Source organism: Campylobacter sp. (assembly GCF_052170435.1).
Lineage (GTDB): Bacteria > Campylobacterota > Campylobacteria > Campylobacterales > Campylobacteraceae > Campylobacter_A.
In genome coordinates this window covers 1-57,671 of sequence record NZ_JBQNAN010000008.1, presented here as the reverse complement: position 1 = coordinate 57,671, position 57,671 = coordinate 1, and the positions used below count along the sequence as shown (strand labels likewise).

At 46.6% G+C, this 57,671-nt stretch carries 52 protein-coding genes and 6 tRNA genes (1 of these 58 running past the window's edge); 24 read left to right on the top strand and 34 right to left on the bottom strand.

Annotated features, from left to right (window positions below):
* The 3 genes in view from dsbI to ACTTJF_RS04935 are tightly spaced (at most 39 nt apart) and all read left to right on the top strand, a layout consistent with a single transcriptional unit that may run on beyond the window.
* Window positions 1-40 carry the final stretch of a protein-disulfide oxidoreductase DsbI gene (gene dsbI / locus ACTTJF_RS04945; RefSeq protein WP_442551007.1) on the top strand. It extends 584 nt beyond the left edge of the window, so 40 of the gene's 624 nt are visible here — the last part of the coding sequence; its start codon lies off the left edge, out of view; the stop codon is at window positions 38-40.
* Between the two features lie 39 nt (window positions 41-79).
* A complete protein-coding gene (locus ACTTJF_RS04940; protein ID WP_442551006.1) occupies window positions 80-1,729 on the top strand; it encodes a sensor histidine kinase in 1,650 nt (549 codons plus the stop codon).
* 1 nt (window position 1,730) lies between these two features.
* Entirely contained in the window at window positions 1,731-2,411 is a 681-nt protein-coding gene (locus ACTTJF_RS04935; protein ID WP_442551005.1) for a response regulator transcription factor, read from the top strand.
* A gap of 391 nt (window positions 2,412-2,802) precedes the next feature.
* Here the strand turns inward: ACTTJF_RS04935 and ACTTJF_RS04930 are convergent, their stop codons facing one another.
* The 3 genes from ACTTJF_RS04930 to ACTTJF_RS04920 form a co-directional block, all read right to left on the bottom strand.
* Window positions 2,803-3,324, bottom strand: coding sequence for a hypothetical protein (locus tag ACTTJF_RS04930; protein ID WP_442551004.1), 522 nt, complete (start codon window positions 3,322-3,324; stop codon window positions 2,803-2,805).
* Window positions 3,324-3,977 carry a thiol:disulfide interchange protein DsbA/DsbL gene (locus ACTTJF_RS04925; protein WP_122863395.1) on the bottom strand — a complete coding sequence of 218 codons (654 nt, stop codon included), beginning with the start codon at window positions 3,975-3,977 and terminating at the stop codon, window positions 3,324-3,326. The genes ACTTJF_RS04930 and ACTTJF_RS04925 overlap by 1 nt, the downstream gene beginning before the upstream one ends.
* 253 nt (window positions 3,978-4,230) lie before the next feature.
* On the bottom strand, window positions 4,231-6,003 hold the full coding sequence (locus tag ACTTJF_RS04920; RefSeq protein ID WP_442551003.1) for an aryl-sulfate sulfotransferase: 1,773 nt from the start codon (window positions 6,001-6,003) through the stop codon (window positions 4,231-4,233).
* A gap of 201 nt (window positions 6,004-6,204) precedes the next feature.
* On the opposite strand from ACTTJF_RS04920, the gene ACTTJF_RS04915 reads away from it, so the two are divergent.
* The 3 genes from ACTTJF_RS04915 to ACTTJF_RS04905 all read left to right on the top strand — a co-directional run bounded on the left by ACTTJF_RS04915 (window position 6,205) and on the right by ACTTJF_RS04905 (window position 8,964).
* A complete protein-coding gene (locus ACTTJF_RS04915; RefSeq protein WP_002949321.1) occupies window positions 6,205-6,408 on the top strand; it encodes a tautomerase family protein in 204 nt (67 codons plus the stop codon).
* Window positions 6,405-6,902 (top strand): thioredoxin-dependent thiol peroxidase, encoded by a 498-nt coding sequence (bcp, locus tag ACTTJF_RS04910; protein WP_442551002.1) that lies wholly within the window; start codon window positions 6,405-6,407, stop codon window positions 6,900-6,902. The genes ACTTJF_RS04915 and bcp overlap by 4 nt, the downstream gene beginning before the upstream one ends.
* 601 nt (window positions 6,903-7,503) lie before the next feature.
* Window positions 7,504-8,964, top strand: a complete 1,461-nt coding sequence (locus ACTTJF_RS04905; protein ID WP_002951991.1) for an aldehyde dehydrogenase family protein — start codon at window positions 7,504-7,506, stop codon at window positions 8,962-8,964.
* Between the two features lie 241 nt (window positions 8,965-9,205).
* On the opposite strand, the gene ACTTJF_RS04900 is transcribed toward ACTTJF_RS04905, so the two are convergent.
* From ACTTJF_RS04900 to ACTTJF_RS04855, 10 genes are all read right to left on the bottom strand, one after another.
* Window positions 9,206-10,045: a Rossmann-like domain-containing protein gene (locus ACTTJF_RS04900; RefSeq protein WP_442551001.1), complete on the bottom strand. Its 840-nt coding sequence runs from the start codon at window positions 10,043-10,045 to the stop codon at window positions 9,206-9,208.
* 276 nt (window positions 10,046-10,321) lie between these two features.
* Window positions 10,322-10,406, bottom strand: a tRNA-Leu gene (locus ACTTJF_RS04895).
* Window positions 10,407-10,421: 15 nt separating this feature from the next.
* A tRNA-Arg gene (locus ACTTJF_RS04890) sits at window positions 10,422-10,498 on the bottom strand.
* Window positions 10,499-10,510: 12 nt separating this feature from the next.
* Window positions 10,511-10,587, bottom strand: a tRNA-Arg gene (locus tag ACTTJF_RS04885).
* A 5-nt stretch (window positions 10,588-10,592) separates the two neighbouring features.
* Window positions 10,593-10,669 (bottom strand) — tRNA-His (locus tag ACTTJF_RS04880).
* Between the two features lie 11 nt (window positions 10,670-10,680).
* A tRNA-Pro gene (locus tag ACTTJF_RS04875) sits at window positions 10,681-10,758 on the bottom strand.
* Window positions 10,759-10,866: 108 nt separating this feature from the next.
* Window positions 10,867-12,192, bottom strand: a complete 1,326-nt coding sequence (locus ACTTJF_RS04870) for an MATE family efflux transporter (protein WP_442551000.1) — start codon at window positions 12,190-12,192, stop codon at window positions 10,867-10,869.
* Entirely contained in the window at window positions 12,189-12,857 is a 669-nt protein-coding gene (locus tag ACTTJF_RS04865; RefSeq protein WP_442550999.1) for a DNA alkylation repair protein, read from the bottom strand. The genes ACTTJF_RS04870 and ACTTJF_RS04865 overlap by 4 nt, the downstream gene beginning before the upstream one ends.
* A 128-nt stretch (window positions 12,858-12,985) precedes the next feature.
* Window positions 12,986-13,723 carry a TerC family protein gene (locus ACTTJF_RS04860; RefSeq protein ID WP_009495442.1) on the bottom strand — a complete coding sequence of 246 codons (738 nt, stop codon included), beginning with the start codon at window positions 13,721-13,723 and terminating at the stop codon, window positions 12,986-12,988.
* A 306-nt stretch (window positions 13,724-14,029) separates the two neighbouring features.
* Window positions 14,030-14,104 (bottom strand) — tRNA-Glu (locus ACTTJF_RS04855).
* A gap of 69 nt (window positions 14,105-14,173) precedes the next feature.
* On the opposite strand from ACTTJF_RS04855, the gene ACTTJF_RS04850 reads away from it, so the two are divergent.
* The 6 genes from ACTTJF_RS04850 (at window position 14,174) to ACTTJF_RS04825 (ending at window position 20,866) form a co-directional block, all read left to right on the top strand.
* Window positions 14,174-14,653, top strand: coding sequence for a hypothetical protein (locus ACTTJF_RS04850; protein WP_442550998.1), 480 nt, complete (start codon window positions 14,174-14,176; stop codon window positions 14,651-14,653).
* Window positions 14,650-15,489, top strand: coding sequence for a deoxyribonuclease IV (gene nfo / locus ACTTJF_RS04845; RefSeq protein ID WP_442550997.1), 840 nt, complete (start codon window positions 14,650-14,652; stop codon window positions 15,487-15,489). Before ACTTJF_RS04850 ends, nfo begins: the two co-directional genes overlap by 4 nt.
* Entirely contained in the window at window positions 15,490-16,737 is a 1,248-nt protein-coding gene (locus ACTTJF_RS04840; RefSeq protein WP_442550996.1) for an OmpP1/FadL family transporter, read from the top strand.
* 9 nt (window positions 16,738-16,746) lie between these two features.
* Window positions 16,747-18,291 (top strand): fatty acid--CoA ligase, encoded by a 1,545-nt coding sequence (locus ACTTJF_RS04835; protein ID WP_442550995.1) that lies wholly within the window; start codon window positions 16,747-16,749, stop codon window positions 18,289-18,291.
* Entirely contained in the window at window positions 18,291-20,018 is a 1,728-nt protein-coding gene (locus ACTTJF_RS04830; protein WP_442550994.1) for an ATP-binding protein, read from the top strand. Before ACTTJF_RS04835 ends, ACTTJF_RS04830 begins: the two co-directional genes overlap by 1 nt.
* Window positions 20,019-20,083: 65 nt before the next feature.
* Window positions 20,084-20,866, top strand: coding sequence for a hypothetical protein (locus ACTTJF_RS04825; RefSeq protein WP_442550993.1), 783 nt, complete (start codon window positions 20,084-20,086; stop codon window positions 20,864-20,866).
* Window positions 20,867-20,890: 24 nt separating this feature from the next.
* Here the strand turns inward: ACTTJF_RS04825 and ACTTJF_RS04820 are convergent, their stop codons facing one another.
* The 7 genes from ACTTJF_RS04820 to ACTTJF_RS04790 all read right to left on the bottom strand — a co-directional run bounded on the left by ACTTJF_RS04820 (window position 20,891) and on the right by ACTTJF_RS04790 (window position 30,497).
* The gene (locus ACTTJF_RS04820) at window positions 20,891-22,726 is read right to left on the bottom strand and encodes a dynamin family protein (protein WP_442550992.1); all 1,836 of its coding nucleotides are present in this window, start codon (window positions 22,724-22,726) and stop codon (window positions 20,891-20,893) included.
* The gene (locus tag ACTTJF_RS04815; RefSeq protein ID WP_442551033.1) at window positions 22,719-24,980 is read right to left on the bottom strand and encodes a dynamin family protein; all 2,262 of its coding nucleotides are present in this window, start codon (window positions 24,978-24,980) and stop codon (window positions 22,719-22,721) included. The genes ACTTJF_RS04820 and ACTTJF_RS04815 overlap by 8 nt, the downstream gene beginning before the upstream one ends.
* A 168-nt stretch (window positions 24,981-25,148) precedes the next feature.
* Window positions 25,149-26,513, bottom strand: a complete 1,365-nt coding sequence (locus ACTTJF_RS04810) for a coproporphyrinogen III oxidase family protein (protein WP_442550991.1) — start codon at window positions 26,511-26,513, stop codon at window positions 25,149-25,151.
* Between the two features lie 184 nt (window positions 26,514-26,697).
* Window positions 26,698-28,014: a hypothetical protein gene (locus ACTTJF_RS04805; RefSeq protein WP_442550990.1), complete on the bottom strand. Its 1,317-nt coding sequence runs from the start codon at window positions 28,012-28,014 to the stop codon at window positions 26,698-26,700.
* A gap of 34 nt (window positions 28,015-28,048) precedes the next feature.
* The gene (locus tag ACTTJF_RS04800) at window positions 28,049-28,840 is read right to left on the bottom strand and encodes a DUF2314 domain-containing protein (protein ID WP_442550989.1); all 792 of its coding nucleotides are present in this window, start codon (window positions 28,838-28,840) and stop codon (window positions 28,049-28,051) included.
* A gap of 218 nt (window positions 28,841-29,058) precedes the next feature.
* Complete coding sequence (locus tag ACTTJF_RS04795) at window positions 29,059-29,556, bottom strand: YajQ family cyclic di-GMP-binding protein (RefSeq protein ID WP_442550988.1); 498 nt, start codon at window positions 29,554-29,556, stop codon at window positions 29,059-29,061.
* A gap of 2 nt (window positions 29,557-29,558) precedes the next feature.
* Window positions 29,559-30,497, bottom strand: coding sequence for a D-2-hydroxyacid dehydrogenase (locus tag ACTTJF_RS04790; protein WP_442550987.1), 939 nt, complete (start codon window positions 30,495-30,497; stop codon window positions 29,559-29,561).
* 168 nt (window positions 30,498-30,665) lie between these two features.
* Here ACTTJF_RS04790 and ACTTJF_RS04785 point away from each other — a divergent pair, with 168 nt between their 5' ends.
* On the top strand, window positions 30,666-30,908 hold the full coding sequence (locus ACTTJF_RS04785; RefSeq protein ID WP_442550986.1) for a hypothetical protein: 243 nt from the start codon (window positions 30,666-30,668) through the stop codon (window positions 30,906-30,908).
* Window positions 30,909-31,378: 470 nt separating this feature from the next.
* Here ACTTJF_RS04785 and ACTTJF_RS04780 read toward each other — a convergent pair whose 3' ends face one another.
* The 4 genes from ACTTJF_RS04780 to rpsU all read right to left on the bottom strand — a co-directional run bounded on the left by ACTTJF_RS04780 (window position 31,379) and on the right by rpsU (window position 34,180).
* Window positions 31,379-32,557, bottom strand: a complete 1,179-nt coding sequence (locus ACTTJF_RS04780) for a glutathionylspermidine synthase family protein (protein WP_442550985.1) — start codon at window positions 32,555-32,557, stop codon at window positions 31,379-31,381.
* Between the two features lies 1 nt (window position 32,558).
* A complete protein-coding gene (locus tag ACTTJF_RS04775; RefSeq protein WP_442550984.1) occupies window positions 32,559-33,197 on the bottom strand; it encodes a UPF0323 family lipoprotein in 639 nt (212 codons plus the stop codon).
* On the bottom strand, window positions 33,194-33,859 hold the full coding sequence (locus ACTTJF_RS04770; protein WP_442550983.1) for a DNA-binding protein: 666 nt from the start codon (window positions 33,857-33,859) through the stop codon (window positions 33,194-33,196). Before ACTTJF_RS04770 ends, ACTTJF_RS04775 begins: the two co-directional genes overlap by 4 nt.
* Before the next feature lie 108 nt (window positions 33,860-33,967).
* Window positions 33,968-34,180: a 30S ribosomal protein S21 gene (rpsU, locus tag ACTTJF_RS04765; protein WP_002951513.1), complete on the bottom strand. Its 213-nt coding sequence runs from the start codon at window positions 34,178-34,180 to the stop codon at window positions 33,968-33,970.
* 136 nt (window positions 34,181-34,316) lie between these two features.
* Here rpsU and ccoG point away from each other — a divergent pair, with 136 nt between their 5' ends.
* From ccoG to ACTTJF_RS04740, 5 genes are all read left to right on the top strand, one after another.
* Window positions 34,317-35,669, top strand: coding sequence for a cytochrome c oxidase accessory protein CcoG (gene ccoG / locus ACTTJF_RS04760; protein WP_442550982.1), 1,353 nt, complete (start codon window positions 34,317-34,319; stop codon window positions 35,667-35,669).
* Window positions 35,670-35,732: 63 nt separating this feature from the next.
* A complete protein-coding gene (locus ACTTJF_RS04755) occupies window positions 35,733-36,365 on the top strand; it encodes a TetR/AcrR family transcriptional regulator (RefSeq protein WP_442550981.1) in 633 nt (210 codons plus the stop codon).
* A 119-nt stretch (window positions 36,366-36,484) separates the two neighbouring features.
* A complete protein-coding gene (locus tag ACTTJF_RS04750) occupies window positions 36,485-37,669 on the top strand; it encodes an efflux RND transporter periplasmic adaptor subunit (protein ID WP_442550980.1) in 1,185 nt (394 codons plus the stop codon).
* Window positions 37,669-40,806 (top strand): efflux RND transporter permease subunit, encoded by a 3,138-nt coding sequence (locus tag ACTTJF_RS04745; protein ID WP_442550979.1) that lies wholly within the window; start codon window positions 37,669-37,671, stop codon window positions 40,804-40,806. Before ACTTJF_RS04750 ends, ACTTJF_RS04745 begins: the two co-directional genes overlap by 1 nt.
* Window positions 40,799-42,178, top strand: coding sequence for an efflux transporter outer membrane subunit (locus ACTTJF_RS04740; RefSeq protein WP_442550978.1), 1,380 nt, complete (start codon window positions 40,799-40,801; stop codon window positions 42,176-42,178). Before ACTTJF_RS04745 ends, ACTTJF_RS04740 begins: the two co-directional genes overlap by 8 nt.
* Window positions 42,179-42,216: 38 nt before the next feature.
* Here the strand turns inward: ACTTJF_RS04740 and purN are convergent, their stop codons facing one another.
* From purN to tig, 7 genes are read right to left on the bottom strand one after another with little or no spacing between them, the layout of a single operon-like run.
* Window positions 42,217-42,798, bottom strand: a complete 582-nt coding sequence (gene purN, locus ACTTJF_RS04735) for a phosphoribosylglycinamide formyltransferase (RefSeq protein ID WP_442550977.1) — start codon at window positions 42,796-42,798, stop codon at window positions 42,217-42,219.
* Window positions 42,780-44,201: an NAD(P)H-hydrate dehydratase gene (locus ACTTJF_RS04730; protein ID WP_442550976.1), complete on the bottom strand. Its 1,422-nt coding sequence runs from the start codon at window positions 44,199-44,201 to the stop codon at window positions 42,780-42,782. Before ACTTJF_RS04730 ends, purN begins: the two co-directional genes overlap by 19 nt.
* Window positions 44,198-45,718, bottom strand: a complete 1,521-nt coding sequence (locus ACTTJF_RS04725) for a YifB family Mg chelatase-like AAA ATPase (RefSeq protein ID WP_442550975.1) — start codon at window positions 45,716-45,718, stop codon at window positions 44,198-44,200. The genes ACTTJF_RS04730 and ACTTJF_RS04725 overlap by 4 nt, the downstream gene beginning before the upstream one ends.
* Entirely contained in the window at window positions 45,715-46,227 is a 513-nt protein-coding gene (gene def / locus ACTTJF_RS04720; protein WP_122863349.1) for a peptide deformylase, read from the bottom strand. The genes ACTTJF_RS04725 and def overlap by 4 nt, the downstream gene beginning before the upstream one ends.
* A complete protein-coding gene (locus ACTTJF_RS04715; RefSeq protein WP_442550974.1) occupies window positions 46,224-47,270 on the bottom strand; it encodes a GGDEF domain-containing protein in 1,047 nt (348 codons plus the stop codon). Before ACTTJF_RS04715 ends, def begins: the two co-directional genes overlap by 4 nt.
* Window positions 47,271-47,280: 10 nt before the next feature.
* On the bottom strand, window positions 47,281-47,871 hold the full coding sequence (gene clpP, locus ACTTJF_RS04710; protein WP_002949394.1) for an ATP-dependent Clp endopeptidase proteolytic subunit ClpP: 591 nt from the start codon (window positions 47,869-47,871) through the stop codon (window positions 47,281-47,283).
* A complete protein-coding gene (gene tig / locus ACTTJF_RS04705) occupies window positions 47,871-49,187 on the bottom strand; it encodes a trigger factor (protein WP_442550973.1) in 1,317 nt (438 codons plus the stop codon). Before tig ends, clpP begins: the two co-directional genes overlap by 1 nt.
* A 140-nt stretch (window positions 49,188-49,327) precedes the next feature.
* Here tig and folE point away from each other — a divergent pair, with 140 nt between their 5' ends.
* From folE to ACTTJF_RS04690, 3 genes are all read left to right on the top strand, one after another.
* Window positions 49,328-49,930, top strand: coding sequence for a GTP cyclohydrolase I FolE (gene folE / locus ACTTJF_RS04700; RefSeq protein ID WP_314467755.1), 603 nt, complete (start codon window positions 49,328-49,330; stop codon window positions 49,928-49,930).
* Window positions 49,930-51,234 (top strand): flagellar protein export ATPase FliI, encoded by a 1,305-nt coding sequence (gene fliI, locus ACTTJF_RS04695; protein ID WP_442550972.1) that lies wholly within the window; start codon window positions 49,930-49,932, stop codon window positions 51,232-51,234. Before folE ends, fliI begins: the two co-directional genes overlap by 1 nt.
* Window positions 51,235-51,445: 211 nt before the next feature.
* The gene (locus tag ACTTJF_RS04690) at window positions 51,446-52,030 is read left to right on the top strand and encodes a hypothetical protein (protein ID WP_442550971.1); all 585 of its coding nucleotides are present in this window, start codon (window positions 51,446-51,448) and stop codon (window positions 52,028-52,030) included.
* A 152-nt stretch (window positions 52,031-52,182) separates the two neighbouring features.
* Here ACTTJF_RS04690 and ACTTJF_RS04685 read toward each other — a convergent pair whose 3' ends face one another.
* Window positions 52,183-52,989: a hypothetical protein gene (locus ACTTJF_RS04685; protein ID WP_442550970.1), complete on the bottom strand. Its 807-nt coding sequence runs from the start codon at window positions 52,987-52,989 to the stop codon at window positions 52,183-52,185.
* Window positions 52,917-53,282 carry a hypothetical protein gene (locus tag ACTTJF_RS04680; protein ID WP_442550969.1) on the bottom strand — a complete coding sequence of 122 codons (366 nt, stop codon included), beginning with the start codon at window positions 53,280-53,282 and terminating at the stop codon, window positions 52,917-52,919. Before ACTTJF_RS04680 ends, ACTTJF_RS04685 begins: the two co-directional genes overlap by 73 nt.
* 428 nt (window positions 53,283-53,710) lie before the next feature.
* Here ACTTJF_RS04680 and ACTTJF_RS04675 point away from each other — a divergent pair, with 428 nt between their 5' ends.
* Both ACTTJF_RS04675 and ACTTJF_RS04670 read left to right on the top strand, forming a co-directional pair.
* Window positions 53,711-54,889, top strand: coding sequence for a NifS family cysteine desulfurase (locus ACTTJF_RS04675; RefSeq protein WP_442550968.1), 1,179 nt, complete (start codon window positions 53,711-53,713; stop codon window positions 54,887-54,889).
* Window positions 54,890-55,235: 346 nt separating this feature from the next.
* Entirely contained in the window at window positions 55,236-56,228 is a 993-nt protein-coding gene (locus ACTTJF_RS04670) for an iron-sulfur cluster assembly scaffold protein (protein WP_442550967.1), read from the top strand.
* A gap of 213 nt (window positions 56,229-56,441) precedes the next feature.
* Here ACTTJF_RS04670 and ACTTJF_RS04665 read toward each other — a convergent pair whose 3' ends face one another.
* Window positions 56,442-57,029 (bottom strand): hypothetical protein, encoded by a 588-nt coding sequence (locus ACTTJF_RS04665; protein ID WP_442550966.1) that lies wholly within the window; start codon window positions 57,027-57,029, stop codon window positions 56,442-56,444.
* 103 nt (window positions 57,030-57,132) lie between these two features.
* Between ACTTJF_RS04665 and ACTTJF_RS04660 the strand changes: the two genes are divergently transcribed.
* Complete coding sequence (locus ACTTJF_RS04660; protein WP_442550965.1) at window positions 57,133-57,393, top strand: hypothetical protein; 261 nt, start codon at window positions 57,133-57,135, stop codon at window positions 57,391-57,393.
* The last annotated feature ends 278 nt before the right edge of the window (window positions 57,394-57,671 follow it).

Sequence of the window (57,671 nt, the reverse complement as noted above, 5' to 3'; positions counted from 1 at the left end):
GATGTTTATTTGCAAAATTTTAACCCTCAAAAAAGCTTAAATCGGTCTAAATTTAGACCGATTTTGCTATACTGGTCGTATGAAAGCCTTACGCGAGCATAATTTTAAAATTTACTTCATCATCATTTTCGCAAGCCTTTCCGTGGTGCTTTTGGGCGTGAAAAACTACGAGGACGCCAAGGCGCAGATCACGGCGCTCGCGGATAAAAACAAGATCGCCGCGAGCGAAAACATCGTCGGGAGCTTCTCGTTTTGGCTGGATGAGCGACTGCACTCCCTGGTGCGCGCGGCTAAATTTATGCAAAACGCAGGCGCGATACGAGACGACGAAAAGCTCGGCGGCCTCATACGGCTTTTTAAAGAAAACTCCGCAGAATTCGACGCCTTACAGTTTTTGCGCGAGGACGGAGAAATTTTCGTAGACGGCAAGGAGCTAGGCGACGACGAGGCGATGCCAAAGAGCCTGCGCACGGGGCTTGTGTGGTTTGAAGAGACCAAAAACACGCTCGCGCCCACGGTAAATTTTATGCAGCGTCATAAAACCTTAGGCGAGCCGACGCTAAATTTATGCGTGCCCGTCATGGACGGCGGCTCGTTTGCGGGGGTGTTTTGCGGCGTGGTGAAACTGCAAAACATACTAAAAAATATGGAAAAATTTAAGCTAGCGCCAGATTCGTACGCCTTCATCGTCACGCACGGCGGCGAAATTTTAACGCCAATGAAGGACGCGGCGCTAAAAAAGCAGATCGAGGATAAATTTAAAGAGCTTTTCCTGCGGGGCGAAGATATCACGAGCCTAAATATCGGATCAAATTTCATCTCCGTCGCCGAGATCCCCACGCTAAACTGGTTCATCGGCGCAGGCACGGATAACGAAAAGGAGCTCGCCGCGCTGCTTAACTCCGCGCTAAAAAACGCCCTCATCTTGCTTTTTGCGTTTGCGGCGCTGGTGCTAGTGGCAAATTTCCTCCATAACTTTATGTACTCAAAAATCAAAAACCTACAAGACGACTACGAGGCCCTGCTCAAGCACAAAGCGCGTATGAGCGAGGCGGGCGAGCTAATCAGCGGCATAAATCATCAGTTTATCCAGCCCGTAAATTCGCTAAATTTGATGATATCAAGCCTACTCATGCTACAAAAAGACGGCAAACTAGACGCCGCGACGCTGGAAAATATGCTGCAAAAAGGGCAGGCTGCGACCGTGCTTTTAAGCGATACGATCGAGATTTTTAGAAATTTTTATAAAAGTAGCGACGCTCCGCAAAAATTTAGCGTGCAGCGCTGCATAAAAGACCTGCTAAAGCTCATGCACACCGAGCTTAGCAAGGCAAACGTCGCGGTAAGCTTGCGCGAGTTTAAAGACGAAGAGGCCACGCAGCGCATGGGCATCGTGCAGCAAATTTTGCTCATCTTAATCCACAACGCAAAGGACGCGGTCGTGGAGCGATACAAAGAGCAGATCGCCAAGCGGCAAGTTTTTTTGGACGTCAAATTTGAAAACGGCACGTGCAAGATAGCCGTCACGGACTACGGCAGCGGTGTGAGCAAGGAGCTTCGGGATAAAATTTTAACCCAGCCAAAAACTACCAAAAAGCAAGGAAGCGGCATCGGGCTGTATTTTGGCAAAAAGCTGGCAAACGAAAAGCTTTCAGGCGACATTAGGCTGCTAAGCGCGGGCGATCCGACGACGTTTGAGCTCGGCTTTGAGATAAATTTAAAGGAGTGAGATGCAAGAGCATTTAAAGCTGCTTAAAGACCTGACCGTCCTCATCGTCGAGGACGACGAGATCGCAAGGGAGCTGCTAATAGGCGGGCTAAAGCCCTACTGCCTAAGCGTCTGGGGCGCGGGCGACGGGCTGGAGGGGCTGGAGCGCTTTAAAAAACTAGCTCCCGCCGTCGTCATCACCGACATCCACATGCCTGCGATGAACGGCTTTGAGATGATGAAGGAGATGATACGCATAAAGCCGGCGCAAAAATTTATCGTCTTTACCTCCTACGACACCGACGACAACCTCATCAAAAGCATCGAGCACGGCGCGGCGTCGTTTCTAAAAAAGCCCGTCGATATCGCCGCGCTCTGCCGCTTGCTCGTGGCTCTAACCTACGAAAAGAGCGAAAAGCTCGTGCGCCTGGGCCCGCAAACGAGCATAAATCTCGCCAAAGAAAAGATCTACAAAAACGGCGAGGAGATTTATCTATCCTTTTTGCAAAACAAGCTCTTTTGGCTCTTTGCCTATAATCTAAACAAGCTCGTGAGCTACGAGATGATCGAGGAGTTCGTCTACGAGGGCGAGCAAACGAGCAAAGGCGCGATACAAAACGTCGTGCTGAGGCTGAAGCGGGAGCTGGGGGTTAAATTTAAAAACATTAGCGAGAGTGGATACATAATGCTAAGCGGCGAATAGCCTAAATTTGGCGGCTTGTCTTTTTCCTTTATGCTTCGTTGAAAATATCGCCGAAGCTCGGTTACATACTACTTGTATGTGCCCTCGCTCGGCTCATTTCCGCCTCGTCTATGACAAAAATACTTCGCCTTGACTTTTTACGTTCAAATTTGAAGTCAAATTTGTAAATTTTAGCTCAAATTTTACTCGTCGAGACCCGCCCCTTGAAAATGTCAAATTTGAGTTTTTAAATTTGTAAATTTAGCAGGATATGAGATAAATATTCAAGACGTCGGTAGGCGTAGTTTTATTAATTTTTGGCGGGTGCGATATGAGCGTATATGAAATACGTGATTGAGCACCCTAGCCAAAAATTATTAAAAATCCGTCAAGCGCGGGGAATCTCAGATTTTTAAATTTGATTGATTTCGCTGCTACGCGCGTTGTACACAAACCAGCTCAAAATCATAACCAAACAAAACGCCCCAAACGCCGCAAAAAACGCAAAATTCGTCCACGCGTAAATTTTGATAAATCCCGCCTCGTTTGCCGCGCTAAAATCAGGCGCAAACAGGCTCGGACAAATTTCGTTTAACGGTAGCGCAAAAGGAAAGCTAATCTCGCTAACGCCGCTAAAATCGCTCGTAGAGTAATCAAGCCCAAATATCACGCCCAAAAAAATCAGGAAAAATCCCGCGAGCTTGACGCCAAATACCTTAGGCGCGCACATCGCCACGCACACGCCAAACGCAGCAAACAGCGTCGCAAAGCGTAGCTTTACTACGAGCGCGTCAGCTACCGCGCCGCCTAAAAACAGCTCGCACAGTATAAATTTGACCGCCAAAACCGCGAGCAACCCCGCCCAAAATACCCGCCTTCTCTGCAAGTTATAAACAAAGCAGACAAAGCCCTTGTTTTCGATATTGTAGTCCATTATTTTGCTAGCAGCTCCTTGACTGCCGCTGCCATCGCGTCTACCGAGCCGATCGCTTTCACGTTGATCAGGTACTTACCGCCGACCACGTATGCGGGCACGCCCTGGATCTTCGCCACGTCATAACTATCGTCCCATGTTTTTAGGATCTCCTGCGCGCGCTCGCTGGCTAGAGCCTTGTCGTAGTCCGCATCGCTCACGCCCGCCGCGCTAAGGGCCTCTTTGATAAACCTAGCCTTATCTTTGCCGCCGTTAAAATCGTCGTCCTTGTCGTGAGTAGCCTTGTAGATCGCAAATTTGGCCTTTTTAAATTTAGACTTGTCGCTTAGCAAACTAACGTCGCTAGCCTCGTCCAAAACGATCATCGCAGCAAAAATTTTACTCGCCGTTTCGCCCAGCTTGCCTTTGGTTTTTAGGTGGTACGGGATAAATTTGACTCCGTCCAGCTCGCTAAATAGCTTCGGCGTGACGGTTCGGTCAAATTTGTAGCAGTGGACGCACTCGTAGCTAAAGACCTTTACTACGCTATCTTTAGGCACGCTTAGAGGCTTTTCTAGCGTCTGATAGTCCGTGCCTTCCTCCAGCGCGTTTGCACCGATGCCGAGCAAGCAAACGGCGGCTAGAGCTCGTATAATCTTGGAGATCGTTTTCATCGAATTTCCTTTACGGTAATTTTTAAAGATTGTATAAAATAAAGGGTAAATTTGAGATTAAGCGGGCTAAACTCGGCAAATTTGACGGGTTAAATTTGACGGCGTTGCGGATAAAATTTCGACGAGCGGTTTAAATTTAAACAAAGCGGCGAGCCGAATTTTCTTTAAAATTTTACTCGCCACGAAATTCTAAATCCAGCCGCGCGCCCGTTTTTGGCGGCGGCCGGAAAAACTAAACCAGAAAGGTCAAAATTTAATACTCAAAGATATTCGGATCTATCACCATCGCGCGGTAGGCTACGTCGTCTCTAGACGCAGACTCCACGTCCATTTCAAATTTGACATCGTTTGTTTTCGGATCGATTTCCACGAGCACCATTTTGATCGTCTTATCAGGCTTTAGCAGATAGACGTTCGAGCTTGAGATGAAGTACGTGCTTTTATCCTTTTGCCACTCCACGATGCTGGTAACCGCGCTATAGAAGTCAAATCCGCGCTCCTTGCCAAACTCCCACGTCTGCTCGACGGTACCCTTTTGCTCGTCTATCTTGTACTCGACCGCGCGAGAGTATTTTTGCTCTTTTAGCGCAGGCTGCTCCATGCCGCGGCCGTCGCCGTTGTCAAATACGCTGATGTGCTTTACGGAGCCCTTGTTATCGTAGCGCGGAGTGAGCCACGCGGTGTGCTGCGTCCACGACCAGTCGAAGTCGCCCTCGCATTTTGAGTTTTCGCATTTGATTTTGTTGCCGTTTTTATCCACGGGCACTAGCACTTTTTCTTTAAAGTCCGCGCTCCAGCCCTCAGGCGATGCGAGGATCCATTTTACCTTTTTGTCGCGGCCGATCTTGACGATGCCTTGGTGGCGAAGCGAGAGGATGATGCCGTCGTCGCTAGGATCGTGCGAGATGGAGTTTACGTGCGCCCAGTTGCGTCCCGTGCCGGTCGAGGTCACGTCGCCGAAAGGCAGATCGTCGCTGATTTTGATCTCTTTGGCGTCCATGTCGATATTTAGGCACACGGCACGAGCGTCAAGAGCCTTGATTAGGCTACTGCGGTAGACGTTTTTGCCGAAAATTTCATTCAGATCCCACTCGTCCACGACCTTGCCGCTGCCGTCTAGCTCGATGATGTGATCTCTAATCGTGTGCGAAATTCTGCCGTCTGCGTGGTGGTAGTTGTACTTACCGACGCGAAGCAGCAGATGATCGCCTTTTAGCGGCATCACCTCGTGGCTAAGGTCGATGTAGCCGCGCGGTAGCTCGCGATTATACACCTCCTTGCCCATCATATCGTAGCGCATATATCGCTGCGCCATGCCCCAGCTAAGATCGCCGTTTGGCAGCTGATGAAAGCCCATCATCATGCCGCCGTCCATCACTCTGCGCTCGCTGCGGTCGTAAAATTTCTGATAGTCTAGATACCACCTGACCTCGCCCTGCGTATCGACGACGAAATTTTCGGTGAAGTCGTTCCAGCTAGCGGCACCGCCGTTTTTCCAATCAAGCGGCTTATAAACGCTCGTGATCGTATTGTTGATGAGATAGAGCCTGTTTTTAAACGCAGAATCGACCTTTTTAACCTTCATCTTTTGCATGTGGCTAAATCTATAATCGCGGCTATACGTCACGATCGGCTGAGCGTAAATTTTATACTTTTCGACCTTCTTTTCGCCGTTAAAAACGTAGCTTACTTCGACCTCGTTTAGATAGTCCGGATACAGTCCCCAGATCGGCACGCCGTCGTGGTTTAGCAGCGCATGCTCGGAGACGTTATAGGCGATGTCAATGCCGCCGTTCGGCTTTCCCAGAACCCGCACGTGGATATCCTTGATGTCCTTGCCCGCGCGATCAATAACAGCCGTTAGAGGCGCCACGTCGTAAGGGTTGATAAACACCGAGCCAAGCTCGCCTTGGGTTTTTACCTGATGCGCCAAAACGCCCGCACTCGCAGTCTGCGGCACCGCTATAAACGCGCCGCCCGCCAAGGCCGCAGCCAAAACGATAGAACCGAAAAAATTCTTACGCATATTCGCTCCTTTTGGGTAAATTTATCTAATTTTACCACTACCGAATCATGCAATAATCATACTATCTTTAAATTTTACTTAAATGTCAAATTTAAAGCTAAATTTTAATATGAAGGCTTAAATTTTAGCACGCAAACGAGCTGGGCAACTGATTAAATTTTGATATAATTAGCCTCTATTTATCAAATTTAAGGAGAAAAAATGCCTTTCATAAACGTAAAAATGGCAGGCCCGGAGCCGACAAAAGAGCAAAAGCAAAAGCTAGTCGAGGAGATGACCGACACTATGGTACGCGTGCTGGGCAAAAATCGCGAGCGCGTGCAAATTTATATCGAAACATACGACGCAAGCTCGATAGGCTCGGGCGGCAAGACGCTTGAGGAGATTAGAAAGGAGCAAAAATGAGCGAATTTTCAAAAGAGGATCTAGAGCGCAAGATCACGCTAACAGCGGGCGACACGGCGCCGGAGTTTAGCCTAGAAAACAGCGACGGCGTGAGCGTCAGCCTAAAAGACTTCGTCGGCAAAAACGTCGTGCTGTACTTTTACCCAAAGGACAACACTCCGGGCTGCACGACTGAAGCATGCGAATTTAGCGCGCTTTACGACGATTTTATAGCCAAAGACACCGTGATCGTGGGCATTAGTCCCGATAGCGTCAAATCCCACGCCGGCTTTGCGCAAAAACAGAGCCTAAAGCACATCCTACTAAGCGACCCCGCGCACGAAGTCGCCAAACTCTACGGCGTCTGGCAGGTGAAGAAAAACTACGGCAAAGAGTATCTGGGCATCGCTCGCTCAACCTTTGTGATCGGCAAAGACGGCAAGATCGCGAAGGTGTATAAGAGCGTGAAGGCGAAAGAGCATGCGGCGAAGGTGCTAGCTGATCTCGTGAAGTGATTGCGGCTTGTCTCGCGAGTGCTTTTTGCAGATTTCGTTAAAATTTGACTCAATAGGCTATATGCCTTATTTTCATTAAATTTTAACTTCAAAACACCAAAAATCATCTCGCGATACTTTGCCTTGATTTTTTGTACTCAAATTTGAAGTCAAATTTGCAAATTTCGGTTTCAAATTTTACGCACCGAGACCCACACTGCAAAAAGCTAAATTTAGCTTAGTTAAGTTTTTGAGTTTCTTTGAGCAAAAACAACCGCTCAAGGGTTGTTTTTGCTTTATTGTAAAGGGGGTGGGGGCTTAAATTGCGCTCTGCTTGCAGTTGCGAAGCGTAGCTGAAGCAAAAGAGCTCCCCCACCCCCTTTAATCCCCCTCCCTCTACGACGCTTTTAAGGTGGCGACATAGCTTTGCTAACGCAAAGCGTCGCGAGTTTAAGCGATATGGGTCTCGGTGCGTCAAATTTAAAATATTCCCAGCAAATTTAACCTAAAATCCCGTCAAATTTCCGCTCAAATTTTTGATAACGATTATTTTCTAATTATCAAAATATTTATAATGGAGGAGTAATATTTCAGTTATTAAATAATCTTTCAAGGAGAAAAAATGGTTAAGTTGCAAGAAAAATACGGCCTTTTTATAAACGGCGAATTCGTCCCTGCAAGCAGCGGCAAGACGCTAGATACCTTTGACCCCGCCACCGGCAAAAAGCTAGCCGCGATCGCGGACGCGAGTAAAGAGGACGTGGACGCCGCGGTCAAGGCCGCGCGCGAAGCGTTTAAGACGTTTCGCCATAGCACGGTGAGCGAGCGAAGCAGAATTTTGCTCAAAATCGCCGATATAATCGACGCAAACAAAGACTTTTTAGCCGCGGTCGAGACGATGGACAACGGCAAGCCTATCCGCGAGACGCTAAACGTGGACGTGCCGTACGCGGCGGAGCATTTTAGGTATTTTGCGGGCGTGATCCAGGGCGAAGAGGGCAGCGCAAACGTGCTCGAAGAAAAGCACCTCTCGCTAATCTTACGCGAGCCTATCGGCGTCGTAGCGCAGATCGTGCCGTGGAATTTCCCGTTTTTGATGGCGGCGTGGAAGCTAGCTCCCGTCATCGCAGCCGGCGATACGAGCGTGTTAAAGCCGTCGTCTGAAACCAGCCTGAGCGTGCTCGAGCTAATGCGCCTCATCAAAGACGTGCTACCAAAAGGCGTCGTAAACGTGATAACGGGCAAAGGTAGCGGCGCAGGAGCGTTTTTACAAAAGCACAGCGGCATCGACAAGATCGCATTTACCGGCTCGACCGAGATCGGACGCGAGATCGCTATCTCGGCGGCTGAAAAAATCATCCCGGCAACGCTCGAGCTAGGCGGCAAATCGGCCAACATCATCTACGCCGACGCAGACTTTGACTTGGCTCTAGACGGCGTTCAGATGGGTATTTTGTTTAACCAAGGACAAGTTTGCTGCGCGGGCAGCAGGATATTTGTCGAGGAGAAAATTTACGACAAATTTATCGCCGCGGCTGTGGAGAAATTTAAAAACCTAAAAGTCGGCGATCCGCTTGATCCAAAGACGCAGATGGGCTCTCAGATCAACGCTAAACAAGCCGCCAAGATCGTCGAGTACATCAACATCGGCGTCAAAGAGGGCGCCAAAATCGCCGTCGGAGGTAAACTCGCGGCTGCGGGAGATAGCTTCGTCGAGCCGACGCTGCTAGTGGACGTGAGCAACGATATGCGCGTGGCCAGAGAGGAGATTTTCGGCCCGGTAGGCGTCGTGATCAAATTTAAAAACGAGGACGAGCTCATCAAGATGGTAAACGATAGCGAATACGGCCTAGGCGGCGGCGTCTTCACGCAGGACATCACTCGCGCTATCCGCACCGCTCGCGCGATGGAGACGGGCCGCGTGTGGATAAACTGCTACAACCAGATCCCGGCGGGCAGCCCTTTTGGCGGCTACAAGAGCTCGGGCATCGGCCGCGAAACGCACAAAATCATCCTTGAGCACTACACTCAGATGAAAAATATCATGGTAAATTTGACGGGCAAGGTTAGTTCGTTTTATTAAAATTTCGCTTAATGCAACTTTAGGTCGGGCGCTTTGCTCGGCCTTTTACATATTTTTTGACTTTTTGAATTTGACGAAACTCTCGTAAATTTGCATAAATTTAGAACCGATTTTATCCGTGCAAAGCACAAATTTAATGCCAAGTCGCCTATTTTGCACCGAAATAAAATCGCCCCTCTAGGCCAAAAATAATCGTCAAATTTGGCCAAATTTAGCCTTGTGTATTCATGTCGCTAAATTTCTAAATTTTAGAGTGCTGACTCTCGCGTTTCATCACGAATTTCTCCGCAAATTTGCCGAAAAAATGATACCCCGAGCCGGCCTGCGCGATCACGTCTAAAAGCTCATCCGCGCGCGTAGTATAAATACCGCCAGCGCAGCTCACGCCTCTATCAAAAAGCGCCTTGGGCGACATCGAGACAGTCGGACCGACGACGATGGCGTCGGCACCGCTCTTTTTTAGGCTCAGGATATCCTCCAGTGTGTCGTTTAGCAGCGTGACGCCGGTTATGATGAGATTATCGGCCGCCCTGATCGCATCTGCAGCCTCTTCTTGCGGAATAAAATACTTAAGCTCATCGTCTTTTAGCGCACTCTTATCAAGCTCCAAGATACGAAAATCAAGGCCGTTTTTCATCATAAATTTGATGTAAGGCACCAGCGCGCCCACGATCACGCTAAACGAGTCACGCTTGATAGCTAGCTCTTCAAAAGGATCGGCCCTAAATTTAGTCGCATACGGACTAGCCGAGCGTTCGTAGCACGTCTGCGAAAGTGTGTTTAGGGCGGCTACGGCGATGGTTTTTTTAATAGGACTCTCGCTAGATAGATCTTTTAAAAGAGTTTTTACATTTTTGCCGCAAATATTGCCGGAATTTGGCATTACCATAGCTTGTGACGGGCAACAAACGGCCTGCGGAAAGGACTTTAACGGAGTGTAGCTCACGCCGCAAACTCCGTTACTTAGCTTTACGCCAGTGAAAAATAGCCCGACCACTACGCGCTGCACGCTTAAGTTTTCTATTTCGTCGCCTAAATTTTCATAAATTTGACTTAGGGTATCGCTTAAAATTTGACCCATGATAGGCTCCTTTGCTGATATAGGTGGCAAATTTACGGAAATTTTACAGCAAACTATTTGAAATTTTATTAATCCATATCATATCTGAAATATACGGCACGCTGCGGCGTAAATTTAGTCAAATTTTAATGCTAAAAAACTAAATACAATTTGAACTCTGAGCAAAGCTCCTGAATGCTTTGAAAAATATATCTTGTCATATAAAGCTATAAAGAGATTACAAAAATAATTGTCTTTTTTTAGAAAAAAGTTTGGATTTTAAAAATAGTATTTGGATGGTGCGGATGAAAGGACTTGAACCTTCACGCCGTGGGGCACCAGATCCTAAGTCTGGCGTGTCTGCCAATTTCACCACATCCGCACAACAATAATAAAGTGGTACGCCCATCAGGATTCGAACCTGAGGCCTACGGCTTAGAAGGCCGTTGCTCTATCCAGCTGAGCTATGAGCGCATAAAAACAAAGTGGCGCGCCCGATAGGAGTCGAACCCATAACCTACAGATCCGAAGTCTGTCGCTCTATCCAATTGAGCTACGAGCGCCCAAGTGGGGTGAGTGATGGGAATCGAACCCACGACCCTCAGGACCACAATCTGATGCTCTAACCGACTGAGCTACACTCACCATCTAACAAATGGTCGGGGTGAAAGGATTCGAACCTTCGGCCCTCTGGTCCCAAACCAGATGCGCTAACCAGCCTGCGCTACACCCCGAGGCATTGCGAGTTTAGCCTACTTATTGAAAAGGCGCATTGTAGCCAAAAAAATGCGCTATGTCAAGAAAAATAAGCTTAAATTTGAAAATTTGCGAAAATTTTTGCTTCAAGCCGCGCAAACTCGGGCAAGAACAAATTTTGTATAAAAGAAAAAAGTTAGCCCGATCAGCCAAACATTAAAAAACATCGCTTTAAAAATATCTTGCAACTCGCCGCCAAAAATATCGGCTACAAGCGAGTAAAGCGCCATTTGCAGCACTATCTGACGGGTAAAATTTAAAACAAAAACTGCCGAGGGCCTTTTTACGCCTTGAAGCGTCGAGCCGGAGAGATTTATGAGCGCGTAGCCTATAAACGCTAGCGAATTTACAGCAAAATAGCTTTTTGCCGCGTTTACGACCTCAGGCGTCTCGTCAAAAAACCCGACCAAAATCCCGCCGAGCCCCAGGCAAAAAGCCGCCGCAAAAATGCAGTAAACCGTTAAAAATTTGACCGCATAGGCATAGCAGCCTTGCACTCTGGCGTATTTGCGAGCGCCGAAGTTTTGCGACACGATACCAAGAACCGCCGATGCGATGCCCGTCGTCGGCAACATAACGATCTGTTCGATGCGTAGCGCTAGTCCATAGCCTGCGACCGCATGCGTGCCGTAACGGCTGATAAAATGCATGAGAACGAGCCCGCCAAGCGACATCGAGAGATAGTTTAGGCATGCGGGCAAGGCTTGGGCTAAAATTTTACGGTAGATGGCGAGCTCAGGCGCAAATGAGCGTAAATTTAAAAAATTTATCATGCCCGTTTTTGCGACTTTGACGCCTAAAAATAACGAGCCTAAAAGCTGCACCGAAGCCGTCGCTAGCGCTATCCCGCCGATACCCAGTCCGTAAAAATCCACATAAAAAAAGCAAAAGCCCAAATTTATAAAAAGTCCCGCAAAAAGCCAGTTTCGCAGGCTCTTCGTGTCGCCCGTAGCCACCAGCACGCCGTTTAAGGATTTTATGAGCAAGAAAAAGGGCGAGGCAAGAAATATCACGCGGTTATACGCCATGGCTTCGCGCAAAAATTCCTCGTTCGCGCCTAAAATTTTAAGCAAATGCGGCGTAAAAATAAATCCCGAAAGCCCCATAAAAAACGCGCAAAGAAACACGAAAAACACGCCCTTTGCAGCATAAATTTTAGCGAGTTTTTCTTTGCCGCCGCCAAGCGCATTACCCACAAGCGCCGTTAGCGCCGAGCCAAAGCCAAGCCCCACGCCCACGACGCTGATATAGAGCAAAAAACTCATCGAAAAGCCCGCCAGCGCCTGCGTCGATATGCGCGCGGCAAAAAACACGCCCGTCACGTTATAAAGCGTGTTAAAACTCATCGCGACGCCCGCGGGCGCGGCTAGGCGCAGTACGAGCTTATTTATGGGCTCTTTTGTTAGATTCACTTGATTTTGAGCTCCAAAAGCGCGTCTTTTACCTCTTTTGGCACGCGGTAGCTGTCGCGGATCTTTGAGATCGTTTTGTTGTGAGTAAATTTGCTCAGCCGCCCGCTCTCCAGTAGCTCTCGCCCCGCGCCGTTAAATTTGATAAAAACCTCGGCTAAAGACAAAGCCGCCGCCATTTGCACATAGTAGCGGTCGTCCTTTTCCTCGGCACAAATTTCAAAAAACCGCTCGAGCGAAAGCGCCCCAAAATTACGCATAAAATAAACGTAGAAAAAGCGCTTTTCGTATTCTAAATTTGAGCCTAGAGCCTGCTTTAGCAGCGCATCTACGTAGCGCGCCTCGGTAAATTTAGGCTCAAAGCCGTCCGTCACGGCCCAGTTTGGCATCGTTTTGATAAACTCGCTAGCTAGCTTAAATTTGGCTTCGTCGTCTTTAACGAGCATTATCAAAAAGCCCTTTAGCATAAACTCCTCATGAAAAAACGGCTCATAAGCTGCGATCTGTTCTAAATTTAACCGAGCGAAATTTTGCTTTGCCAAGCGTCTTAGTTCGGGAGTTTTTACGCCTAAAATTTCAGGGCTTTTGATGAGCTTTTGTGAAAATACCGCCAGCTTTTCACTCTTAAGCCCCTCTAAAATCTCTAAAAATTCGCCTTTTACGTCCACGCTAGCTCCTTTGCTTTTTAAATTTACCGCTCAAATTCGCCCCGTTTAAATTTGACGCCTCAAAAAACAAAGCCGAAGCGTTAAATTTGCCGCCCTGCGCGCCTAAAAGCAAATTTAAAGGCTCAAATTTACTTTTGAGCCTCTTGCGCGCGTTTTGCCGACTTTTTGCGAGCGTAGATGTTGATGAGCTCCACGCCCAGAGAAAACGCCATCGCAAAGTAAACGTAGCCCTTAGGCACGTGCATACCGAGCCCCTCGCCAACTAACGTAAAGCCGATCAGGATCAAGAACGCAAGCGCGAGAATTTTGATCGTCGGGTTGTTGTCGACGAAATTTGAGATGCTCTTAGACGCAAACATCATCACGCCCACCGCAAGCATCACGGCTAAAATCATGATCTCGATGTGGTTTGCCATGCCCACTGCGGTGATGACGCTATCGAGCGAAAAGACGATGTCAAGCACGGCGATCTCTGCGATAACGACCCAAAAGCTCGCATGCCCTTTGCTCGCCGAGTGCTCTTCGTGCTCGCCGCTGACGCTTGAGTGGATCTCTAGCGTGGACTTGCCGATGAGGAAAAGTCCGCCTAAAATCAGCACCAAATCGCGCCCCGTGATCGTGAAGTCAAACACGCTAAATAGCGGCTTGGTAAGCTTCATAATCCAAAATAGCGAAAGCAAAAGCGCAATCCTCGTTAGCATCGCGAGCGAAAGCCCTAAAATGCGGCCTTTGTCGCGCTGCTCGGGCGGGAGCTTGCCGACTAGGATCGCGATAAATATGATGTTGTCGATACCAAGCACGATCTCAAGCCCCGTTAGCGTCACGAGCGACAGCCACGCCTCGGGCGAAAAAATCCAATCGAACATTTTTTTCCTTTTTTATAAATTAGGGCGCGATTATAGCCAAAACGGGTTTAAATTTGATTGAGCGGTCAAATATGGGCGTTTGGGGATCAAATTTTACGCTTTGAGGCGATTAAATTTGGCTGGTTTTTGTTTATTTGGCAGCGGTTAAATTTGCCGCGATGAAATTTGATTTCGCAAAATACGCAACAAACGGCTCTGCGAATAAATTTTTAGAAAAAACGAATTTAAGAAAAATTATTTTTAGATAAAGGGCGTTTAAGCGATAAGCGGATAAAATTAAAATCTTTTGTGAAATTTAAAATGAAGTGGTGACCCCTACGAGACTCGAACTCGTGTTACCGCCGTGAAAGGGCGATGTCCTAACCGCTAGACGAAGGGGCCACAAATTAGCGGAAATGGGATTTTACATTAAAGATAATAAAAAATAGCTTAAACCAAGGATAAAAAATCATGAAAAAATCTACAAACTTCGCTTTAGCTGCGCTCGCTTGCCTCGCGCTTGGTGGCTGTGCCGCGCTACAAAGCCAAAAATCATCGGACAAATTTACCGTCACCATCCTCACTCCGCCGCTAAAAATCAACGACGTCGGCTTCCTGCATAAAAACGCAAATCAGCTAAATTTGCAAATTTACAGCTCGGGCATAAATACGGTAAATCTCAAAATAAACGACAAAATTTGCATGAACGGCGCGTGTTTTGAGAAAAAAGAATTTAACAAAAAGTTCTTTTTGGAGGAGAGATACGACGACTTTTTCGCGGAAATTTTGGAGCGCAAACCGCTATATGACGGCATAAATGTAATGACAAATTCGTGCGGTTTTATACAAGATATAAGTAAATATTCAATAAAATACGAAGTTTGCGGTAAAAATATCAGCTTTTTCGACGCTAAAAACCGCATAAAAATCATCATAAAAGAGCTTCAATGAAATTTATCGGCGCGCATGTGAGCATCGCGGGCGGCGTAGAAAACGCTCCGCTAAATGCGGCAAATATCGGCGCGAACGCCTTTGCGATGTTCGTCAAAAATCAGCGCCAATGGGAGGCCAAGCCGCTTTCCCAGGAAAATATCTCCAAATTTAAACAAAATTTAAAAGCCGCCCATATCGAGCCCAGGCACGTTTTGCCGCACAACGGCTACCTTATAAATTTAGGCCACCCAAACCCGGAGCAGCGTCAAAAGTCCATTAACGCCTTTTTGGACGAAATTTACCGCGTAGAGGCGCTAGGCCTAGTGATGATAAATTTTCATCCAGGTTCGTATCTAAACGAAATTTCGCCCGAAATTTGCCTCCAAAATATCGCAAATTCCGTAAATTTCCTACTTGAAAATAGCCAAAACGTAAAGCTAGTCATAGAAAATACCGCCGGCCAAGGCTCAAATTTGGGCTTTAAATTTGAACACCTAGCCTATATCATCAAGCACTGTATTGACAAAAACAGGATCGGCGTGTGTCTAGATACCTGTCATACATTTGCCGCGGGATACGATATCAGAGATGACTACGAGCGCGTGATGAGCGAGTTTGACGAGATAGTCGGACGCGATATGCTGCGGGGTATGCATCTAAACGATACGAAATTTGACCTAGCCAGCAAAAAGGATCGCCACGAGAGCCTGGGCAAAGGCTTTTTAGGCTTAAAAACATTTGAAAACATCATAAACGACCCCCGCACGGACGATATCCCGCTAGTTTTAGAGACGATCGACGAGAGCATCTGGGCGGACGAGATAAAAATTTTAAGAAACTTTAAAGGAGAGTAAATGAGAAAATATATCGGCGTTTGCCTAGCGGCTTGCTGCTGTCTAAATGCGGCCGGTTTTAAAATCCCGGAGCAAAGCGGCGATAGCATCGCGCTTTTAAACTCAAACGTCGCGACGAGCTTCGGACCCGACGCAGCCTATAATAACCCGGCAAATATGATATTTTTGGACGGCGGACACTACCTCGAGAGCTCGCTAACCTACCTGCGCATGTCAAAGACGAAGTATAGGCACTTTAACGGCGACAAACTCACATCCAAAAGAGCGACCGCGCTCGTGCCTACGTTTCACTTCGTGACGCCGCATTTTGGCGACTGGCGCTTTGGCCTATCAGTCGTCGTGCCTGCGGGAATGTCGATGAGATGGGACGAAAATCTACCTAAAGCCACATCTAAAAAATTCGATCTAAAAGTGATCGAGGTAAATCCTAGCGTCGCCTACGCGCTAACCGATAACATCGCATTAGGCTTTGGTCTTCGCGCCGTTTACGCTAGAGGAGAAGCCGTGCAGGAGGTCCCTGGCGCCCTACCCGCCTCGCAAGACATCAAAGGCGACCGCGTAAATTTCGGCTATAACGCCGCAATCACCTATAAACCGACCTCAAATTTGAGCCTAGCGGCCACCTACCGCTCGAAAGTAAATATGAATCTAAAAGGCGACACCGACATCAGCGCGCCGGCGCACCCGAGAGGAGCATTTCCGAGCGGCTCATATAGCGGCAGCGCAAAGCTATCCGTACCGCTACCTGCGAGCTTAAATTTAGCCCTATCGTACAAAATCGCAAACACCACGCTGCTATTTGACTTTGAGCGAACCTACTGGTCGGCGTGGAAAGAGCTTGACTTCAACTACCCGGGCGCCTCGGCCGCTCACTACCGCAACCCGTTTTTCGCGGCATTTGACGCGCCAAAAAAGCGCGACTGGAAAGATACGAACGCCTACCGCATCGGCGTAGCGCACGACGCGACGGATAAGCTCCGCCTGATGGGCGCGGTTACGTTTGACGAGGCCGCATCCAGAGCCGACACTACGGGCTTTGACCTACCAGATACTAAAGCCGTCATCTACGCAGCGGGCTTTAACTACAAATTTACAGACGCTTTGGAGCTAGGAGCCAGCTACTTCTACCAAGATAGAAAAGAGCGCGACGTGAGCTACTACTCAAACGCGTCGGGACTCTATCCAAACGGCAAATTTGAGCGCGGCAACGCTCAGGCGATAAATTTGAACGTGAAATATAAATTTTAAGGCGCGGCCATGAACTACCCTTACGAAAATTTCGAGGATATGCTAAACGTCGCGGTAGATAAAAACGGCGGCGGTATCGCGATCTACACCGAAACGGGCAAGATGAGCTACGATCAGCTACGCACAAACGCCTTTACGTTGGCTGCGTTTTTGCAAGGTATGGGCATAAAAAAAGGCGACCGCGTCGCGATGATCGTAAACAACTCGCCGGAGTTTATCGCTAGCTACTTTGCCATCACGCTACTTGGCGCCGTGGCCGTGCCGATAAATACCTTCTTAAAATACGAAGAATTCGAGTACATCATAAACGACTGCGGGGCGAAATTTCTCTTTGCCTCGGCCGAGCTAGCCAAAGAGATACGCGGGCTAGAGAGCAAAACCGCGATCAAAAAGATCGTCTGGATCGGCGATAGATCCGAATTTGACGAAAACAATATCGCCTACGCGCACGCGCTAAACTGCCGTATAGAGCTAAATTTGACCGACCGACCGAAGCTTGACGATCTAGCCCATATCATCTACACCTCGGGTACCACAGGCAAGCCAAAGGGCGCGATGATCAGCTACCGCAACCTCATCTCAAACGTCCAGGGCGCGCACGAGGTCTTTCACGTGCGCACGAAGGATAGATTTGCCGTGTTTTTGCCGATGTTTCACAGCTTTACCCTCACGGCGATGGTGCTACTGCCGATATTTTCGGCATGTTCGCTTATTTTAGTAAAGTCCATTTTCCCGTTTTCAAACGTCCTAAAACAAGTCCTGCTCAAGCGCGCGACCGTATTTTTAGGCGTACCCGCGATCTATACGGCTATCGGCAAGGCTAAAATTCCGTGGTATTTTCGCTGGTTTAACTGCATTAGGATTTTTATCAGCGGCGGAGCGCCTTTGGCGGAGCAGACTATCACGGATTTTCGCGTTAAATTTCCGCGCGCGGTACTGATAGAGGGCTACGGCCTTAGCGAATGCTCGCCTATCGTCTCGGCAAACACGCTGCAAAAACAAAAAATCTCAAGCGTCGGCTTGCCGCTACCGGGTTACAAAGTAAAATGCATAAACGACGAGATGATGGAGCTGCCCGCAGGCGAGGTCGGCGAGCTAATCGTAAAAGGCGACTGCGTGATGCAGGGCTACCTAAATATGCCCGACGCCACCGACGAAACGATCGTAAACGGCTGGCTGCGCACGGGCGATCTCGTCAAGATCGACGAGGAGGGCTATATCTTTATCGTCGACCGCAAAAAAGACCTCATCATCTCAAAGGGCATCAACATCTACCCGCGCGAGATCGAGGAGGTGCTGTTTAAATTGCCCGAGGTCGAGGCAGCCGCCGTTATCGGCATCAAGGACGAGCACGCGGACGAGGAAGTCACGGCGTTTATCCAGTTTAAAGAGGATATGAGCCTGGACGGAAAAGAGATCCGCGCGCACCTTAAAAAACACTTGGCGAATTTTAAAATTCCAAAGACGATTTATTTTAAAGACAATCTACCTAAAAACGCGACGGGCAAGGTGCTAAAGCGCGTTTTAAAAGAGCAGATAAAGGGTGAAATTTAGTGCAGTTTTTGATAGAGTTTATCGGCGCAGAGCAAAATTCTAAAATTTCCTCGCTCATAAAATGCAGCCAAAACGAGGCGAAAATTTTACGCCATCTAAGCAAAGGCTACGTCGAAGGCACTCCGCAAAGTAGCGTTTACGACGTGCTTTGCGCTGTTTTTGGCAGCGAGGAGTATAAATTTCTAGCAGGACTTGCGGACGTAAAAAATCTACTGGAAAGCGGCTGGATCGTGCAGGGATTTTCTATCTTTAAAAACCAGGGCGCAGACGGCTCCGGCTCAAATTTACTCGGCCTGCTTCACAGCGAGATCTCGCTATCGCCGCTTTTTCTAAAAATTTTAGAAGAGGGCGAGTTTGGGCTTACGCTGCCCACAGTCGCGCCCTACGCCGATCACCTCGACTACCTAAAAGATCAGTTCTTGCGCGTGGAGCTTTACGGCAAGCTCTCGTTTTTTAGCAAAAACGTATCAAGCGACGCCAAAAGCCGCCTCGAAAAAGACGTAAAAGAGCTAGAAGCCATCATCGAAAAACGGCTAAATTTAAGCAAAATTTTGGTTCCCGTCGAGCAAATTTTCAAAGATAACGCGCTAAACGACAAAGAACAGCTTATTTTCCTCGCGCTTTTAAAGGAAGAATACGTCGGCGAAACGGACGCAAACCGCGATCTAAACGCGCTTGTAGGGATTTTAAGCGCGGACGAATTTGAACGCATAAAAAATCGTGCACTACTGGATGAAGGCTCAAAGCTAATCGAAAATGGCCTTATCGACTACGACGAGTCGCTAAATACCTACGGCGGCTTTAGCAGGACGTTTTATATAACCGATGAAATTTTACAAAGCGTAATGCATCCAAAAACCGAGAGCAAAAGCAAAAAACTAGCTCTAGAAACTCTCGTAAAAGAGCAGGAAATCTTTGAGCTCATTGAGCCCTCGACCGACATAAACGACGTCGTGCTGGACGTCAAGGTAAAAGAGCTGCTGGACGCGATCCTAAAACAAGTAGATCGCCGCGTGCTGGCGCGCCTATCTAGCTGGGGCATCAAGTCGCGTAAAAACGTGGACGCCAAAATCATCTTTTACGGACCGCCGGGTACGGGCAAAACTATGAGCGCGCTAAGCCTAGCTAAAAGCCTAAAAAAGCAGGTTCTTAGCTTTGACTGCTCTAAAATTTTGAGCAAATACGTCGGCGAGAGCGAACAAAACGTGCGTAAAATTTTCGATACGTACAAAGAAATCTGCGCCAAAAGCAAGAGCGAGCCCGTGCTGCTGCTAAACGAAGCCGATCAGTTTCTAAGCACGCGCGTCGAGGGCGGCAGCGGCGCGGACAAGATGCACAATCAAATGCAAAATATATTTTTGGAGCAAATCGAGCGCTTTGAGGGCGTGCTCATCGCCACGACGAACTTCTTACAAAGCCTAGATATCGCGTTTTCTCGCAGGTTTGATTACAAAATCGAGTTTAAAAAGCCCGACCTCGCCGCTCGCCTTGCGATCTGGCGCAAAGTGCTGCCCGAAAATGCGAGCTTTGAGGAAAATTTCGACGTCAAACAACTGGCTAAATTTGAGTTAAGCGGCGCGCAAATCATGCTCGCGCTCAAAAATACCGCGCTAAAAGTAGCCGTACGCGAGGACGGGATATTTACGATGGGCGACTTTGAAAGCGAGATCAAACGCGAGATGAGCTCAAATTTCGGCGAGGATAAGAAAGTCGGGTTTGACGGGTAAATTTGCCTGAGTTTATCTGGCCAATATTTTTATAGATAATCAAATTATAACCACAAGGATACTTTATGGATAATGGTGCAGATTGGGTTACAGCAGGAGCTACGGTATTTTTAGTTATCGTAACAATTATTTACGTTTACTTTTCCTACAAACTCACACAAGAAACCATTAGGCTTAGAAAAGTTGAAACATCGCCTTTTATTTCAATTATTTTTGATATCTCTTTTGACTCAACTAATTTCTCTAGAATAATTATAAAAAATATAGGAAAGGCGCCCGCATATGATATATCTTTTCAAATAGAAGAGCAATATCTACAATTTTTTAAAGGCTACAGTTTCAAAAATCCCATAGAATACTTTGCGCCCCAACAAGAGTTTTCTATCCTAGCAGCAGGTTTTATGGGTATTAAAGAGGCAGGTTTTAATTGTATTCCCATAAGTGTTAAATACAAGTCAAAAGACGGCACTGATTTTAAGGACTTATTTAACCTAAAATGGCAACACTTTCACTATTTTGAAACCACTACCCTACAAGAGATAAAAAAATGCCTTAACGATCTTAACTATGAAATAAGAAAAATAAATGAAACTTTAAGCGATAAAAAATACTTTATTTCCAATAAATTAAGCATCTTAGAAATGAATACTGAAAATGATCAGATGCAATTTATTTTTAGCAATGGCAAAATTTTAGAAATAAAAAATGAAATTATATCAGAAATTTTTAGCGACATAGAAAAGATAAGCGTTTATAAAGGTGATCTAATGGATTTTTCTAGCGGCAAAAGATTTACGGCCGAGGAACTATTTTTCATATTAACAAACACGCTAAACAAACAACAATAAATAAGGAAAATGGCGGCAAGAAATTTACCCGCCAAACCCTTCGCCCGCTTTTAAGATTTCATCCCTTAGCCTCTCATGTCCTGCCGATAGGGTCGCGATCTTGGCTAGTTTTTCGTCCTTTATCTGTGTAAATTCGCTCTTTAACGCCGATAAAATTTTATTTAAAAATGACGCATTTCCTAGCATCTCATTTTCAAATTCGTATAAATTTAGCGACAGCAAAACGCGGTCTTGCACCTCGTCAAAGCTCGGGATAAACAGAGCAAAGCCGTTTTGCTCGTGCGCGCGCATCGAGCCCGCGATCTTTTCTTTTAGAAAATACACGGCGATTTTGACGGCATTTTCGTAGTTTGCGGCGACTTTGAGATTTAGCTTTTCAAAAAATAGCGCCGTCTTTTGCAGCCCTTTAAATTTCGCCGTCTCATAATCTCGCAAAAACGTCCTATACACCTGCCCCGCATACGTTCTAACGTCGGCAAACAGGGTATCGGAATGCGTTTCGTCCTCTTTTTGCGCGTTTTCGAATTCAGATTTATAAATCATAAATTCGCGCTCCAGCCGAGCGTAAATTTCATCCAGCGCCGCGCCGATCTCCTCCTGTAGCGCGCTTAAGCCCCGCTTGTACGTTCTAAAAAATTTGGCGAATTTCACGTCGTTATAGATGAGTTTTGAAAATACCTCGTCGCTGTCAAAATCCACCGCCTCATACGAGCTGGCTTCAAAATACTCGCCCTTTAGCAGCGTTTTTCGCGGCGAGTATTTATACTTTTTCACGCTTTTTAGGCTGGCTAGGATCTCGTCTGCAACGAGCTTTGCGACGTGTTTTAGCTCGTTAAAGGCTAGCTCGATTTTCGGTTTAAAATTTTCTTGCACCGCTTTTAAATTTGACTCCAGTTCGGCGTCAAATTTAGCGATTATCTCGCCGGCTTTTTCGTAAATTTTAGCGATTTTTTCGTGCTGTTCGGCATTTACGGCAACCAACCTAGCGCACTTTTCGCGCACGAACTTTTCTTTTATCTCTTCGTCGCCAAAAAGCTCGCGGACCGCGCCTATCACAGCGCTAAAATTTGACTCTGCTAAAAGCGCTGCATCGCGCGCAGCTTGGGCTTTTACGGCTTGCTTGGCAGAAACCGCGATGATACGCTCGAAAAATCGCCCGTAAGTCGTTTGCGCGTGAGTTTTGAGGCGCTCAAGCTCGTCCTTGCTTAGTTTATCTTTTTGATTTAGTAAACAGATCGCCGTTTTGCCCCCGCCAGCTAAAAACTCCTCGATCTGCGCGGCTTCGCTAGCGCGCGCGGCGTTGTCGGCGAGGCTTAGCCAAATGACGCCCGCGACGTCTTTTAGCACTTCGTGCGTGACGGCGGTATCGGCCTTTGAGAGCGAGTTTAGCCCCGGCGTATCGACGAAATTTACCGACTTTAAAATTTCAGAGGGCGCGTAGACGCAAAGCCTGCTAACCTCGTCGCCAAACACGCGCTGATCGACGAAGCGCGAGATCTCCTCGACGCCTAGATACAGCTCTCTGCCGTTTTCGTAAAGTACGCTAAGAGCGGGCGCGGCGCCGTACCTGATAAAGGTCGGCTTTGAGGTCACGGGAGTTAGACCCGACGGTAAAATCTCGCTACCCAAAAGCGCGTTTAAAAACGTCGATTTGCCGCTAGAAAACTGCCCGACTATAGCGACCGTAAGCGGGCTGGATAAAAATAGATCGAGTTTATTTAGCTCCTGTTTTAGTTCGGCGCTCGGGTGAAATTTGGGCTCGGTTAGCTCGTTTTGCAGCCGTCTAAATCGCCCGTGAAAATCGTCCGAAAATATCTTAAAATACCGTGTTTTATACGCGTTTATAAACTCCTCAAACACTTTGCAGCTCCAAACCTATAGCATTGATCGCCTCGCTTTGCGAGTTTAGTCGCTCTAGCTCGCGCGAGTCTCGCCCGCTAGTTTTTGCTAGCTGGGCAAGCTCGTTTTTTAGCGCCTCTTCGCTGATCGCAAGCGCCTTTTCTTTATCTTTTAGCGCGGCTTCGATACGCTTTTTAAACTCGCTTTTTTCAAATTCGCTAAGCTCGAAAACGAAATTTTTGATCCGCTGGGCGCCCAAAAACTCCACCGCGGCTACTTTGGCGACTTCGGGTATGCCTTGAGCGCCCGCATTTGCCGCGCCAGCTACGGCATCCGCGACCTGGGCGCACTCTAAATTTATCCCTTTTGAGTTTAGATAGTCGTTTATGCTAAAGACCTCGGTCGCCGCCGTTTCACCCTCAAATTCACCGAATTTTAGCGCGATATTTTGCGCGCACGCGGCGATTTGCCGCACGATTTCGTTGCGATTTTGACGCATTAGGACGATGACGCCGTCTTTGATCGTCGTTTGCGCGATGCGCGAGAGGCGCTGCGGATCGATCTTTTGTTTTTTAGAGGCCGTGTAGTTTACGTCATCCGCGACGCGCTGCTTTAGTGTTTGTGCAAGGGATTTTAGCCCAAGCTCGTAGCTAGCCGCGGTTTTGGCCGTATCTAGGCGCTCCAGCTCCTCTTTTACCGCGCCTCTCACGTCCTCTAGACGGCTAGCCAGCGCGGCTTTTTGCTCGTTTAGTTCGGCGAGCTTTTGCGATAAGCTCAAATTTGAACCCGTTAGTTTTAAAATCTCGCTTTGCGTATCCGCAGCAAACTGCGCGCAGACGCGGCCCAGCTCCTTTTTATACGCCTCGATGCCAAGGCGAGATTTTTGGCTATTTTGCCCAAAAAGCGTCTCGTAAAGATACTGCTTAAACTCCTCGATGCCGCTGTTTTGCCCTCCCTCAAAGTAGCTTTTAGCGCTCACGGCAAAAAACTCAGCCCCGACGCCGAGCCCCCGCGTGCGCTCTTCGACGCTCTTTTTAGCGTAGGCGGCGACCTCGTTTAGCTCGCCCTCCTTTAGTACGTCCGCGTGCGTGAGTAGCACGGCGAGCCTCACGGCATGGGAGTTTTGCAGGCTTGAGACGATGAAGTCCAAATCCTTTTGCGTGGCGCTTTGCGAGACGTTCATCAGGTGCACCATCAGGTCGCACTCCCGCATAAATCGCCGCACCAGCTCCTCGCGCGCAGCCACCGCGTCGTCGATGCCGGGCGTGTCGATGATGCGCACGTTATCCTTTAAAAGCTCCAAATTTTCGTAAAGTTCGACGCTTTTTACGAATTTAGCGTATTTTGAGTCCGCAGAGGTGTAGCTCTTGATCTCGTCCGTTTTGACGGTCTTGCTAGTCGGCGGTTCAGAGCAAATCTCGCTCGCGTTAGGGTTTTCAAATTTACCCGCCGACTCGTCGTCCGCGCCGAATTTGTCGCTTAAATTTTGCGCCATCTCGCTCTCAAATTTGACGCTCAAATCGCCGTAAATTTGGGCCATTTCGTTATCTTGATCTTGGACTATTCCAAGCTCTTTTAGCTCAGCCTCGCTCCAAAAATTTACCCTTGCAAAAGGCTCGGGCGCATACTTTAGCACGGTTAAATTTACCGTCTCGGGCACGTTTGAAGCGCCTAGGATTTTTTTGCCCAGCAGCGCGTTTAGCAGGGTTGATTTGCCGGCGTTTATGACGCCCGTAACCGCGACGTTAAACTCTAGCTCACGCGCTTTTTGACGCGCTTTTGTCGCCGCGCTTGCGACGTCCGCGCCAGGTTTTAGCGATAAAATTCGCTCGCAGATATCGTTTAGCGCGTCTATTTTTTGGTGAAAGACGTCTGATTTTTTAAAATTTGAACCCTCTTGCTCGTTCCCTGCGGTCAAATCCGCGCCGAGGGCCTGCAAAAACTCCGAGAGCCTCTTAAAATGCGCGGCGGAGATTATGTTTTCGGTTTGCAGGATTTCTAGGGCGGCCAGAAGCTTTGATTTTGAGATTTTAGCGGATTTTAGAGCGTTTATCGTGCCTAGCTGAGCGCACTGGAGGCTGTATATGTCGGCCTTTAGCCCAAGCGCATGCAGGATATCCCTAAACTCCTTTAGCGCCATAAATCTATCAAAATTCTCCGCATCTGCCGCGAGTAAAACGGCGAGGCTTCGCTCGTCTGCGAGAATTTGCGTTTTGGGGTCTAAAAATAGCTTAAGAGCGCCCCAAATTTCGCTTAAAAATTTATCCGTATCCACCGCTTCGCCTTTGGTAAAATTTGCGCCCGCAAGGTCGCTTTTCGGGGCAAAATTTAGCATAAATTAAATTTAAACAAGCTTGGGCGGCGGGGTATTTTCGCGATAAATTTAAAGCGGTTCGCGGGAGAGATAAATTTGACGGCAAAATCGCGTCAAATTTACCCAAATTTACATAGCGGCTCGCGGCTGAATGATGTTTTGATCAAATTTTTGCTCGGTGTCTTCGCTCATGATGCGAAGCACTTTGCTGCGTTTGATCTTCGCGTCGTTTTTAAATATCGCGCGCACCTTGTCCATACCCGCGTAAAAGTCGCGCATGAGCACTACGCAGATGTATTTGCCGAAAAACGTCGGCTTGATAACGCCGTTTTCTTCGTAGATCGCGTTTACTAGCTTTAGCAAGCTAAGCTCGACAAACAGGTCTTTGTTGATGTTTGCGTCGTTTTGCTCGTTGTAGGCTTTGATATCCACGGCGCCGTCAAAAAGCCTTGTTAAAAACGTGTATTTTAGTCTCTCTTTTTTGCTAAATGCGCATTTTGCGATGACCGGACTTTGCCTACCCTTGATCTTTTTGCCGTAATCAAGCAGGTTAAATGCGTTTATCACAAGCTCGCCGTCAAGGAAGCTAAATGCGCCGCTACCCACGCCCACGTACTCTAAATTTGAGCCCACGTATTCGTCGCGAAGGTCTGCGCTTTTTTCGTTTGAAAATGCCCAAGCGTTACTTTGCTTATATCCGCCTTTGGCAAATTCGCTCACGATGATCTCGTAAAATTCGCGCTCGTTGTCGACGTTTGAGACGCCGAGCGAGCGAGCGATGTTCTCTCTCGTTAGCTCCGATTTCATGAGCGGATAGAAGGTGATCTGCTGCGGAGAGATCGATTTTGCGACGTTTATGTCGTTTATGAGCTGCTCTTTTGTTTGATTTGGCAGGTTAAAGATGAGATCGAGACTGATGACCGGGATCTTGCCCAGAGCCTTCTCGAGCCTTCTTTTCGTCTCTTCTGCCGAGCCAAATTTATCATATCTGCCAACTCTTTTTAATGTCTCGTTGTCAAAGCTTTGTACGCCTACGCTTAAGCGGTCGATAAGACCGTCAAAACGGCTGAGGCTTTCTGGCGAGATGTGGTTTGGATCGCTCTCGGCCGAGATATCTTCGATACTAAAGAGCTCTTTTGCAAGTTTTAGCGTCTTTTCTAGCTCAGGTTCGTTGATGAGCGTCGTGCCGCCGCCGACATAAAGCGAGCTAAAATCAAAGCCGGCCTCTTTTATCTGCCTCATCTCCTCGCGTAAATTTTCAAAATAAATTTTCGCAAGCTCCTGTTCGTAGTGATACTTGTGAAACGAGCAATACGGGCAAAAAGTGTGGCAAAACGGCACGTGAGCGTAGAGCATATACTTTTTGTCTTTTTTTGGAGTTTTTGTGTAAGTTGTGGTCAAAATATCTATGTTAAATTCGTTGTATAGCGATTTTTGTATAGAATTATGAGCGTAATTTACCGCAAATTTTTCTATAATATTCTTAAATCCCACAACTAATTCCTTTTCTTAATTTTTATCGCGTATTTTACTTAGGTTTTACTTAAAATAAAATTTTAAGGCTCTAGTCTAACCTATTTAAATAAATTTAACGTAAATTTTACCGGATAAATTTACGGTTGCGCTTATATATCTTTTTATATAGGCTGCGTTAATTTTATCCCAAAGCTTAAGGATTTTACTCCTTAGCCCTTGAGATGATCTTACTCGAGTCAGGCTCAAATTTCACTCCGCCTTTTGTCTGCAGATAGTAAAATTTGCCGATATTGCAAAGCGACTTAATGCCGTAAATTTTAACCGTCTTTTCATCTATCTCACAAACTATTTGCTCTTTGCCTTTCGCCTTGCAAAGAGACTTTGGTAGGGCATTTAGCGCACTTTTATCAACTAGTAGAAATTTATAATCCACATCGCCTATATTAAATATTTTGGCTGAGTATTTGATAAACAAAAGCGAGTTTGAAACTATCATAAGAATGAGCGCAGTGTAAAATACAAACGAAAAGTCCTTGGTTTCTTTGATGCTTGAAACGCCTAGCATAAACGAGAGCATGAATGAGCAAAATAGCATCCAAAGCGCCATAAATTCGCCATTTTTTGAGATAACAACCGAAATGATAAAGAGTAAAATCATGAGAAACGACAAAAGATAGATGATAAAATTTGGTCTATCTTTAAAGAAAACTGCCAAATTTACTCCGGCGTAGGAGAGTAACAATAGCGATAAAATAGCGCCCCAACCGTAGTTTAGATTGAAGGCTGCAAGGGCTAAAACAGCAAACGAGACGAGCGTTAAAACGTAGATGAAATTTGAGTTATAAAAAAATAGAAATTTTGGCTTTTTAAATTTGTACTTTTTATCGTCTTTTTGGTATAAAAATGAGATAAAAACCAGGACTAATATCTCAAAAAAGGTGACAAATGCAGTAGCGCAAAAGAGCAAAATGCCCGTAAATATCATCTCCGAGCTATCTAGACTCGGGAAATATCCGATCTCGGAGCCAAAATACAAAAAGTAGCAAAGCACGCTGATAATCGGCACGATGAAATTTGAATGCCTAAAGAAAAAAGCAACGCACTCTTTTATGAAATTTGCCTTTAAATTTGCCGAGTGCTCACTCAAACGACTCTCAAAAAATGAGTTTAAAAGTAGCTCGTTTTTGACCTTTTCAAGCTCATCTGGTTCCTTTGATAGCGCTCTTTTGTAAAATTCATAATTTTGCTCGCTAAAGTCTTTTTTGATCTCGTCTTTTATATCTAAGACAACAAGAACGATCTGCTCTTTTATCTCGGCGAGCCTTTTTGAAATTTCAGCAAAATTTGTTCTATTTAGCCTATCAAAAAGATCGCTCTCTTCATTTAAAAGATCGATCAAACGCGCTTGTTTACTATTTCTTATCTCGCAACATGAAAAATTTGCCTTTAAGAAATTTACAAATTTCTTAACGTTTTTTACGCTCTCTTCTTTTTGGTTTAAAATATCTTGGTAGCTCAAATTTTACCTATCTTATTTAAATTTATAAATTTAGTTATCTAAGCACCTTTGCGATATGCTCCCAGCCCAAACGCTTGGCAAAATCAGCCGCGGTTTTGCCGCTTTTCGTGCGTACGTTTTTGTCCGCGCCGTTTGCCAGCAGTACGTTTACGAGCGCCAGATTGCCCGCGAGCGCCTCGCGGTGCAGCTGCGTAAATCCTTCTTCATCGGCGTCCGTGACGATACTTGGGTTTTCTTTTACGTATTGCTCGAACTGCTCGCGCATGTTTTTACACATCGGGTGCTCGGTCAAATTTTCAGGGTGTTCTTTTTGCTCGTAAACCACCAAAATATCGTTAAAATCGCCAAAATCAAGCCCCCACGCTTTATCGTGCTCTTTTAGCTCGCCCTTTTGCATGCGCGAGCGCATCGCCTGCACGCTAAATCCGCCGTATGCGCGTCCGCCCACTGCAAACATCCAGTCGCTCATCTCGTCTATTTTTGCATTCACGCGGTCGCCGTTTTTTACGTTTTGCACGGCGTCAGGCTCGTTTACGAGCGTGCCCGAGATAGTCTCGCCGTCAAAATCAATGTCGTTTATCCACATATGCTCGCCGACTTCTTCGCCATTAAGGGCGTCTAAAAAACAAATTTTAACCATCGCAAAATCAAGCCCTGGCACGACCCTGTGGCGCTCCCAGTAAAGCTCGCGCCAAAAATACCTAAAGCTCTCGCGCGCCTGCTCGAATGCGCGCTGCATATAGTCCTCTTCGTTACTTGCAAAATAAATCGGCATTTGCTCGCCCAGATCGACTTGTTTGCCGAAAATTTTCTTAAAAAAGCCCATTTTTTTATCCTTATTTATTTTAGATTGAGAGTTAAAATTTCGATACGTTAAATTTGCGGTTAAATTTGACGAGCCGTCAAATTTTGAATACAAAAATCAAGCGACGATTTTGCGAGACGAATTTAAATGTTGCGACGAAAAATTGAGCGTGCGCTAGGCATGTAGCCTGCGGAGCAAAATTTTTCTAGCTCATTTAAAGGCGCTCGCGAAAATGACCGCTATTTTAAGTTTTTAAAACTAATCGGTAACTCCAAATTTAACCCCTTCACGAGTCTAATGCACTCCTGCAGATCATCGATGCTTTTGCCGCTTACGCGCACCTCTTCGCCGCGGATCGCCGCAGTTACTTTTAGCTTTGCGTCCTTGATCGCTTTGGTGATTTTTTTCGCGTTTTCGCTGTCTAGGGTATCGTTTAGCTTTAGCGTCGCCTTTAAATTTCCGCCGCTCGCACTCTCGCGTTTGCTCTCGGTGACGGCTACCGGCGGGATGTTTCGCTTGATGAGCTTTGAGATCACGATGTCTTTTAGCGCGTCGATTTTGTTGTCGCTAGAGCTAAGAAGCGTGATGATTTTTTCCTTTTCGTTTAGCTCCACCTCGGCCGCAAGCCCCTTAAAATCATATCTCGCCGCGATCTCTTTTTTCGCCGTCTCCAGCGCGTTTTTGACCTCCATCATATCGACCGCCGCGCTTATATCAAAACTATGCTCAGTTGCCATTTTTATCCTTTCAAAAATTCTTTTATATTTTCTACGATCATCGCTACGAGCCGCTCTCTAGCCTCAAAACTCGCCCAAGCTACGTGCGGAGTGAGTATCAAATTTTCCTTGTTTTTGATATTTAGCAGCGGATGATCCGCGCGCATAGGCTCGGTCTCTAGCACATCCGAGGCAAATCGCAAATTTCGCCCATCTATCGCGCGGGCTACGGCATTTTCATCCACGATGCCGCCGCGTCCGAAGTTCATCAAAATCGCGCCCTCTTTCATTAAATTTAACTCCCGCTCGCCGATCAAATTTCGCGTTTTTTCATTTAGCGGAGCATGGATGCTCACGATGTCGCAGCCTCTTAAAAGCTCGTCCAAATTTTGCCTTTTAAACTCGGCGTTTGCGTTTGCGCCGCTAGTTGAGTAGTAGCTTACGTTCGCACCAAATGCCGCCGAGATGCGCGCCACGCCTCTGCCGATCTCGCCAAGGCCGATGACGCCAAAGCTCTTGCCCGCTATCTCGCCGATACTGCGGTCTAGATTCGTAAAAATTTCGCTCTTTGCCCACTCGCCGCTTTGCGCGTAGTTATCGTAAAATTTGATGCGATTCGTCAGCGCAAAAAGGCAAGCAAACGTATGCTGTACGACGCTGGCCGTCGAGTAGCCAGCGACGTTTTTTACCGCGATGCCTTTTGCCGCGGCGTATGCGAGATCTACGTTATTCATACCCGTCGCGCTTATGCAGATTAGCTTTAAATTTGACGCGTCCATCGTCTCTTTGTCGATCACGACTTTGTTCGTGATGACGACGTCAGCGCCCTTTAGCCGCTCTATGCGCTCGGCCGAGGCGGTCGTCTCAAAGCTAACAAACTCGCCAAACTGCCCAAAAACGTCCAAATTTACGTCGCTTCCAAGCGTCGCGGCATCCAAACATACGATTTTTAAATTTGTCATTTTCGCTTCTTTTTTGATATACATGATTATAGATAATTTTGACTAAATTATAAATTTAACACTAAAACTAATACCAAAAAAATAATAAATAATTTTAAACAACAAATTTATTATTTTTTTAAAGAGCGAGTGTAAAATAAGCAAAAATTTATTATTAAGGAGAAAATTATGATAGCAAAAGCTAAACCTTGGATAATCTGCTTTTGCCTGGGCGTCATCGGCGCCTATGGGAGTGTGCTTTTTACAAGCAAATTTAACAACGTCGGTGCAATTACCGCTTTGACAATTGCTGCAATCGTTGTTTTTATTTTAAATAAAAGTGATACCGGGTTTAAAAAAATGACTTTTGAGATAGTATGTGCCATCATGGCCGGCGTTGCATTTCATTATATAAATTTTCTAGGAGAATAAAATTTCACAATGTGAAAATTTGGCCGCACATTTTGTGAGATTTATACAATGATGAAGATTTGCAAAGTTGCTACGCTTCTGGACCTTTTGTGTCCTTTGTGACAACATTGTAATAAAAGATAATCAAAAAAGAAATATAACATGACAGATTAGGTCATACGTGTGTCGTTTTGTATAATTTTTATATGCAAGATGGAACAACTCAGAAAATATCAAGAAAGTCCGCAGCGCCAAAGACTGGCGAGCTTGTTCCGCTTTGGTCAATATTTATTCTTCAAAAAAGCAAACGAAGTTAGTAGCAGAGTATAGAAAAAGTGTGCGAAAGCAGCAAGAAAAACGACGCAATAAGTACAATAAAAATTATGCTATCACTTACAAGTTTGATTGTGCGTTCACAAGCAATCAAAACATAGGTCTAGATACAAACAAGAGCAAATAAATAGTATTTGGGCTAGACCTCTAGCCCAAATTTACTTAATAAAGTGCCCCACGAATTTGGAGTAGTTATCTAAAATTTCGCCGCCTCTGCGGTATCCTAGCGCGCACGCCTCGTAGGCAAAAAATACGCCCGCTTGGTAGCTGTTGTTGGCGGCGTCTTTGTTAAATTCGTAAAATTCTTGATAGATCGCGCGGTTTTGACCGTAGTCGCCGCCGTTTTGCGAGCTAATGCTGCCGTCAGCCTCTATCACGCTCACATTTGCGCCCTCTCGCCCAAAAACCGGCTTTTTCACGCATTTTTTGCCCGCGATCGGCTTGTCGCTAGCTTGCAGTAAAAGCGGGTGATTCGGGTATAAATCCCATAAAATTTTTAGTATCCCTTTGCTTTGGAAAAGCAGCGTGTATGCGGGATTTAGGATGATGGCTTTTTGATTTTGGACGATGTTTTTTAGGATGATGGCTAGCTCGCCTTCCTCTACGGCGATGTCCTCCCACGGCACGAGCTTAAACCAGTACTCGTAGTTTTCTCCGTCAAAAAACACGCCCTCCTCGTCGTTAAATACGACCTCATCGACGTAAGCAAACGCCGTGTGAAAGCCCGCCTCCTCGGCGATGTATTGCAATAGCTTCACGGTCTGCTCGTCCTCGCTACTGCCCGCAATCGAGCTGAATAAAATTTTCCAGCCCTCGTAGTGCTCGTTAAAGCTCTCGGTCTCCTCATCTAGCGTCACCAGGCGCCTAAAATTTTGCTTTAGGGCGTCATAAAGGTCGTTAAACTGCGCGCTCTCGTCCATGCGGTTAAACTTAAGCGCCGCCCACTGGATGATCGCCGTCTCAAACACGGCCGTCGGGGTGTCGGCGTTAAATTCGATGAGTTTTATCGGCTTGCCGTCTAGACCGCCGGCTAGGTCAAACCTACCGTAGAGATGCCAATGCACGTCGTTTTCCCAGCTTTCGCGCACTAGATCTACGAGGTTAAACGGGATGCCGACTTCGTGGTAGAGGTTGTTGTCGATGACGTGCTGGGCGGCTGCGACGAACATATCGTATAGCTCGTTTGCGGCGTTGTAGTAGGCCTCGGCCTGCGCCTCGCTAACCTCGACTAGCTCGTCTGCTACGTAGTCGCTGCCGTCTGGATCGGTGTGCCACGTAAAGCCGATCTCGCCTAAAAATTCGCTATTTAGCGGTTCGATTTTTTTTAAATTTATCATTTTATCCTCCGAAACTTGAGCTTGAGCTTGAACTTGATCCGCCGAAAAATCCGCTCTTTCCGCCGCTTGGTTTACTTGCCGAGCTCGTGGCTTTGGCTTTGTTAAAGCTATCTACGCTCCTTGAATACGCGCTTGGGTTTTTATACGCGCTTTGGCGCTGCGCCTGATAGCCCGGGTTGTTAAAAAGCTTGTTGCCGATCCAGCTACCTATGATCGCGCCCGCAGCCGAAGCTAGAAGCGTCTCGCCAAGGCTCATACCGCCGCTGCTTAGCTGCGCGTTTTGAGCGTTTGAGCCGGTTAAATTCGACGTTCCGGCGTCGATTTTGGCGTTTTCCTCGGCGATTAGCTTATCCATCTCCTCTTTGCTTAGCACGCGCTCGGTACCGTTGATGTCCTTTAGCACGACGCGAGTTTCGCTGCTTGGATACTCTTCTAGGACTTTATATTTGCCGGGCGCGGTTTCTTCGATGATGACGAAGGCTCCCGTCTTTTGCGCCGCTTCTTTTAGCGCGCTACCGTCATTACCGTTTGCTCCTCCGTTATCGCTGCCGCATCCTGCCAGCCCGGCCGCTATCACCGCGCCAAAGCCGCCCACAGCAGCGTAGCTGGCTACTTTTTTGATATGTTTAAAAACTCTCATTTTTTATCTAGCTCCTTTGAAATTTTCTTGCTTTTTACCATTATCACGCCTTTTTTAAATTTGATAAATTTTGATTTTCCGATGTTTTTTATGATTTTATTTTGCGTTTTTTTAAGACTCTTACCGCTTAAATTTTGCGATTTTAAAAACTCGGCCAAGCTCGTCCATTTGCCTTCGTTTTCAGGCTTGCTCTCGACGAATTCGACGTCGATGGGGGCTACGTATTCGCCGTTTTGACGGGCTAGCAGCGGTCGCTCGAGCATACTTAAAAATCCCCTTAGCTTCTCGTCTCTTTCGCGGTAAATTTGAGCTATTTCGGATTTATTATTTAGCAAAATTTGCTCTTTTTCGCGAAAAAGCCTCTCTTTGTCGGCTTGCAAATTTTGATTTTGTTCTTTTAGTTCGCTGATTTGCGAGAGTAGAAATTCATTCACGTCAAATTTGCCGGCCTTAGCGGCTTTTTTTGGCTCCGAACTTTTGGCTGATTTTGAAGTTTTGGGCGCCGATTTTGGCGCGGTTTGAGGCTCGTAGCCGTCCAAAACCACGTATTTTACGCCGTCTTTTTCAAAGGTCTTTAGCGTGCCGCGACGAATGCGGTTGTAAACGGCTTCTTTGGTTACGCCTAAGATTTCCGCAGCCTCGCTCACGGGCACTTTGGACATATTTTTCCTTTGATCGTTAAATTTGGCGTAGATTATGGCAAATTTTGGCTTTGATGCGAGTTAAACGGGGGTTTAAAAAAGAAAAGGCCGCCGAAGCGACCCTTTTGGTTAGAGCTTTGACTCGTAGCGTCTAAGCATATATAGACGTTTAAGCATTTTCTTACGAGCTGCGATTTTTTGTTTTTTGCGGATCTCGGTCATAGGCTCGAAAAAGCGTCTTGCGCGAACTTCAGTCACGACAAGGTTCCTGTCGGTTTGCTTTTTGAACTTTCTGTAAGCTTCGTCAAAAGACTCGTTAGGATGTACCTTAATACCAGGCAACGTCCTCACCACCTTTCAATTAAAATAGACGGCGATTATAGCAGAAATTTAGTAAATTTGAGAATTTATAAAAAATTAATTGCATTAACTCTATAATTTATCCAAAATTATCACTACTTTGTAATTAGGACGAATTATGACCAAAGAAGAGTATAAAAATTATTTCAAATTTGCCGGCAAACGCTATATCGCCTACATCCTGATAACCTGTACCGCGCTTATTTTGCCTTTTATAACTATCGGCGGAAATCATTTTTTTTTACTGAGCTTTGAGCGCAGCGAACTGCATCTGTTTTTTGCCAAATTTAATGTCCAAGAGCTGTTTTTGATGCCTTTCGTGCTAATTATTTTTTTTATTTTTATATTTTTTATGACAAATTTAGGCGGCCGCGTCTGGTGCGGCTGGAGCTGCCCACAGACGATATTTCGCGCGATTTATCGCGACCTTATACAAACTAAAATTTTAAAAATCCGTAGGAGCGTCTCAAACAAACAAACGCAGGCCGAGGGCGGCATCAAAAATGCGCTAGCTGTCGCGATCTGGAGCGTTTTGGCTTTTATCGCGGCGGCGAATTTTCTCTGGTTTTTCGTCCCGCCGCAGGAATTTTTGGCTCAAATTTTAGACCCCGCCGAGCATAAAATTTTACTCGGGGCTTGGATCGTTATCGCGGCGTTTTTGATATTTGACGTCGCGTTTTTGGGCGAAAATTTTTGCATTTACGTCTGTCCGTACGCTAGAGTGCAGTCCGTGATGATCGATGCCGACAGCGTGCAGGTTATCTACGACGAGACGCGCGGCGGTAAAATTTTTGAGGGGCAAACCAAACTCTGGAAAAAACCGCCGGAGCCGCAAAACGAGTGCACCGGCTGCGAAGCCTGCGTGAAAATTTGCCCGACGCATATCGACATCAGAAAAGGCATGCAGCTAGAGTGCATAAACTGCCTGGAGTGCGTCGATGCGTGCACGAAAACGATGTCTGGGCTAAATTTACCTAGTCTAATTAGCTGGACTAGCTCAAATTCGCTAAAAACCAAACAAAAAGTGCGGTATTTGCGCTTTAAAACTATTGGCTACTGCGCCGCCATCGCTATCGCCGCGACCGCGCTAACGCTAATGAGCGCCAAAAAAGAGAGCATGCTACTAAATATCAACCGCACGAGCGAGCTATATAAGGTAAATAAAAGCGGCGAGATCGAAAACGCCTACGTGTTTTTGTTTGAAAATACCGACGCGGCGGCGCATGAATTTTACTTTGACGTTAGCGCAGAGGAAGCTAAAGCGCCGATAAAAATCGAGCGCCCGAAGGCTCAAATTTTGCTAAAAGCTGGCGAAAAAAGGAAGGTCGTAGTCGTGCTAAGCGCGCCTAAAACGGCATTTGCCGGCACAAACGAGCAAACGACGAAGATAGAAATCTCCGCCTACGCCGCGGATAACAAAGAAAAAATAAATGTTAAAAGACGGACGATTTTCGCCCATCCAAGTGAGTAAAAAATTATTTTTTTATAGTATAATCATACTTTAAGATTTTTTTGAAATTTGAGGGCTAGAAAAATGGATACGAAACCGACGAAACGAAGCGCCGAGAGAAAAGAGAAATTCATCCAAGCCGGACTTGAAATTTTCCTCGAAAACGGCTACGAAAACACGAGTTTAACGGATATCATCAAAAAAAGCGGCGGATCGCTAGCGAGCATCTACAAATTTTTTGAAAATAAAGAAGGGCTCTTTCGCGCCATCGTGGAGCGCGGATTTGACGACTTTAGAACGCGTATAGACGAGAAGATCGATCTAAATTTACCGCATAAGCTGGATGATTTTTTAACCAAATTTGCGATGATATTTTTCGACATCATCTGTGAAAAGAAAACCACGCTAATCTCAAGAGTAATGATGAGCGAAGGCGCAAAAAACGACGGACTTTTGGGCAAAGAGTTTTTGGATCAAATTTTAAGCAAAATCGATAAAATTTTAATTGATTTTTTCGAGCGCGAAGACATAAGAGTCCAACTAAATCCATGTATCTCTCCTTACGTCGCAGCCAAGGCGTTTGCCGCAGTCGTTAGAGAGCCTTATCATTATAATGCTATTTTGCTAAACGAAGACATAATACTAAGCGAAAAAGAGCGCGAAGAGCACGTAAAAACGCGCATAGATATGTTTTTGCACGGCGTAAAAAAACGCTAAATTCGCCCCTCAAAAATTTGACTTTTCATTTAAATAAGAGTAAAATAGCCGATTTTATTTGTAACAAATATTACAGACAAAATTTTTGTATAATATCCCAAAAAATTAAAGGCAAATTTATGAGAAATTTTAAAAATATCTCTGTTTTGTTATTGGCGTCGCTGCTTTTTACGGCATGCTTTGATGGTAATGATAAAAAAAGCGCGGCCGCAGCCGGACAACAACGGCAAATGCCGCCGTCAAAAGTCGATGTATTCGTAGCTAAAAAATCAGACGTACCGATCAGCTTTGACTATACCGCGACCCTAACGAGCCAGCAAGACGTAATCGTATTTCCAAAAGTAAGCGGCACGATAATCAAGCAATTTTTCAAACCCGGCGACAACGTAAAAGCAGGCGACAAGCTGTTTTTGATAGATTCTGAAAAATACCAAGCCAGCTACGACGCGCTTGAGGCTTCTATCGGCGTAGCAAACGCAAATTTGAAAAACGCTCAAACCGAATTTAACAGAATTTCAAATTTGTATAAGAAAAACGCCGTTTCGCAAAAAGAGTACGACGCGGCAGTTTCGGCGCTTGAAATCGCAAACGCAAATTTACTAAGCGCTAGAGCAAACGCCAAAAATGCCAAGATCGACCTGGGCTACACAAGCATAACCGCGCCTTTTGACGGCGTTTTGGGCGATAATCTAGTAGACGTGGGCTCGCTAGTCGTAGCAAACACGACCCAGCTAGTACGCCTAACCAAAATCAATCCGATCGAAGCGCACTTCCACATCTCCGACGTAGATAACTTAAACCGCGTCAAAATGCAAGAAAGCAGCCTCTGGGTACAGACAAACTCGGACGCCGTGCTAAAAGTAGGCCCTAGCGAATTTGACGGTAAGGTAAATTTTATCGATAACGTCGTAAATACGAACATGGGCAGCGTTTTAGCCAAGGCCGAATTTAACAACGACGAGGGCAAGCTGCTACCCGGCATGTTCGGCCACGTGACGATAGGAGGATTTTATCAAAAAGACGGCTTTAAAATCCCTCAAGTAGCGCTCCAGCAAACCGACGTCAAGACCTACGTGCTAGTCGTAGAGGACGGTAAAGTAGCCTCCAAAGACGTAAAAATCACCTACCAAACCAAAGACGCCGCAGTCGTTAGCGAGGGACTAAACGAAAATGATAAAATCATCTTAAACAACTTCCTAAAAATCGGCGTAGGAGCGCCCGTAGAGATAGATAAGGATCTAACCGCAAGCTTTGGCAAGGGCGTAAATTTAGAGCCTAAGACCGAGCAAGAAAAGGTCAAGTGATGTTTTCTAAATTTTTCATAAATCGCCCGATATTTGCTACCGTCGTATCTATCATCATAGTCATCGCGGGCGCGATGGCGATAAAGGGGCTTCCTATCGAGGAGTATCCAAAGCTAACTCCGCCTCAAATTTCCGTTAGCGCCGTCTACACAGGCGCCGACGCTCAAACCATCTCCGACTCGGTAGCCAGCGCGATCGAGGATCAGATAAACGGCGTAGAAAACATGCTCTATATGCAAAGCACCTCAAGCTCGAGCGGCTCGCTAAATATCAACGTTTATTTTAAAATCGGCACCTCAGCCAAACAAGCCACGATCGACGTAAACAACCGCGTCCAAGCCGCGCTCTCAAGACTGCCTCAAGAGGTGCAAAACATGGGCGTGACCGTGCGCGAACGCAGCGGCTCGATCCTAGAAGTAGTCGGCTTTACGAGCTCAAACATGGACTTAGTCGAGTTATACAACTACGTAAATTTAAACATCGCGGACGAGGTTAAAAGGGTTAACGGCGTGGGCGATACGGCGCTAATCGGTAGTAAAGAGTACTCGATGAGAATTTGGCTAAAACCGGACAAACTAGCCTACTACAAGCTAACTGCTAGCGACGTCATCTCTCAGGTAAAAATCCAAAACAGCCAATACGCCGCCGGTAAAATAGGCGAGCAGCCCTCAGACGGCGACAATCCTTACGTTTATTCCGTTCGTTCGGACGGCCGTCTCAAAAATGCCGCGCAGTTTGGCGATATAGTTATCAAAAGCGCCGACGGAGCAGTGCTAAAGCTAAAAGACGTAGCGACAGTGGAGCTAGGAGCGGCCAGCTACGCATCAGATTCGATGCTAAACGGCCAAGACTCCATCCCGCTTTTAATCTTTATGCAAAACGACGCCAACGCCCTAGCCACGGCGCAAGCGGTAAACGCAAAGCTTGACGAGCTAAGTAAAAATTTCCCGGCGGGCTTTAAACACACGATTGCATATAACCCGACCGAATTTATCGAAGTTTCTATCCAAGAGGTTATAAAAACTTTCATCGAGGCTATGATCCTAGTTATCATCGTTATGTATATGTTTTTAAAGAGCTTCCGCGCTACTATCATCCCGATGCTAGCGGTTCCCGTGTCTATCATCGGTACGTTTGGCGGGCTATACGCGATGGGATTTAGTATAAATTTGATCACGCTTTTTGCGCTCATCCTTGCCATCGGTATCGTCGTGGACGACGCCATCATCGTTATCGAAAACGTGGAGAGAATTTTACACGAGGATAAAAACATAACCGTCAAAGAAGCGACCTATAAAGCAATGGAGGAGGTGCAAACGCCCGTCATCTCGATCGTTCTCGTTCTATCGGCTGTTTTCATCCCCGTTTCTTTTATGGAGGGTTTTGTCGGCGTGATACAGCGCCAGTTCGCGCTCACTCTGGTTACTTCGGTTTGTATCTCGGGCTTTGTAGCGCTTACGCTTACTCCTGCGCTTTGCGGCGTTATGCTAAAAAAACAAGAGAGCAAGCCGTTTTGGTTCGTGCAGAAATTTAACGACTTTTTCGACTGGAGTACGAAAATTTTCACCGCCGGCGTCGCAACGGTGCTTCGCCACGTTATCATCAGCCTTATTTTGATAGGCGTTATGGGATTTGCGACATACGAACTATTTAAAAAAGTCCCTAGCGGCCTCGTACCGTCCGAAGATAAGGGCGCGCTCATGGTTATCACTTCGCTGCCGCCGTCGTCAAATATGCTAAAAACTAAAAAAGAAGTTCAAAATATCAACCAAGCCATCCTTAGCAACCCAAATGTCGAGTTTATGATGAGTTTTGCGGGATACGATATGCTTGCGGGCGCGCTTAGAGAAAACTCGGCTATAAGCTTTGTCAAGCTAAAAGACTGGAGCGAGAGAAAAACGCCAGATAGCCAAGCAGGCGCGCTAACCGGGCCTTTTAACGGTATGCTTTGGGGCTCGAAGGAGTCGATGAGCTTTGTCGTAAACGTCCCACCTATCATGGGTCTTTCGATGACGGGCGGCTTTGAGATGTATCTGCAAAACAAAAGCGGCAAGAGCTACGCCCAGATCGAAGCGGACGTGAAAAAAGTAGTCGCCGCGGCGAATGCGCGCCCGGATCTAACCGGCGTGCGCTCGACGCTAGAGACTAATTACCGTCAGTTTAAAATCGACGTCGATAGGCAAAAAGCCCAGATGTTCGGCGTGAGCGAGAGCGAAATTTTTAGCGCGATAGGTTCGACTTTCGGCTCTTACTATATCAACGACTTTAGCCTTTTCGGTAAATCCTACCGCGTCTATGCCAGAGGCGAGGACCGCTTTAGAAACAACCCCGAAGACTTGCGTAAAATTTACGTCCGCTCAAAAGGCGGCGAGATGATACCGCTAAACTCCGTCGCAACTCTAACTAGGATTTTGGGTCCAGATATCGTAGATAGATTTAACCTTTTCCCGGCAGCTAAGATCCAAGGCGACCCAAAACCCGGCTACACATCGGGAGACGCGATAAAAGCGATACAAGAGGTGGTCGAACAAACTCTAAATATGGAAGAGTACTCCATCAGCTGGGCGGGTACGGCATATCAGGAGGTTAGCTCGCAAGGTACGGGCTCTACGGCGTTTATATTCGGTATGATTTTCGTATTTTTGATCCTAGCGGCGCAGTATGAGCGCTGGCTCATCCCGCTAGCCGTTATCACGGCCGTTCCGTTTGCGGTTTTCGGTTCGCTACTCGCCGTTTGGGCTAGAGGGCTAACAAACGATATTTATTTCCAGATCGGACTACTGCTTCTCATCGGCCTATCGGCTAAAAACGCGATCCTTATCGTAGAATTTGCGATGCAAGAAAGGCTAGCGGGCAAAAGCGTATTTGACGCGGCCGTTAATGCGGCAAGGCTTCGCTTCCGCCCGATCGTCATGACCTCGCTAGCGTTTACCTTGGGCGTTTTCCCGATGGTTATCAGCACGGGCGCGGGCGCGGCGTCTCGCCACTCGCTAGGCACGGGCGTGATCGGCGGCATGATAGCAGCCACCACTATAGCGATATTTTTCATACCGATGTTTTACTATCTGCTAGAAAAGCTAAACAATAAAGTCTGGGACAAAAAACCAAGCGGGGCACAGGAGGTCAAAAATGTATAAAATTTTAACTTTAGCCGCAGCGCTATTTTTAGCCGGCTGCTCGTTTCAACCCGAGATCCCCGAGGTCGATACGAAATTTGAATCTACGTATAAATTTGAAACTAGCGACATCAAAGACGAGTGGTGGAAGGAATTCGGCGACGAAAATCTAAACGCCCTCGTAGCTAGCGCGCTAGAAAAAAATACCGACCTTCGCACGGCTTATTTAAATTTACAAAAAGCCGCCGCAAGCCTAGGCGTAGCAGAAGCCGACCTACTACCTAGCCTAAATCTAAACGGTTCGGCGACCAGATCTAGAAATAGCGCGGAGACGACTTCGCATCAGCCTCAAACCGTTACTAAAAACTACGAAATAAATTTAGGCCTAAACTACGAACTTGATTTATGGGGACGCGTTAGAAATAGCGTAGCCGCCGCGAAGGCTTCTCTAAACGCCACGAAATTCGACTATCAAACCGCAAGACTCAGCGTTAGTTCGAGCGTCGCTAAAGGCTATTTTGCGTTAGTCGCCCTAAAAATGCGCGAAGCCGTACTAAAAGATACGCTCAAAAGCTACGACGAAACGCTAGATTTTAGGAAAACGCAATTTGAATTAGGCAGTATCGACGAAACGACCTATATGCAAAGTAAAGCCGCCGCGCAAAGCGCCGAAGTAAGTTTATTAGAAGCTCAAAGCTCGCTTTCGTCGGCTCTTACGTCGCTAGCGATTTTAACCGGCAAAAGCAATGACGAAATTTTAAAAGGCATAGTAGCCGTTAAAGATAGCTTGCCGAGCGAACCGACGGTATACGCGGGCATAAGTTCGGATATCTTACTTCGCAGGAGCGACGTGGCGAGAGCCTACGCCGATTTAAACGCCACTAATGCGCTAGTCGGCGTTGCTAGGGCCGATTATTTCCCGACGATTTCGCTAACGGGAATTTTAGGGTATGCGAGCGAAGATTTTAATCGGCTTTTCGTAAATAACGCTAATCTATGGAGCTTAAGCGGTAGTTTAGCGCAGAAAATATTCGACTTCGGCAAGACTAAAAATAACGTAAAAATAGCCAAAACCAACGAACAAATAGCTGCCGTAACCTACGAAGCTACGATAAAAAAAGCCCTAGGCGAAGTTAGAGACGCGCTAAATTCGCGCCGATTCGCCCAAGATGCGCTAAAACTAGCCGATAAACTTTTAATATCGCAAGAAAAAATATACGAGCTATCCAAAAATAGATTCGATGAAGGATACAGTAGTCATTTAGAACTTTTAGACGCTCAAAGAAATCTACTATCGACCAAGCTTTCGCAAATCAATGCAAAACTAAATTTAATCGACTCGGTCGTTAATATCTACAAAGCTTTCGGCGGCGGATTTACCGCTCGAAAATAACTTAAGTTAGCTAGGCTCGGTAGAGCTTAGCTAAAAATTTATACCTCGCTCGTTAAAATTTGCACGATAGTTTCGGGCAAAATTTCATGCTCTATCTCGTGGATTTTGGCCTCGTAAGCTTCAAAGCTCATTCCCGCGCTCTTTTCAAACGCGCGCTGAGCGATGATCTTGCCGCCGTCTAGCTCCTCGCTGACCCAGTGCACGCTCACGCCGCCTACCTTCATATCGCTATCAAAGCTCTCTTTTATCGCGTGCGCGCCCTTAAAAAGCGGCAGCAGCGACGGGTGCAAATTTATCGCGCGAATCTGCCTCGTAAAAACGGGCGTGAGAATGCGCATAAAGCCCGCAAGCACCGTTAGATCGACGTTAGCGCGCTTTATCTGCGCTACGACTTCGGCGTCGAATTCCTCGCGCGATGCAAAATTAACGTGCTCGGTAACGACGCTTTTTAGGCCGTATTTTGCGGCCTTTGCTATGCCGCCTGCGTTAGCTTTATTTGTTAGCGTTAGCGCGACCTCGATCTTGGTCTCGCCAAAAACTTTGCCGTGTAGCCTCTGCAAAATCGCCTCCAAATTCGAGCCGCCGCCGCTAAATAAAACCGCTATTTTTTTCGTAAGCATTTGAGTCCTTTGATGACGTCCGCGGCCGTGAGCGCGTAGTCGTTGATTTTGATTTCGCGAGCGGCTAGAGCGTGAGCCAGCGTCCCAGAGATCGCAGCGTTTAGCGGATCGTAGCCCTGTGCGAGCAGTCCTGCGACGATACCGCTTAGCGCGTCTCCGCTGCCGCCTTTTGCTAGCGCGGCGCTACCGTGCGTCATGACGTAGACCTCGCCGCCTTGCGCGATTAGCGTATTTGCACCCTTTAACACAAGCACACATTTAAAATTTCGGCTAAAAATTTGAGCGAGTTTGAAGCGATTTTTTTGCACTTCGCAGACGTCGAATTTGCCTAGCTTCGCAAGCTCTAGCAGGCTAGCAAACTCCTTTGGGTGCGGCGTTATCACGACGTTTTTGCTATTTAAAAGCTCAAGCGTGCGCGGCTCGTAGCAAAGATCGGCGTCGATAACGAGCGCGTCTTTTGTTTTTAGCTCGCTAAAAAGCTCGTCTTTTTGCGCCTCGTCAAGCTCGCCAAGCCCCATGCCGACGGCTCCGACTCGCATTTTTGGCATTATGCGCGCGCTTTGCATTAAAACGGGCTCGATGCTTAAATTTTCGCCCACGACGCTAACGAGCCCCGCGCCGATAGTTAGCGCGGCAAGTCCCGCTATGCGCGCCGCTCCGCCCTTTTGGCCGCTCACGACAAACACGTGTCCAAAGTCGCCTTTGTTAGCGTTTTGCTTTGCGCGAAACGGCAAATTTAAATCGCTTTTTCCAAGCTTATAAAAGCTCGTCCCCTTCTCGTAAAGCTCGCGCGAAAGACCCAAATTTGCGACCTTTACGCGCCCTACGAAATCCTTTGCGAAGTCGCTATAAAGCGCTAGCTTTAACGCACCCATCGTCACGGTCATATCGGCCTTAAAGACCGCGCCTTGCGGCACGCCGTTTTTATCAAGACCGCTCGGGATATCGCAGGTGAGCTTATAGGCGGGTTTTGCGTTTAGCAGATTTATCAAATTTATCGTCCGCTCGTCTAGCTCGCGGCTAAGTCCGGTTCCGAAAATCCCGTCGATGATGCAGTCAAATTCGCCGATTTCCGTTAAATTTGAGATCAAATTTACTCCGCATTTTAGCGCTCTAGTTAGCTCTGTTTTTGAGGTTTCGTTTTGTTTGTCGCTCGCCAAAAACGCGAAACAATCAAATTTACCGCCCAAAAGCCTAAGCGCTGCGAGCACGTCTGCGCCGTTATTTCCGCTGCCGACTACGCCTAAAATTTTACGGCGTTTGGTCGATGATTTTTTGAGCCTAGCTCGTACTGCGCGAGCTAACGCATTTGCGGCGTTTTGCATCAGCGCTTCGGTACTCAGCCCAAACTCGCTCACGGCTCTAGCGTCAAGCTCCGCCGTATCCCAAAATAGCTTTTTCATGCGCCCTCCTGCTTCACTCGGTAGCTCAAAGCCTCTAAAATGTGCGGCTTTTTGATGATACGCGAGCCCTCGATGTCGGCGATAGTGCGGGCGACTTTTAGGGTTTTGTTTATGGCGCGGCGACTGAGCGAAAATCTCTGCGTCGCGTGATCTAGCGCCCCGCTCGCCTCGTCATCGCAAACGCAAAATTTAGCGATCTCTTCGTCGCTTAGTCTACCGTTTAACTCGCTTTGGGCGCGCGAGATTTGCGTCTCAAACACACGCAGCACGGTATCTTGCATAGATTCGCTCGTGACGTCGCTTTTATCATCTGCGCTCACCTCGTCCATCTGTACATGAAGGTCGATACGGTCTAGTACGGGCGCCGAGATGCGCGATTTATAGCGCTTGATCTCAAGCTCGGAGCATTTGCACTCTAGATTTTTAGAAAGGAGATTGCCGCAAGGGCAAGGGTTCATCGCGGCTACGAACATAAATTTAGTCTCATACGTGATTTTTGAGTTTACGCGCGAGATGTTGATTTTATAGTCCTCCAGCGGCTCGCGTAGGCTCTCTAAAATTTGGGGCGCAAAGTGCGGAAGCTCGTCGAAAAAGAGTATCCCGCCGTTAGCTAGTCCGACCTCGCCGATCCTAGCTAAGCTCGATCCACCGCCAAAAATAGAGCTACGCGTGCTCGTGTGGTGAGGCGAGCGAAAGGCGCGAAGTGCGGAAAATTCGCTCTCCTGCTGATTTAGCGAACTATAAGCGCAGCTGAGCAAAATCTCCTCCAAGCTTTGCGGCGGCAAAATGTAGCGCAGGCGCTTGGCGCTCATACTTTTACCGCATCCGGGGCTGCCTTCAAAGATAATATTGTGCATACCGCAAGCGGCCACCAAGCAGGCTCTTTTTGCCCTACTTTGGCCTTTGACGTCGCTAAAATTTAGCTCGAAATTTTGATTTTTTACGAAGCTTTTTTCGCCGATTTTGATCAAATTCGAAAAAAGCGGATGAACGCTGCCCACTCTGCACGAGGCGGCAAACTCGGGCTCTAGGAAAAATTTGATCGCTTCGGCCAAATTTGAAACGGCGTAAATTTCTAAATTCGGTATCGCGCCCGCTTTTTGCGCTATCTCTTGCGGGATCAGCACGCGAGAACCCGGCGCTTTCGCGCTCAAAAAAAGGAGGATAGAAAAAAGGCTCGCTGTGCTTTTGACGCCGCCGTCGAGCCCCAACTCGCCGAATACAAAAATAGGCTCGAAGTCACGCTCTTTTTGCAAGGCGATTAAAAGCGCGATAGGTAGGTCGAAGTGGCTGCCCGATTTTGGCATATCGGACGGGGATAAATTTATGATGATTTTTTGCGCGGGAAAAGAGAAATTTAACGACAAAAGCGCTGATTTTACGCGCTCGGCGCTCTCTTTGATCGAAGCCCCCGCAAGACCTACGATATTAAGTGCGGGCAAACCGCGGTTAAAACTGGACTCGACGTCCACAAGCCGCAATTCGTCGTTATAAGTGGCGCATTTTAGGGCTTTCATGCGTTTTTTTGCTTTTTATACTCTTTGTCGAATTTTTTGCGTTTATTGTAGCCTATACGCTCGATAAAAAGGTGTCCATCTAGGTGATCCATCTCGTGCTGGATCGCAACCGACAAAAGTCCGTCGGCCTCGAGCTCTTGGCGCTGTCCGAAGCGGTCTTGATACTCTAGCGTTATAAACTCGGCCCTTTTTACGTCCTCGTAGTATCCCGGCACGCTAAGGCAACCTTCTTGGTAGATTATCTCGCCCTCTTTGCGTAAAATTTTGGGATTTATGATTTCTAGCAGATCCTCTTTGCGCTGTTCTTTGCTCTCTTCGTCAACTAAATTTATGATCAAAATTCGCTTAGCCTCGCCTGTTTGGATGGCAGCTAGTCCGATACCGTTTTTAGCGATCATGGTCTCATACATGTCGTCTAAAAATTTATGCAACTCATCGTCAAAAACTTTAACTTCAAGTGATTTGACGAAGAGTTTTTTGTTCGGATAGGTTAGGATTTCCAGTATCATTTAGCCGCTTTCTCGTCCAAGATCTCGTAGCGCTTACCGTCTCTACCTGTTTTTACGAGAGTATCGAGTGCCGCAGATAGTAGCTCGGTGACTGTTTTATCGGTTCTTAGGTTGCAGGCAACGACCTCCATGTCAAACTCGAATTTTTCGCCCTTTAGTATAAACGAGGTCTCGTAAAACATCTCGGTGATACGTTCGCAGGCCTTTTGCGCGCCGACCATATCGGTGTGCCTCATCAGCATAGCAAAGCATCCGCCGCCGTAGTGCGCCAAGATATCGCTTCGCTTCGATGTTCTTAGCAACATTCTAGAAATATTTTTTAGCAGCGCTAGTCTACCTTTTGAGCCGATATCTTTTAAGGCTGCTTCTTTTGGTTTTATGAGCATAACGGATGATTCGTAGCCGTATTTTTCGATATTTCCGACTTCGGTTTCTAGCGTTTTTAGGAAAAATTTTCTATTGTAGATGTCAAATTTAGGATCGTAGATAGATTGTTCCTCTACGACCTTAAAGACCTTGCTGACCTCTTCGTAGCTCGTTTTTATCACTTCTATATGCTTGTTCATCAGTGAATTTAGCCTATTTAGGTCTTCATTAAAGGCGTTAAACATATTTTGCAAGCTTAGCAGACTGATGTTTGGCTCTAGAATGCTTGAGCGTTTTTTTATTATGGTTCTTAAGATAGTCAAATTTTTATAAATGAGTCCTACGGCTTGCAGCATGCTTTTTATCTGCATGAAGCTATTTTTTACCTCGCGCTCGATATTTATTTGTCTATCGTCTTCGAGTCTACTGATCTCTTCTTCGATCTTTATGATCTCGCCGACTTTTTTCTTAAAATCATCAGGCTGCTTTTCAAGCATCTTTTCAAAAAAAGCGGTGTAGTTTTTCGGTATCGAGGGGATGTTTTCCTCGGTTAATTCTTTAATAATCGCCTCGGAAAAACCGTAGATATTAAATTCGCTTTCTACGGCTTCTACAGCCTTTTCATCCTCTTTTTTTACTACTACGTTTTCGCTTTTTTTGTTGTCTAACTTTATCAAATTTTACTCTTTACTTAAAGCTTTTCTCCAAAACTTTATCTATAAGCCCGTACTCTTTGGCTTCGGCAGAGCTCATGAAAAAGTCTCTGTCGGTGTCTTTTTGGATTTTAGCTAGTTTTTGACCCGTATTTTTAGCTAGGATCGCGTTTAAAATTTCTTTCATACGCAAGATTTCCTTCGCCTGGATCTCTATATCTGTCGCCTGTCCGCGCGCGCCGCCTAAAGGCTGATGGATCATGATGCGCGAATTCGGCAACGCATAACGCTTGCCCTGCGCGCCGCAGCTAAGCAAAAACGCGCCCATAGACGCCGCCTGACCTATACAAATCGTGCAGACGTCGGGCTTGATGTAGTTCATCGTATCGTAAATGCTAAATCCGCTCGTTATCACGCCGCCGGGGCTATTTATGTATAGATATATGTCTTTGTCCGGATCTTCGGCCTCTAAAAACAGCATCTGAGCCACGATCGCAGACGCCATGCCGTCCTCGATCTCGCCGCTAAGCATTATTATGCGGTCTTTTAGTAGGCGCGAGTAGATGTCGTAGCTTCTCTCGCCCTTGCTCGTGCGCTCGATGACGTAGGGGATGTAGTAACTCATTACTCCGCCTTTTTCTCTTTCTTATCGCTCTTTAGCGCAAACATCTCGTTAAATAGCTTCTCCTCGATCATCGACATTTTGATCGCAGGCAAAATTCCTTGATTTTTATAGTTTTCAAGGTGCTGTTTCGGATCTACGCCCGAGCGATACGCTTCAAAATACACCGCTTGGATCAGCTCTTGGTCGCTTACTTTGATATCTCTGCGGCGCGCTAGCTCGTCTATTATAAACGTTAGCTTCACGCTTTTTACCGCGTCGTCGCGGTATGTCTCGCGCTGTTTAGTTAGAGCGTCTTTGTCCTCTCTAAATTTAGCCATCTGCTCAGGCGTAAAGTTGCTCCAAGCGCTGCGGAACTGCATATCCATCTCTTGCTCTACGATGTTTTTCGGCACGTCGAAGTTAAATTTAGCCACGATCGCGTCGGCAAATTTAGGCTTTAGCTCCTCGTTTACGTTTTTAGCGTGCTTCTCGGCTTTGATCTGCTCTTTTAGTCTCTCTTCAAATAGCTCGACGCTTACCTTTTCCTCGCCCGGCATGATGCGTTTTAGCGTCTCTTCGTCGATCTCTTCAGGCACTTTTTTACCTTGGATTTCGTGTAGTTTTACTTTAAACGTCGCGTCTTTGCCCGCAAGGTGCGCAGCGCCGTACTCGGCAGGGAATTTAACCTTCACGTCGCGCTCTTCACCGACTTTTAGCCCGATCATACCGTCCTCAAAGCCAGGTATAAACTGACCAGAGCCGATTTCTAGCAGATAGTTTTCGGCTTTGCCGCCCTCAAACGCCTCGCCGTCTACGAAACCCTCGAAGTCAAATTTAGCAAAATCGCCGTTTTCAAGTGCAGCTTTTTCCACTTTTTCTAGCGGAGCCATCATTTTTAAAATTTCATTTTTTCTCTCGTCGATCTCTTTTTTAGTTACGCGCGGAGTGCTGACGCTTTCTATCAGCTCCTCGTAGCCGTCGATGTTTATAACCGGTTTAAACGAAAGCTCGATCTCAGCGTCTATCTCGTTTTCGCCTCTATCAAATTTAGTCACGATCGGCTCACCGATAACCTCTTCAAATTTTCTATTTAGCTCTTTTAGTCCCGCGTCTATGACGTCTTTTAGCGCATCTTGCTCAGCATCGGCGGTTAGTTCTTTTTCGTAACGTTTTAGCACTACGTTCACAGGCACTTTGCCCGCTCTAAATCCGTCTATTTTCATATTTTTCGCGGCTTTTTTAGCAGCATTTTCGAGTTTGGATTTTACGTCCGCGCTCGGTATTTTCGCACTTAGCGAAGCGTTTACGGCGTCGATCGCCTTGGTTTTGATTTGCATTAAATTCCTTTAAAAAATAAAAATTTCCTAGAGTGTAGCAAAATTTTCCTTATTCATAGTATAAATTTAAGCGCGCGAAAGGCGAATTTAAGTAAAATCATTTATCAAAATTTAAATTGTGAAATGAATCAGGAACGCAAATGCAAGAAAATTTAAAAAATGTGAATTTAAAAAAAGAAAAGTTTGAAAGCTGCGTCGAGCAGATGCTAAATTTAGTCGGCGAAGACCCACAAAGAGAGGGGTTAGTTAAAACTCCAGAGCGCGTTTTTAAAGCTTATGAGTTTTTAACTAGCGGCTACTCGCAAGACCCCAAAGTCGTGCTAAACGACGCGCTATTTGATAGCTCAAATAACGAAATGGTGCTCGTGCGCGATATCGAATTTTACAGCCTTTGCGAGCATCATTTGTTGCCGTTTTTCGGGCGCGTGCACGTAGCCTACATCCCAAATCACAAGGTCGTAGGCCTTAGCAAAATCCCGCGTATGGTAAATATCTTCGCCCGCCGCCTGCAGATCCAAGAGCAGCTCACCGAGCAGATCGCCGAAGCCGTGCAAGACGTCATCAAGCCAAAAGGCGTTGGCGTCGTCATCGAGGCGCGCCACATGTGCGTGGAAATGCGAGGCGTCGGCAAGATCAACTCAACCACGACCACGTCGGCGCTGCGGGGCTGCTTTTTAAAGAGCAGCGAGACTAGACGCGAGTTTTTCTCCCTCATAAATTCGCACAAAGAAGTGAGATTTTAGTGAATTTAGATAGCTTAAAATCAAAACTCGGCGCAAATTTATCTCTCTCTAGCGTCTTTGGCGTGATAGAGCGAATTTCTGCTACGACGATAGAGATCTCGGGTCTGCGCCCCAGCATCGGCGACATCGTGCAAATTTGCGCTAAAGATAGGAGCAAAAGCGGACTGGCGATGGTGACCGAAGTGCGGCAAAATACCGCGCTAATCTCGCCTTTTGGCTTTGTAGAAGGCTACAAAATCGGCGACTTCGTCTATCAGAGCGACCAAGGCATGAAAATCCCCGTGGGCGACGCTCTTTTAGGGCGAGTGGTCGATCCTTTTATGAATCCAAAAGACGGCAAAGGCGCGATCGCCGCCACCGAGTACGCTCCGATAATGCGCGCTCCGATCGATGCGATGAAGCGCGGGCTGATAGATGAAATTTTTAGCGTCGGAGTTAAAAGTATCGACGGGCTGCTAACCTGCGGCAAAGGCCAGAAACTAGGCATTTTCGCGGGTTCTGGCGTAGGTAAAAGTACGCTCATGGGCATGATAGTGAAAAACTCGCAAGCCCCGATCAAGGTAGTCGCCCTTATCGGCGAGCGCGGCCGCGAGGTGCCCGAGTTTATCGAGAAAAATTTACGCGGCGATCTAAGCGGTACCGTCGTCATCGTAGCCACCAGCGACGATAGCCCGCTGATGCGAAAATACGGCGCCTTTTGCGCGATGAGCGTGGCCGAATACTTCAAAAACCAAGGCAAAGACGTGCTTTTTATCATGGATAGCGTGACGCGATTTGCCATGGCGCAGCGAGAGATCGGGCTGGCGCTGGGCGAACCGCCGACGTCCAAGGGCTACCCGCCCTCCGTGCTCACCCTACTACCGCAGCTGATGGAGCGCGCGGGCAAAGAGGAGGGCAAGGGCAGCATAACGGCCTTTTTCACGGTGCTTGTAGACGGCGACGACATGAGCGACCCGATAGCCGACCAGAGCCGCTCGATCCTAGACGGTCACATCGTGCTTAGCCGCGAGATGACGGACTTTGGCATCTACCCGCCTATAAACATATTAAACTCCGCCTCGCGCGTGATGAGCGACATCGCGACCAAAGAGCAAAGAGCAAATGCCGCCAAGCTAAAGCGCCTCTACTCGCTTCTAAAAGAAAATGAGGTCCTGCTACGCATCGGCGCGTATCAAAAGGGCAGCGACAAGGAGCTAGACCTCGCGATCTCGAAAAAAGAATTTATAGATAACTTCCTAAAACAAGACGCCGAAGAGGGCTTTAGCTTCGAGCAGACACAGGAGTTGCTAGGCGGGATAAATTAGTCAAATTTGAGGTTTTGCGGGCAAATTTGAGCACGATTTATCCTGCCGATTCTTAAATTTAACGGGTTAAATTTAAGCCGAATATTTTTATCGCACGGCGCGCAAAGGATCAAATTTGAGCAGAAACTACGATTAAAATCCGCTGGTTTTACAGGACGATTTTTACGTTATCGCACTTAGTTGCGTATTCTTGCTCGGCTTTAACCTTTTTATGACGTTTTTGATATTTTTTAGCGGTATGGCAGACTGGCAAAGCGGCTCATTTTGGGAAGTTTTCGCAGCGGAAGCAATGCGAACCCGCGGGTTTATTTGGATGTTTGCGTCCGTGATTCTTGCGAACGCTTTAGCCGCCACCGACCTAATCAAAAAACTCAAAAATCCCTCGCTCGTTTACCTTTACGAAGATAAAATTTTCCAAACCAAAAAGGGAGTAACGATAAATTTGGCGGATATCCGCGAAATGCGAAAATCGCCCTATCAAATTTTAGGAGCGATACCGAAAAATCCGCTTTCCTTGATCGTAACTCCGTTTATGTTCGTCTTGGCCGCGTTTGTTTTTTATGCTCTGATTTTTATCGCAAAATGCGTGCTCAGAGCCTTTGATAAGGACGTAAATTTAAGCTACTTTTGCAACCTTGCCGTATTTAGCGAGACTGGCGTTATAAATATTTATTTCATCTCAAAATCAGACTACGCAGCGGTACGGGAGTATTTTTCGTCAAAGCTGGGCGCAGACGTCGCGGACGCACCCTGGACGATCAAATTTTACGACGCTAGGAACCTTCAACAGCCTTAAATTTGACGCTCGCTCTCGTCTTTATCTCATATCAAATTTAAATATGGTTTTATCCTGAGTTGTGGTCAAATTTATATAGTATAGTAAAAACGCAGTTTTTCGTGCCGAGATTTCACCGCCTTTTGTCTCAAGCCTGCGGCACGAGCCTTGATTTACTGCGTGCGGTTGCCGACTTTCTCGATTTCATTTCTGCAAATTTTATTGACCTGCTCGCCCTCGCTATTTCGCAAGATAACCTCGTAGTCTATATACTCGTGTCTTTTATCGGGCCTGTCCAAATCTCTAAATTTCGATAATATTATTTCAAAGGATTCTACGTCGTCTAGGGTAAATTTGTCGATTATTTTGGCGTATTTGAAATTTTTACTAGGAAGCATATAAAAATCTCTAAATTTTTGCTTTAAATTTAGCGTGTAAATCGTCGTGGACGCAGCACCGTTATCGCAGCTATTGACTTTGCTCTCGTCAAAGGCAAGCGCGAGGCAAATTTCATCCCCGCAGACGACTTTCGTATCTTTAGCGAGGCTATTTACGCGCACGGTTTGTCGCCGTTCTTCGCCTTTAATCTCAAAGGTATTGCGAGCGAGCTTTTTGGCTGTTTTGTCTCCGCCGTAGCCTCTTGCCTCAAGCTTATCAGGCCAAACAAGCCAAGGCTCATTAGGATTTTTAGGAAAGCTTTCAAGCGAGATTTGAAGCCCTCTTATGGCATTTAAATTTTCCTCGGTGCCTTGCGGAGCTGCAAAAGAGGTGCCTCTCATAGAGTGTAGATTAAAGAAACCGATAAATTTTCTCACGACCTTATACGCCGTTTGAGAAAATATCTTGGCTTCATTTTCAAAAAGAGAAATATCGTAGATGCCGTATTCATAATATTTAAGTTCTCTTCTTACCCACATCTCATCTGACGAGCGGTCGATCTCGTCGTATCCATAGTAGCGCCCCGGCATATCTTTTTGCAAAAAAAGTCTTCTTTCCTCTCGTCTTTATATCTAAGCCAGACTCCGGTTTCGTTTTTAACATATAAATGGTCAAATTTTACGCCTTTTGCAAATCTGCCTTTTCCAGGCCAAAATACGGGCCTTTTTTCTAGGGGAGGCAGAGCGGCGACGGGAGGCAAATTTTGTAGCTCTTTTTCAAATTTTTCATCGATATAGTCGCAAGCGCTAGTGGGCATACCAGGATCGCAACCCTCTGGCGTATCGACCGAAAAAAGCGAGGTTAGGATTAAATATACAAGTAGTACAAAAACCACGCAAGCGCCGCCTATAACCCAAGCAATAATTTTTAAAATTCTTTTAAAAGTTTTCATATCTAAATTTTATACCATCTCGCCTAAAAAAACCGCAAATTTTAACTTCAAATTTGCCTTTTCGCCGAGTCAAATTCGGATTTATTTAGCCGAATTTCATTCAAAATGCGAAAATTTTAATTTTTAAATTTTCTAAAACCTTAAGAAATTAAACTAAGTTTAGGATATATTTTATCTTTTTATATCAAATTTGACTGAAAGACCGACGTTTTGCTCATTTGATAAGGAATTTCAATATATAAACTCTATCAAAAACCGGCTAAATTTGAAAAAACTAAGCTAAAATTTTAATCAAAAATTTATAAAATTTGTTATATTATCCTCGCGAAAATAAAAGGGATAAAATATATCCTAATTGATAAAGGTCAAGCGTGAGAGTATATCTAGACAACAATGCCACGACGATGGTCGATCCCGAAGCTTTCGAGCTTATGAAGCCGTTTTTTTGCGAAAAATACGGCAATCCAAACTCGCTGCATAAATTCGGCTCCGAGACGCACCCCGCGCTTCGCCGCGCGATGGATCAGCTCTATGCGGGCATAAACGCGAGCGATAACGACGATATCGTGGTAACAAGCTGCGCCACCGAGAGCAACAACTGGGTGGCTAAGGGCGTGTTTTTCGATCATATATTAAATAAAGAAAAGGATCACGTCATAATCAGCGCCGTCGAGCATCCGGCGATCTCGGCGACTTTCGAGTTTCTCAAAAAGTACGGCGTGCGAGTGAGCCGCGTGCCCGTAAACGAAAACGGCCTGCTCGATCCAAACGACCTAAGAAAGCTCATCGACGATAAAACCGCGCTCGTTAGCATCATGTGGGCAAATAACGAAACGGGCACCATTTTCCCGATCAAAGAGTGCGCGGCGATCGCTCACGAGCACGGCGCGCTGTTTCACACCGACGCGACGCAAACCGTCGGCAAGATCAAGATAAACGTGCGCGAGATGGGCATGGACTTTATGAGCTTTTCTGCGCATAAATTTCACGGACCAAAAGGCGTAGGCGGCCTGTATATCAAGGACTCGCAAAAGCTAACGAGCTTGCTCCACGGCGGCGAGCACATGGGCGGTAGACGCAGCGGGACGCTTGACGTCGCTGGTATCGTGGGCATGGCGCAAGCTCTGGAAAACAGTAACAAGCTAATCGAGTTTGAAAATCTGCACGTTAGACGCCTGCGCGATAAGCTCGAGGATGCGCTACTGCAAATCCCCGATATATCGGTCGTGGGAGACCGCGCTCACAGACTGCCAAACACTATCCTAGCCGCCATAAAAGGCGTCGAGGGCGAGGCGATGCTGTGGGATCTAAATCAGGCAGGTATCGCGGCGTCTACGGGCTCGGCGTGCGCGTCTGAAACGCTAGAGAGCAACCCGATAATGGAAGCCATCGGAGCTAGCAGCGATCTGGCGCATACGGCGCTAAGGCTGTCGCTATCGAGGTTTAATACCGAAGAAGAGATCGACTATGCGATAGAGCATATCAAAAAGGCGGTGGAGAGGCTAAGGGGTATTTCAAGTACGTACGCCTATAACCCTAACAGCAAGTAACGGCTTGTCTTTTGAGCGCTTTCGAATGAGTTTGAAATTTTCGCCCTGCGGCAGACTATCTGTCTAGCCTTGGGACGAAAATTTCCGCACAACATTCAAAATCATCTCAAAATACTTCGCCCTATTGTTTTACGTTCAAATTTGAGGTTAAATTTGATTGAAATTTGAGCTTTAAAAGTCCAAATTTGAGTTAAATTTAAAAGGAAGCGGGCGGCAGTATCGCGAGATGGATTTGAATGTTGTGAAGCAAAAATGAGCAAGGCTAACCAGATAGGTTGCCGCAGCGATATTTTTGCAAGCTCATTCAAAGACGCTCGCGAGACAACGCCTCTAAAAAGGAAATAAAATGGCAAAAAATAATCTAATAGGCGGCTCCATCTGGGACGAATACTCCCAAAACGTCCAAGACCGCATGAACAATCCCAAATTTATGGGCGAGATAACGCAGGACGAAGCCAAAGCAAGAGGCGGCAAGCTCATCGTGGCGGATTTTGGCGCCGAAAGCTGCGGCGACGCGGTGAGGCTGTATTGGCTCGTGGATGAGAAAACCGACCGCATCATGGACGCTAAATTTAAAAGCTTTGGCTGCGGCACGGCGGTGGCTAGCTCAGATACGATGGCCGAGCTTTGCGTAGGCAAGACCGTGGACGAAGCGGTCAAAATCACAAACATCGACGTGGAAAAAGCCATGCGCGACAGCCCAGACGTCCCAGCCGTCCCGCCGCAAAAGATGCACTGTTCGGTCATGGCATACGACGTTATTAAGGCCGCGGCGGCGCAGTATAAGGGCGTAGATCCGGAGCATTTCGAGGACGAGATCATCGTGTGCGAGTGCGCGCGCGTGAGCCTAGGCACGATCAAAGAAGTCATCCGCCTAAACGACCTACACACGGTCGAGGAGATCACGCAATACACCAAAGCAGGCGCCTTTTGCAAATCCTGCGTGCGCCCGGGTGGACACGAAAAGCGCGAGTATTATCTCGTCGATATCCTAGCAGACACCAGAGCCGAGATGGAACAGGAGAAAAAGCAAGCCGTCATCGATGCGCAAGTTGCGGGCAAATTTGACGACGTGAGCTTTGAAAATATGACCGTCGTGGGCCAACTAAAGGCCATCGAGAGCGTCATCGACAGAGAGATCCGCCCGATGCTGATGATGGACGGCGGCGACATGGAGATCCTTGATCTACAAAAGGACGCCGAGGGCAAATTTGACGTCTATATCCGCTATATGGGTGCTTGCAGCGGCTGCGCGAGCGGCGCGACTGGCACGCTATACGCGATCGAAAACGTACTGCAAGAAAACCTCAGCCCAAATATCCGCGTCCTACCCATCTGATCTGCTTTACACGGCAAATTTGACGCGGATTGGGGCTCAAATTTGATTAAATTCGGGCGGTTAGTTTAGCCGCCCTGTTCTATTTTTGTAAAATTAATGCGACTTACAAGATGGTTTTGGTGTTACAGAATCGCAAAATCCACCTTATGAAACAAACAAATTTAGCTGCTCTAGCTTTGCGTAAATTTGAGTACAGAATTTGACTACTAAAATTTACTCTTTTAGCTCCTCGTAAACACTCTGGTTGTGATATATACAAGCCGCAATCACTATAATTAGTATCGGAGTTAGCAACAAAAATGCACCAAAAGCTCCTATTGCTCCATCGTTATGCTGGCTTTTGCCGGATAAAGTAACAGGAAGATAAAAAATCAATGCAAAAGTAGCAAAATTCTCTACCGCAAAAATCGTGTTGCTTTTTTCAGGATTTTTAATAAAAAGATTGCTGTATTTGCGTTTTAAAATTAAAAACAATAACGTGCAAACAATGGCAGATAATACAACTAGATACAAATTATCCATACCTAGATAGTTCAGGGTTAAGCAATAAGCCAATGCCGTAAAAGTCGGAAAATTAAATCTAACCAAACGATGAAGCTGATATCTGTACTTTAAATTTTTAGGGATTTGTACTAAGGCTTTACCGTATTCCAGCGCTTCAGCCTCCTCGTCACTTTGGCTTGGCTCGGTTTCATGGCTCGCGCCCTCAAATTTGCGCTCGAATTCGGCCGCTTCGCTTTGGGCGGCTTGCGTTTCGTTGCCCGCTTGGCTTAAATTTTGCCCATTAGTCGTTTCGTCCACGACTAGCTCGCTGATTTTCTCTTGCGATTTTAGTACTCTTTGCGGCAGATACACGGTCTCATCGGCAGCAAATTCGTCGTTGGCATTGTGGGCTATTATTGCGATGGGGAGCATAATTATCGTGATAAAGATCGCCTGCACGATCGTTGGCGTGCTAAAAGCCGCATCCAAAAACAACGCATATAAGCTCGCCGCAATGAAAAAGAGCGCGATAGTTTCAGTACATATCAAGGTAAAGGCTTTGCCTTCGTCGCTAAACAAAAACACGCTATATCGCTTGCGCCTAGGCGAGCTTAGCGAAAAGAGTATTAACGCAGCAGACATGCCAAACGCCACCGCAAATAAAAAAGGTGAAGACGGGTGACCTGGATCTATCAAAAAAGAAAAAAGAAGCACTATAAAGGTTGCGGAAAGCCCGACAAATAAATTCCTGCTAAAGCGCCAATTATCATAACTCTTTAGGGCATCTTGCGGAATTTGACTGATATCGACGGCGATCTTATCTTTTTGAGTTTGCATTTTTGCCTCCTTTTTTGTTATTTTAGCCTAAATTTTAACTCTATCATCACCAAAACCCATCTGCCCCAAATTCCAATTTACGAAATTAAATTTTTCTACTTCATTTATCAAAATACCTAAAAT

Coding starts and splice junctions, on each gene's coding strand:
- ACTTJF_RS04785 (WP_442550986.1), top strand. CDS start 30,666: ATGATAGCAAAAGCTAAACCTTGGATAATCTGCTTTTGCCTGGGCGTC.
- folE (WP_314467755.1), top strand. CDS start 49,328: ATGCAAGAAAATTTAAAAAATGTGAATTTAAAAAAAGAAAAGTTTGAA.
- clpP (WP_002949394.1), bottom strand. CDS start 47,871: ATGAGTTACTACATCCCCTACGTCATCGAGCGCACGAGCAAGGGCGAG.
- ACTTJF_RS04835 (WP_442550995.1), top strand. CDS start 16,747: ATGAACTACCCTTACGAAAATTTCGAGGATATGCTAAACGTCGCGGTA.
- nfo (WP_442550997.1), top strand. CDS start 14,650: ATGAAATTTATCGGCGCGCATGTGAGCATCGCGGGCGGCGTAGAAAAC.
- ccoG (WP_442550982.1), top strand. CDS start 34,317: ATGACCAAAGAAGAGTATAAAAATTATTTCAAATTTGCCGGCAAACGC.
- ACTTJF_RS04800 (WP_442550989.1), bottom strand. CDS start 28,840: ATGGGCTTTTTTAAGAAAATTTTCGGCAAACAAGTCGATCTGGGCGAG.
- ACTTJF_RS04770 (WP_442550983.1), bottom strand. CDS start 33,859: ATGTCCAAAGTGCCCGTGAGCGAGGCTGCGGAAATCTTAGGCGTAACC.
- ACTTJF_RS04905 (WP_002951991.1), top strand. CDS start 7,504: ATGGTTAAGTTGCAAGAAAAATACGGCCTTTTTATAAACGGCGAATTC.
- ACTTJF_RS04920 (WP_442551003.1), bottom strand. CDS start 6,003: ATGCGTAAGAATTTTTTCGGTTCTATCGTTTTGGCTGCGGCCTTGGCG.
- ACTTJF_RS04730 (WP_442550976.1), bottom strand. CDS start 44,201: ATGAAAAAGCTATTTTGGGATACGGCGGAGCTTGACGCTAGAGCCGTG.
- ACTTJF_RS04725 (WP_442550975.1), bottom strand. CDS start 45,718: ATGAAAGCCCTAAAATGCGCCACTTATAACGACGAATTGCGGCTTGTG.
- ACTTJF_RS04930 (WP_442551004.1), bottom strand. CDS start 3,324: ATGGACTACAATATCGAAAACAAGGGCTTTGTCTGCTTTGTTTATAAC.
- ACTTJF_RS04740 (WP_442550978.1), top strand. CDS start 40,799: ATGTATAAAATTTTAACTTTAGCCGCAGCGCTATTTTTAGCCGGCTGC.
- purN (WP_442550977.1), bottom strand. CDS start 42,798: ATGCTTACGAAAAAAATAGCGGTTTTATTTAGCGGCGGCGGCTCGAAT.
- ACTTJF_RS04775 (WP_442550984.1), bottom strand. CDS start 33,197: ATGAGAGTTTTTAAACATATCAAAAAAGTAGCCAGCTACGCTGCTGTG.
- ACTTJF_RS04915 (WP_002949321.1), top strand. CDS start 6,205: ATGCCTTTCATAAACGTAAAAATGGCAGGCCCGGAGCCGACAAAAGAG.
- ACTTJF_RS04900 (WP_442551001.1), bottom strand. CDS start 10,045: ATGGGTCAAATTTTAAGCGATACCCTAAGTCAAATTTATGAAAATTTA.
- ACTTJF_RS04660 (WP_442550965.1), top strand. CDS start 57,133: ATGGGGAGCATAATTATCGTGATAAAGATCGCCTGCACGATCGTTGGC.
- ACTTJF_RS04745 (WP_442550979.1), top strand. CDS start 37,669: ATGTTTTCTAAATTTTTCATAAATCGCCCGATATTTGCTACCGTCGTA.
- ACTTJF_RS04780 (WP_442550985.1), bottom strand. CDS start 32,557: ATGATAAATTTAAAAAAAATCGAACCGCTAAATAGCGAATTTTTAGGC.
- ACTTJF_RS04850 (WP_442550998.1), top strand. CDS start 14,174: ATGAAAAAATCTACAAACTTCGCTTTAGCTGCGCTCGCTTGCCTCGCG.
- def (WP_122863349.1), bottom strand. CDS start 46,227: ATGATACTGGAAATCCTAACCTATCCGAACAAAAAACTCTTCGTCAAA.
- ACTTJF_RS04670 (WP_442550967.1), top strand. CDS start 55,236: ATGGCAAAAAATAATCTAATAGGCGGCTCCATCTGGGACGAATACTCC.
- ACTTJF_RS04795 (WP_442550988.1), bottom strand. CDS start 29,556: ATGGCAACTGAGCATAGTTTTGATATAAGCGCGGCGGTCGATATGATG.
- ACTTJF_RS04825 (WP_442550993.1), top strand. CDS start 20,084: ATGGATAATGGTGCAGATTGGGTTACAGCAGGAGCTACGGTATTTTTA.
- ACTTJF_RS04755 (WP_442550981.1), top strand. CDS start 35,733: ATGGATACGAAACCGACGAAACGAAGCGCCGAGAGAAAAGAGAAATTC.
- ACTTJF_RS04860 (WP_009495442.1), bottom strand. CDS start 13,723: ATGTTCGATTGGATTTTTTCGCCCGAGGCGTGGCTGTCGCTCGTGACG.
- bcp (WP_442551002.1), top strand. CDS start 6,405: ATGAGCGAATTTTCAAAAGAGGATCTAGAGCGCAAGATCACGCTAACA.
- ACTTJF_RS04940 (WP_442551006.1), top strand. CDS start 80: ATGAAAGCCTTACGCGAGCATAATTTTAAAATTTACTTCATCATCATT.
- tig (WP_442550973.1), bottom strand. CDS start 49,187: ATGCAAATCAAAACCAAGGCGATCGACGCCGTAAACGCTTCGCTAAGT.
- ACTTJF_RS04790 (WP_442550987.1), bottom strand. CDS start 30,497: ATGACAAATTTAAAAATCGTATGTTTGGATGCCGCGACGCTTGGAAGC.
- ACTTJF_RS04925 (WP_122863395.1), bottom strand. CDS start 3,977: ATGAAAACGATCTCCAAGATTATACGAGCTCTAGCCGCCGTTTGCTTG.
- ACTTJF_RS04840 (WP_442550996.1), top strand. CDS start 15,490: ATGAGAAAATATATCGGCGTTTGCCTAGCGGCTTGCTGCTGTCTAAAT.
- ACTTJF_RS04690 (WP_442550971.1), top strand. CDS start 51,446: ATGACGTTTTTGATATTTTTTAGCGGTATGGCAGACTGGCAAAGCGGC.
- ACTTJF_RS04935 (WP_442551005.1), top strand. CDS start 1,731: ATGCAAGAGCATTTAAAGCTGCTTAAAGACCTGACCGTCCTCATCGTC.
- ACTTJF_RS04750 (WP_442550980.1), top strand. CDS start 36,485: ATGAGAAATTTTAAAAATATCTCTGTTTTGTTATTGGCGTCGCTGCTT.